At 67.7% G+C, this 56,759-nt stretch carries 51 protein-coding genes and 1 pseudogene (2 of these 52 only partly in view); 34 read left to right on the forward strand and 18 right to left on the reverse strand.

Annotated elements, in window-relative coordinates; all coding sequences use genetic code 11:
* Window positions 1–116, forward strand: the end of a protein-coding gene (gene pdxR, locus HWX08_RS26300; protein WP_174921619.1) for a MocR-like pyridoxine biosynthesis transcription factor PdxR. The gene continues 1,396 nt to the left of window position 1, outside the view; only the last 116 of its 1,512 coding nucleotides appear in the window; its start codon lies beyond the left edge, outside the window; it ends in the stop codon at window positions 114–116.
* Between the two features lie 157 nt (window positions 117–273).
* Here the strand turns inward: pdxR and HWX08_RS26305 are convergent, their stop codons facing one another.
* Window positions 274–1,110, reverse strand: a complete 837-nt coding sequence (locus tag HWX08_RS26305; RefSeq protein WP_174921618.1) for a DMT family transporter — start codon at window positions 1,108–1,110, stop codon at window positions 274–276.
* A 113-nt stretch (window positions 1,111–1,223) separates the two neighbouring features.
* On the opposite strand from HWX08_RS26305, the gene selD reads away from it, so the two are divergent.
* The 3 genes and pseudogenes from selD (at window position 1,224) to HWX08_RS26320 (ending at window position 4,287) form a co-directional block, all read left to right on the forward strand.
* Complete coding sequence (gene selD / locus HWX08_RS26310) at window positions 1,224–2,288, forward strand: selenide, water dikinase SelD (RefSeq protein ID WP_076606036.1); 1,065 nt, start codon at window positions 1,224–1,226, stop codon at window positions 2,286–2,288.
* A gap of 72 nt (window positions 2,289–2,360) precedes the next feature.
* Window positions 2,361–2,952: pseudogene (locus HWX08_RS26315) on the forward strand (LysE family translocator).
* A gap of 255 nt (window positions 2,953–3,207) precedes the next feature.
* The gene (locus HWX08_RS26320; RefSeq protein ID WP_174921617.1) at window positions 3,208–4,287 is read left to right on the forward strand and encodes a purine-nucleoside phosphorylase; all 1,080 of its coding nucleotides are present in this window, start codon (window positions 3,208–3,210) and stop codon (window positions 4,285–4,287) included.
* Window positions 4,288–4,514: 227 nt separating this feature from the next.
* Here HWX08_RS26320 and HWX08_RS26325 read toward each other — a convergent pair whose 3' ends face one another.
* Both HWX08_RS26325 and ceoR read right to left on the reverse strand, forming a co-directional pair.
* Complete coding sequence (locus HWX08_RS26325; RefSeq protein ID WP_069260824.1) at window positions 4,515–4,808, reverse strand: DUF4148 domain-containing protein; 294 nt, start codon at window positions 4,806–4,808, stop codon at window positions 4,515–4,517.
* Between the two features lie 434 nt (window positions 4,809–5,242).
* Window positions 5,243–6,247: a putative multidrug efflux transcriptional regulator CeoR gene (gene ceoR, locus HWX08_RS26330; RefSeq protein ID WP_069260823.1), complete on the reverse strand. Its 1,005-nt coding sequence runs from the start codon at window positions 6,245–6,247 to the stop codon at window positions 5,243–5,245.
* A 174-nt stretch (window positions 6,248–6,421) separates the two neighbouring features.
* Between ceoR and HWX08_RS26335 the strand changes: the two genes are divergently transcribed.
* The 5 genes from HWX08_RS26335 (at window position 6,422) to HWX08_RS26355 (ending at window position 14,376) form a co-directional block, all read left to right on the forward strand.
* Entirely contained in the window at window positions 6,422–7,282 is an 861-nt protein-coding gene (locus HWX08_RS26335; protein ID WP_069260822.1) for an alpha/beta hydrolase, read from the forward strand.
* A 32-nt stretch (window positions 7,283–7,314) separates the two neighbouring features.
* Window positions 7,315–8,532 (forward strand): multidrug efflux RND transporter periplasmic adaptor subunit CeoA, encoded by a 1,218-nt coding sequence (gene ceoA / locus HWX08_RS26340; RefSeq protein ID WP_174921616.1) that lies wholly within the window; start codon window positions 7,315–7,317, stop codon window positions 8,530–8,532.
* 45 nt (window positions 8,533–8,577) lie between these two features.
* A complete protein-coding gene (ceoB, locus tag HWX08_RS26345) occupies window positions 8,578–11,778 on the forward strand; it encodes a multidrug efflux RND transporter permease subunit CeoB (protein ID WP_069260820.1) in 3,201 nt (1,066 codons plus the stop codon).
* Between the two features lie 10 nt (window positions 11,779–11,788).
* Window positions 11,789–13,330, forward strand: coding sequence for a multidrug efflux transporter outer membrane subunit OpcM (gene opcM, locus HWX08_RS26350; protein WP_174921615.1), 1,542 nt, complete (start codon window positions 11,789–11,791; stop codon window positions 13,328–13,330).
* Between the two features lie 467 nt (window positions 13,331–13,797).
* Entirely contained in the window at window positions 13,798–14,376 is a 579-nt protein-coding gene (locus tag HWX08_RS26355) for a YbhB/YbcL family Raf kinase inhibitor-like protein (RefSeq protein WP_069260819.1), read from the forward strand.
* Window positions 14,377–14,385: 9 nt separating this feature from the next.
* Here the strand turns inward: HWX08_RS26355 and HWX08_RS26360 are convergent, their stop codons facing one another.
* A complete protein-coding gene (locus HWX08_RS26360; protein WP_174921614.1) occupies window positions 14,386–15,135 on the reverse strand; it encodes an SDR family NAD(P)-dependent oxidoreductase in 750 nt (249 codons plus the stop codon).
* A gap of 109 nt (window positions 15,136–15,244) precedes the next feature.
* On the opposite strand from HWX08_RS26360, the gene HWX08_RS26365 reads away from it, so the two are divergent.
* On the forward strand, window positions 15,245–16,132 hold the full coding sequence (locus HWX08_RS26365) for a LysR family transcriptional regulator (protein ID WP_174921613.1): 888 nt from the start codon (window positions 15,245–15,247) through the stop codon (window positions 16,130–16,132).
* A gap of 228 nt (window positions 16,133–16,360) precedes the next feature.
* On the opposite strand, the gene HWX08_RS26370 is transcribed toward HWX08_RS26365, so the two are convergent.
* Both HWX08_RS26370 and HWX08_RS26375 read right to left on the reverse strand, forming a co-directional pair.
* Entirely contained in the window at window positions 16,361–17,854 is a 1,494-nt protein-coding gene (locus HWX08_RS26370; protein ID WP_174921612.1) for a M81 family metallopeptidase, read from the reverse strand.
* A gap of 73 nt (window positions 17,855–17,927) precedes the next feature.
* Window positions 17,928–19,232, reverse strand: coding sequence for an MFS transporter (locus HWX08_RS26375; RefSeq protein WP_069260816.1), 1,305 nt, complete (start codon window positions 19,230–19,232; stop codon window positions 17,928–17,930).
* A 140-nt stretch (window positions 19,233–19,372) separates the two neighbouring features.
* Between HWX08_RS26375 and HWX08_RS26380 the strand changes: the two genes are divergently transcribed.
* Window positions 19,373–20,341, forward strand: coding sequence for a LysR family transcriptional regulator (locus HWX08_RS26380; protein ID WP_174921611.1), 969 nt, complete (start codon window positions 19,373–19,375; stop codon window positions 20,339–20,341).
* 196 nt (window positions 20,342–20,537) lie between these two features.
* Here HWX08_RS26380 and HWX08_RS26385 read toward each other — a convergent pair whose 3' ends face one another.
* A complete protein-coding gene (locus HWX08_RS26385; RefSeq protein WP_174921610.1) occupies window positions 20,538–21,446 on the reverse strand; it encodes a LysR family transcriptional regulator in 909 nt (302 codons plus the stop codon).
* Window positions 21,447–21,543: 97 nt separating this feature from the next.
* Between HWX08_RS26385 and HWX08_RS26390 the strand changes: the two genes are divergently transcribed.
* The gene (locus HWX08_RS26390; RefSeq protein WP_174921609.1) at window positions 21,544–21,984 is read left to right on the forward strand and encodes a PACE efflux transporter; all 441 of its coding nucleotides are present in this window, start codon (window positions 21,544–21,546) and stop codon (window positions 21,982–21,984) included.
* 102 nt (window positions 21,985–22,086) lie between these two features.
* Here HWX08_RS26390 and HWX08_RS26395 read toward each other — a convergent pair whose 3' ends face one another.
* From HWX08_RS26395 to HWX08_RS26415, 5 genes are all read right to left on the reverse strand, one after another.
* A complete protein-coding gene (locus HWX08_RS26395) occupies window positions 22,087–22,938 on the reverse strand; it encodes an alpha/beta fold hydrolase (RefSeq protein WP_069260812.1) in 852 nt (283 codons plus the stop codon).
* Window positions 22,939–23,209: 271 nt separating this feature from the next.
* Window positions 23,210–23,539 carry a DUF3579 domain-containing protein gene (locus HWX08_RS26400; protein ID WP_069260811.1) on the reverse strand — a complete coding sequence of 110 codons (330 nt, stop codon included), beginning with the start codon at window positions 23,537–23,539 and terminating at the stop codon, window positions 23,210–23,212.
* Between the two features lie 22 nt (window positions 23,540–23,561).
* Window positions 23,562–24,923, reverse strand: a complete 1,362-nt coding sequence (locus HWX08_RS26405; protein ID WP_069260810.1) for a sigma-54-dependent transcriptional regulator — start codon at window positions 24,921–24,923, stop codon at window positions 23,562–23,564.
* Window positions 24,913–26,796 carry a sensor histidine kinase gene (locus HWX08_RS26410; RefSeq protein WP_174921608.1) on the reverse strand — a complete coding sequence of 628 codons (1,884 nt, stop codon included), beginning with the start codon at window positions 26,794–26,796 and terminating at the stop codon, window positions 24,913–24,915. Before HWX08_RS26410 ends, HWX08_RS26405 begins: the two co-directional genes overlap by 11 nt.
* Window positions 26,797–26,899: 103 nt before the next feature.
* Window positions 26,900–28,264 (reverse strand): 2-hydroxycarboxylate transporter family protein, encoded by a 1,365-nt coding sequence (locus HWX08_RS26415; RefSeq protein ID WP_174921607.1) that lies wholly within the window; start codon window positions 28,262–28,264, stop codon window positions 26,900–26,902.
* 432 nt (window positions 28,265–28,696) lie between these two features.
* Here HWX08_RS26415 and HWX08_RS26420 point away from each other — a divergent pair, with 432 nt between their 5' ends.
* The 11 genes from HWX08_RS26420 to HWX08_RS26470 all read left to right on the forward strand — a co-directional run bounded on the left by HWX08_RS26420 (window position 28,697) and on the right by HWX08_RS26470 (window position 39,761).
* Window positions 28,697–29,527: a MetQ/NlpA family ABC transporter substrate-binding protein gene (locus HWX08_RS26420; protein WP_174921606.1), complete on the forward strand. Its 831-nt coding sequence runs from the start codon at window positions 28,697–28,699 to the stop codon at window positions 29,525–29,527.
* Between the two features lie 11 nt (window positions 29,528–29,538).
* Window positions 29,539–30,957, forward strand: coding sequence for an LLM class flavin-dependent oxidoreductase (locus HWX08_RS26425; protein ID WP_069260806.1), 1,419 nt, complete (start codon window positions 29,539–29,541; stop codon window positions 30,955–30,957).
* An 18-nt stretch (window positions 30,958–30,975) separates the two neighbouring features.
* A complete protein-coding gene (locus tag HWX08_RS26430) occupies window positions 30,976–32,163 on the forward strand; it encodes a methionine ABC transporter ATP-binding protein (RefSeq protein WP_174921605.1) in 1,188 nt (395 codons plus the stop codon).
* Window positions 32,156–32,812: a methionine ABC transporter permease gene (locus tag HWX08_RS26435; RefSeq protein ID WP_069260804.1), complete on the forward strand. Its 657-nt coding sequence runs from the start codon at window positions 32,156–32,158 to the stop codon at window positions 32,810–32,812. Before HWX08_RS26430 ends, HWX08_RS26435 begins: the two co-directional genes overlap by 8 nt.
* Before the next feature lie 54 nt (window positions 32,813–32,866).
* Window positions 32,867–33,718 (forward strand): hypothetical protein, encoded by an 852-nt coding sequence (locus HWX08_RS26440; protein ID WP_174921604.1) that lies wholly within the window; start codon window positions 32,867–32,869, stop codon window positions 33,716–33,718.
* A complete protein-coding gene (locus HWX08_RS26445) occupies window positions 33,715–34,926 on the forward strand; it encodes an acyl-CoA dehydrogenase family protein (RefSeq protein WP_174921603.1) in 1,212 nt (403 codons plus the stop codon). Before HWX08_RS26440 ends, HWX08_RS26445 begins: the two co-directional genes overlap by 4 nt.
* Window positions 34,927–35,059: 133 nt before the next feature.
* Window positions 35,060–36,268: a zinc metallochaperone GTPase ZigA gene (gene zigA / locus HWX08_RS26450; protein ID WP_174921602.1), complete on the forward strand. Its 1,209-nt coding sequence runs from the start codon at window positions 35,060–35,062 to the stop codon at window positions 36,266–36,268.
* 60 nt (window positions 36,269–36,328) lie between these two features.
* Window positions 36,329–37,249 carry a GTP cyclohydrolase FolE2 gene (gene folE2, locus HWX08_RS26455; protein WP_174921601.1) on the forward strand — a complete coding sequence of 307 codons (921 nt, stop codon included), beginning with the start codon at window positions 36,329–36,331 and terminating at the stop codon, window positions 37,247–37,249.
* Window positions 37,243–37,821 (forward strand): 6-pyruvoyl trahydropterin synthase family protein, encoded by a 579-nt coding sequence (locus HWX08_RS26460; protein WP_174921600.1) that lies wholly within the window; start codon window positions 37,243–37,245, stop codon window positions 37,819–37,821. The genes folE2 and HWX08_RS26460 overlap by 7 nt, the downstream gene beginning before the upstream one ends.
* Complete coding sequence (locus tag HWX08_RS26465) at window positions 37,821–38,381, forward strand: gamma carbonic anhydrase family protein (protein WP_069260799.1); 561 nt, start codon at window positions 37,821–37,823, stop codon at window positions 38,379–38,381. The genes HWX08_RS26460 and HWX08_RS26465 overlap by 1 nt, the downstream gene beginning before the upstream one ends.
* A gap of 3 nt (window positions 38,382–38,384) precedes the next feature.
* Entirely contained in the window at window positions 38,385–39,761 is a 1,377-nt protein-coding gene (locus HWX08_RS26470; protein WP_069260798.1) for a dihydroorotase, read from the forward strand.
* Here HWX08_RS26470 and HWX08_RS26475 read toward each other — a convergent pair.
* A complete protein-coding gene (locus HWX08_RS26475; RefSeq protein ID WP_048245841.1) occupies window positions 39,758–40,222 on the reverse strand; it encodes an Lrp/AsnC family transcriptional regulator in 465 nt (154 codons plus the stop codon). The two genes, HWX08_RS26470 and HWX08_RS26475, sit on opposite strands and share 4 nt — an antisense overlap.
* Before the next feature lie 167 nt (window positions 40,223–40,389).
* Between HWX08_RS26475 and HWX08_RS26480 the strand changes: the two genes are divergently transcribed.
* The gene (locus tag HWX08_RS26480) at window positions 40,390–41,016 is read left to right on the forward strand and encodes a LysE family translocator (RefSeq protein ID WP_069260797.1); all 627 of its coding nucleotides are present in this window, start codon (window positions 40,390–40,392) and stop codon (window positions 41,014–41,016) included.
* A gap of 6 nt (window positions 41,017–41,022) precedes the next feature.
* On the opposite strand, the gene HWX08_RS26485 is transcribed toward HWX08_RS26480, so the two are convergent.
* Window positions 41,023–41,871: a helix-turn-helix domain-containing protein gene (locus HWX08_RS26485; RefSeq protein WP_174921599.1), complete on the reverse strand. Its 849-nt coding sequence runs from the start codon at window positions 41,869–41,871 to the stop codon at window positions 41,023–41,025.
* A 195-nt stretch (window positions 41,872–42,066) separates the two neighbouring features.
* Here HWX08_RS26485 and HWX08_RS26490 point away from each other — a divergent pair, with 195 nt between their 5' ends.
* Both HWX08_RS26490 and HWX08_RS26495 read left to right on the forward strand, forming a co-directional pair.
* Complete coding sequence (locus HWX08_RS26490; RefSeq protein ID WP_174921598.1) at window positions 42,067–43,020, forward strand: DUF2167 domain-containing protein; 954 nt, start codon at window positions 42,067–42,069, stop codon at window positions 43,018–43,020.
* The gene (locus HWX08_RS26495; RefSeq protein ID WP_174921597.1) at window positions 43,017–43,742 is read left to right on the forward strand and encodes a site-2 protease family protein; all 726 of its coding nucleotides are present in this window, start codon (window positions 43,017–43,019) and stop codon (window positions 43,740–43,742) included. The genes HWX08_RS26490 and HWX08_RS26495 overlap by 4 nt, the downstream gene beginning before the upstream one ends.
* Before the next feature lie 72 nt (window positions 43,743–43,814).
* Here the strand turns inward: HWX08_RS26495 and HWX08_RS26500 are convergent, their stop codons facing one another.
* Complete coding sequence (locus HWX08_RS26500; RefSeq protein ID WP_069260793.1) at window positions 43,815–45,200, reverse strand: MFS transporter; 1,386 nt, start codon at window positions 45,198–45,200, stop codon at window positions 43,815–43,817.
* Between the two features lie 248 nt (window positions 45,201–45,448).
* Between HWX08_RS26500 and HWX08_RS26505 the strand changes: the two genes are divergently transcribed.
* Window positions 45,449–47,026 (forward strand): aldehyde dehydrogenase (NADP(+)), encoded by a 1,578-nt coding sequence (locus tag HWX08_RS26505; RefSeq protein ID WP_174921596.1) that lies wholly within the window; start codon window positions 45,449–45,451, stop codon window positions 47,024–47,026.
* Window positions 47,027–47,317: 291 nt separating this feature from the next.
* Window positions 47,318–47,872, forward strand: a complete 555-nt coding sequence (locus HWX08_RS26510) for a hypothetical protein (RefSeq protein WP_069260791.1) — start codon at window positions 47,318–47,320, stop codon at window positions 47,870–47,872.
* A gap of 108 nt (window positions 47,873–47,980) precedes the next feature.
* On the opposite strand, the gene kdgD is transcribed toward HWX08_RS26510, so the two are convergent.
* Complete coding sequence (kdgD, locus tag HWX08_RS26515) at window positions 47,981–48,895, reverse strand: 5-dehydro-4-deoxyglucarate dehydratase (protein WP_069260790.1); 915 nt, start codon at window positions 48,893–48,895, stop codon at window positions 47,981–47,983.
* Window positions 48,896–49,124: 229 nt separating this feature from the next.
* On the opposite strand from kdgD, the gene garD reads away from it, so the two are divergent.
* The 4 genes from garD (at window position 49,125) to HWX08_RS26535 (ending at window position 52,447) form a co-directional block, all read left to right on the forward strand.
* Window positions 49,125–50,678, forward strand: coding sequence for a galactarate dehydratase (gene garD, locus HWX08_RS26520; protein WP_174921595.1), 1,554 nt, complete (start codon window positions 49,125–49,127; stop codon window positions 50,676–50,678).
* A gap of 209 nt (window positions 50,679–50,887) precedes the next feature.
* On the forward strand, window positions 50,888–51,280 hold the full coding sequence (locus HWX08_RS26525) for a nuclear transport factor 2 family protein (RefSeq protein WP_174921594.1): 393 nt from the start codon (window positions 50,888–50,890) through the stop codon (window positions 51,278–51,280).
* A gap of 79 nt (window positions 51,281–51,359) precedes the next feature.
* The gene (locus tag HWX08_RS26530; RefSeq protein ID WP_069260787.1) at window positions 51,360–51,815 is read left to right on the forward strand and encodes an RbsD/FucU family protein; all 456 of its coding nucleotides are present in this window, start codon (window positions 51,360–51,362) and stop codon (window positions 51,813–51,815) included.
* A gap of 194 nt (window positions 51,816–52,009) precedes the next feature.
* Complete coding sequence (locus HWX08_RS26535; protein ID WP_069260786.1) at window positions 52,010–52,447, forward strand: DoxX family protein; 438 nt, start codon at window positions 52,010–52,012, stop codon at window positions 52,445–52,447.
* 104 nt (window positions 52,448–52,551) lie between these two features.
* Here the strand turns inward: HWX08_RS26535 and HWX08_RS26540 are convergent, their stop codons facing one another.
* Together HWX08_RS26540 and HWX08_RS26545 are read right to left on the reverse strand one after the other, a co-directional pair.
* Window positions 52,552–53,862 (reverse strand): MFS transporter, encoded by a 1,311-nt coding sequence (locus HWX08_RS26540; RefSeq protein ID WP_174921593.1) that lies wholly within the window; start codon window positions 53,860–53,862, stop codon window positions 52,552–52,554.
* Between the two features lie 335 nt (window positions 53,863–54,197).
* On the reverse strand, window positions 54,198–55,334 hold the full coding sequence (locus tag HWX08_RS26545) for a branched-chain amino acid ABC transporter substrate-binding protein (protein ID WP_084636158.1): 1,137 nt from the start codon (window positions 55,332–55,334) through the stop codon (window positions 54,198–54,200).
* A gap of 208 nt (window positions 55,335–55,542) precedes the next feature.
* Between HWX08_RS26545 and HWX08_RS26550 the strand changes: the two genes are divergently transcribed.
* Window positions 55,543–55,869: a hypothetical protein gene (locus HWX08_RS26550; RefSeq protein ID WP_174921592.1), complete on the forward strand. Its 327-nt coding sequence runs from the start codon at window positions 55,543–55,545 to the stop codon at window positions 55,867–55,869.
* 130 nt (window positions 55,870–55,999) lie between these two features.
* Window positions 56,000–56,759, forward strand: the 5' portion of a protein-coding gene (locus HWX08_RS26555; RefSeq protein WP_069260784.1) for an AraC family transcriptional regulator. Its footprint extends 35 nt past the window's final position; 760 of the gene's 795 nt are visible here — the first part of the coding sequence; its start codon is at window positions 56,000–56,002; the stop codon falls past the right edge of the window.

A 56,759-nucleotide genomic window follows, 5' to 3' on the forward strand; every position in this document is an offset into this window, starting at 1 on the left:
CGGGGCTGCTGCTCGGCTATGCGTGCGTGCCGGAGGACGAGATCGCGACCGCGTTCGCGACGCTCGCCGAGGCGATCGACGAGCGGGCGTTTGGCAAGGCGGTCGAGGTGGCTTGACGCGCGTATCCCGTCGAACCGGCGCGTTGCGATGCCCGCCGTTGACGACGGGGCGGCACGATACGCGCCGCGAACCTCGATACCCGATAAAAACGAGCACGGGGCGCGATGCACGGCGCCCGCGCGCCGCGTCGAAGGCAGCGGGCGGGCATGCCGGCTACATCCGGATCAGCGCCGCCCCCGCGACCACCAGCGCACAAGCGGCGAGCCGCTGCGCGCCGGGCCGCTCGCGCATCACGAGCCAGCCGATCGCGACCGCAAAGATCGAACTCGTTTCGCGCAGCGCCGACACCGTCCCGACCGGCAAGTACCGGTACGCGAGGATCACGATGCCGTACGCCGCGAGCGAGAGCGTGCCGGCGATCGCGCCCTGCGCGAGTGCGGTGCGCGAGCCGAGCACCGCGCGCGGGCCGCCTCGCACGGCGCAGACCAGCACGAACTGCGGCACGCTCCACAGCACGTACACCCGCGCGATGTAGCCGAGCGCGCTGCCGGACACGCGCGAGCCGATGCCGTCGCAGATCGAATATGCGGCGATGAACACGCCCGTGAGCAGCGCAAACGGCACGCCTTCGCCCGAGAACCGGAAGCCGCGCCGCAGCGCGAGCGACATGATGCCGAACGACACGAGCACGATACCTGCGAAGCCGAACGGCGTTGGCTGTTCGTGGAGGAATGCGAGCGCCAGCATCGACACGAGCAGCGGCGAGATCCCGCGCGCAATCGGGTAGATCTGCCCGAACTCGCCGCTGCGGTAGGCGCGCGCCAGCGTGAAGCAGTACGCAACCTCGAGCGCGGCCGACCCGGCGATATACGGCCACGCGGCGGGCGCCGGTGCGGGCAGCAGCGCGGCGCCGGCGACGCCGAACGCGAAATACGGCAGTGACATCGTGCCGAGCTGGACGAGCCGGTCTTCGCTGACGTGGAGGAAGGCGTTCCAGATGGCGTGCAGCAATGCGGAGCACAGCACGAGGCCGATGAAGAGGTGGTCCATGAACGAAGGTGCGGACAGGGGCGGATGCGGAGGGCGCCGTCATTATGTGGGTATCGGGCGGGCTCGCATGGAATTGTCGATAATGGAGTGCTGTTATTCACCGGATGCCGACAATGACCGAAGCCACTCAAGCCCAGCCTGCCGTTCCGCGCCTCACGAGCCTGTCGCATGGCGGCGGCTGCGGCTGCAAGATTGCACCGGGCGTGCTGTCCGAGCTGCTGAAGCGCGCGACGCCGCCCGCGCTGTTCCCGGATCTGCTGGTCGGCACGGAAACCTCCGACGACGCGGCCGTCTACCGCCTCAACGACGAGCAGGCGATCGTCGCGACCACCGACTTCTTCATGCCGATCGTCGACGATCCGTTCGACTTCGGCCGCATCGCCGCGACCAACGCGCTGTCCGACGTCTATGCGATGGGCGGCAAGCCGATCCTCGCGCTCGCATTGGTCGGCATGCCGATCAACGTGCTGCCGCACGAGACGATCGCTGCCGTGCTGCGCGGCGGCGAATCGGTGTGCGCGGACGCCGGCATTCCGGTCGCGGGCGGCCATTCGATCGATTCGGTGGAGCCGATCTACGGGCTCGCGGCGATCGGCGTCGTGCATCCGTCGCGCGTGAAGCGCAATGCGGCCGCGCGCGCGGGCGACGTGCTGGTGCTCGGCAAGCCGCTCGGTGTCGGCGTGCTGTCGGCCGCGCTGAAGAAGAACCAGCTCGATGCCGCGGGTTATGCGCAGATGGTCGCGACGACCACCAAGCTGAACCGGCCGGGTGCCGAGCTCGCCACGCTGCCGGGCGTGCATGCGCTGACCGACGTCACGGGCTTCGGGCTGCTCGGCCATACGCTCGAACTGGCGCGCGGCGCGCGGCTCACCGCGCGCGTGCACTATGCGTCGCTGCCGTGGCTCGCGGGCGTCGAAGCATTCGTCGCCGACGGCGTGTTCACCGGCGCATCGGGCCGCAACTGGGCCGCGTACGGCGCGGACGTGCAGCTGGCCGATACGCTTCCTCCGGTCGCACAGGCGTTGCTGACCGATCCGCAGACGTCGGGTGGCCTGCTGGTCGCGTGTGCGCCCGAGGCCGTCGACGACGTGCTCGCGTGCTTCCGCGCCGACGGCTTCGACCGTGCGGGCGTGATCGGCGAGATGGTGGACGGGCCTGCGCGCGTCGATGTTGCGTGACGCCGGAGCGCCATACCGGATTGTTTTGAGGGCGCTGGAATCGATGCCTTCCGTCGAGCGCGTCGACGACCGATGAACGACTTCCTGTTCGGGCTGATGGTCGCGCTGTCGGTCGGGCCTGTTGCGCTGATGATCGCGGACTACGGGATGCGCGCCGGTACCGCGAGCGGCGTGCGCGCGGCGGCGGGTGTCGCCGTAGCCGACGGCTGCTATGCGGTCGTCGCGTTCACGCATCGGCGCGATGCTCGCGAGCACGCTTGCGACACATCTTTCGCTGTTTCGTCTGGTCGGCGCGCTCGTGCTGCTCGCGATGGGCGCGCGGATGCTGTGGCAGGCGCTGCGCGATCGTCGCCGCACGCTCGACGGCGATGCGCGGCCGCCTGGCAGCCGCCCGTTCGTGTCGATGTTCTTCGTCACGCTGGCGAACCCGCTGACGATCCTGTTGTTCTACGGCTATGCAACGGCCGCCGCCGGAGCGCATCGGCACTGGCTGCTCGGCGCCGCATGCGTGTTTGCCGGCAGCCTCGCGGGGCAACTCGTGTTCGCGTGCGGCGGCAGCGCGATCGGCCGGATCGTGAAATCGCCGGGCCTGCTTGCGGCGAGTCACGTCGTCGCGGCGCTGGTCGTGCTGAGTTACGGCGTGGCGGGGCTGGCGCGGTTGTAGCGGTTGGCCGGGTGACGAACATGCACGCGCGATGGGTCTGCCGGTATCGGTCAACCGGATAGTATTCCTGATGGTATGTCGGCACGCGAAGGCCATTTCCGTTGCGATTCGCGTGCGCACCATACCTGCACCGACGCACCGGGGCATCTGCGTCGTTTCGTAGTCGGGTTCCGCATCGGGCACGCGCGTTCTATACTCCGTCGCGCAGTCTACGAGAGCCGTTCTCACCCAACATCCCCGAAACAAGGAACGCCGATGCTGACTCGCTCCATTCTTTCCGCCGCTGCATTCTCGCTCGCCGCCTGTGCGACCGCGCCGTCGATCGCGCAGGACAACCAGGGCAACGACGCGGGCAACGCTGCATTTGCCGTGACCGGTGCACAGGGCCGCCCGGTCAAGGTCATGATCATCACGATGTTCGGTCCGGAGGGTCAGGCCTGGCTCGACCGGCTCGGCCCGTGGCGCGACATCGCCGTGCCCGGCCTGTCGCCCGACTACCCGAACGTGCATTGCAACAAGCAGGACGTGTGCGTGGTGACGACCGGCATGGGCTATGCGAACGCGTCGGCGACGATCATGGCGCTCACGTTCTCGCAGCGCTTCGATCTGCGCCGCACGTACTTCCTGATCTCCGGCATCGCGGGCGTGGACCCCGCGCAAGGCACGGTCGGTTCGGCCGCGTGGTCGAAGTACCTGGTCGATTTCAGCCTGCAGTGGGAGCTCGACGCACGCGAGATTCCGGCCGGCTGGAATACCGGCTTCCTCGGCATCAACACGAAGAGCCCGAACGACAAGCCGCCGCTCGACTATCGCACCGAGGTGTTCCAGCTGAATCCGCAGCTGACCGACGCCGCTGTCGCGCTGTCGCGCAACGTCGTGCTCGCCGACAGCGCGCAGGCGCAGGCCGCACGCGCGAAGTTCACGTATGCGCCGGCGAACCGGCCGCCGACCGTGATCCAGTGCGATACGTCGTCGGGCAACACGTGGTTCTCGGGCACGCTGATCGGCGAGCGCGCGCGCCAGTGGACGAAGATCCTGACCGACGGCAAGGGCACCTACTGCATGACCGCGCAGGAAGACAACGCGACGTATGAAGCGCTCAAGCGCGCGGCGAGCGTGAAGCGGGTCGACCTGTCACGCGTCGCGGTGCTGCGCACCGGGTCGGATTTCGACCGGCCGTATGCGGGGCAGACGAGTGCCGACAACCTGCTGAACTACGCGGACCAGGGCGGCTTCGCCCCGGCGACCGAGAACCTGTATCGCGCGGGCAATCCGCTCGTGCAGGACATCGTCACGCACTGGGGCGAATGGCGCGACGGGGTGCCGCGCCGTTGAAGGCCGGATGACGACCAGCCGGCGGTCAATGCGATTGCGGTGCCGAACGAAACGGCGTCCACACCGGCGTGGTGTCGTCCCAATGATCGAGCGGCGAAGGGAGTTGATCGTTCATCATGTGCTCCTGCAACTAACTATCTAACCGATCGACTCGGCGAATCGTCGAGTCGTCGACAGGGAAATCGCGACGCCGCGCACCGGGCAACCCGTTGCGCGGCGTTGCGCATTTACCGGCCTCCGCCGGCGAGCTGGTTGCTTTCCGGCATCGAGCGATACGGACCCTGTGCGAGGTCGAGCCCTTGCGGATACGAATTGGCCTTGCGCAAGTACGCGAGCGTGCCGTCCTTGCGCGCCTGCTCGACTTCCGCGTTCACTTCGGCGCGCGTGCGCGGGCCGTAGTGCTGCGAGTACCACGACGTATTGCCGTAGTCGCCGGCGTGCGGCGTACCCGAATCGGCGAAGGCCGGTGCAGACACGGCGAGCGTGAGGGCGACGGCGGAGAGAAGATGGCGGCGGTTCATGGCGTAACTCCTGGAGATGTCGGAGCGGGCGCTTGAGCGTTGGCTCCGGTCCCGCGAGGCGGGATCTGTTCGATGCGCAACGAGGTGCGCGACAGGGTTTACTCTAGGTATCCGTTCCGTCGCGATAAATGCGGCAGACGCGAATTGAATTGTCGTGTCAGAGGAACAATCGACATCCGTACGCGCGGCAGGGTTATGCGGAAATCGCTCGAACCCGCGTGCAGCGGGCCTTACACGGGGATGACGACGGCGCGCGGCGACGCATGCGGGCGATTGCGTCGCTGCGCACAAAGGATTGCTGCGGATTCGGGAAGGATCGGGTGCGGCGCCGTGGGGAAACGTGGCGTGGAGGCGGGGCGACGCGCGGGCCTCGCAGCCCGCGCGTGCGGTTCAGTTGCTGGGTTAAGGCGCGCCGTTCGGTCGCCCGGCGTCGATTACGCGACCCACTCGTTGATGACCGGCGTGTCGAGCACCGGCGCGCGCTCGGCTTCCTCGAACGTGCGCTTGCTGCACGTCGCATCGAGGCTGCCCTTGCCGCTCAGCAGCGGGCAGCGGTCGAACACTTCGGCCACCCAGTCGACGAACACGCGCACCTTCGGCGACAGATGGCGGCTGTGCGGATACACGACCGAGATCGGCATCGGCAGCGGCTTGAGCCCGGGCAGCACTTCCTTGAGCCGGCCTTCGCGCAGGTGCGGCAGCACCATGAAGAGCGGCGGCTGGATCAGCCCGAAGCCTTCGAGCCCGCAGGTCACGTACGCATCCGCGTCGTTCACCGACACGATGCCTTCCATCTTCATCTCGACTTCCTTGCCGTCGATCAGGAACGTCCAGTCGATCGTGCGGCCGGTGCGGCTCGAGAAGTAATTGACGGCCTTGTGCTGGCTCAGCTCGTCGATCGTCTGCGGCTCGCCGTGGCGTTCGAGATAGTCGGGCGACGCGACCGTCACGCACTCGAACAGGCCGACGCGGCGCGCGACGAGCGACGAGTCCTGCAGTGCGCCGACGCGGATCACGCAATCGACGCCTTCCTGCAGCAAGTCGACCGGCCGGTCGGACAGGCCGAGCTGCAGATCGATGTCCGGATAGCGCGTATGAAATTCGCACAGCGACGGAATCACGAGCAGGCGCCCGATCGAACCCGGCATGTCGATACGCAACTTTCCGTGCGGCTTCCGGTTGTTCGCCTGGAAGCTCGCCTCCGTTTCCTCGACGTCCGCGAGGATTCGCACGCATCGTTCGTAGTACGCGGCGCCGTCCGGCGTGAGCGACAGCCGGCGCGTGGTCCGGTGCATCAGCCGCACGCCGAGGAAGGCTTCGAGATTCTGGATGATCGTCGTGACGGACGCCCGCGGCAGCGCGAGCGTTTCTGCTGCCTTGGTGAAGCTGCTTGTATCGACGACGCGAGTAAACACCTGCATGGCCTGAAGCCGGTCCATCACAACCTCCGCAATCTAATGAGCCTCCGGAACGACAAGGCTGCGCTACCTCGTGGGTGAACGCAGCCTCGGATTGTTCGGGGGCGTTGAATTGTGTTGCCGGATTATAGGCATTTATCCCAATGTCTGCCGGACCCAGAATTCGTTCCATCTCGAAATGGATGCTGCATCGTCATGGACGCTTCTGAATTCAGCAAATTCCTGAAAGCCGCACTGCCCGCGCAAGCCTTGGCGGGCGCGGCGCTGACGGTCGCCGAAGTCGAAATTCCCGGCTACGCGCAGGACATCGTGCTGCGCCTCTACCGCCGCCCGGACAAGACCGGGTTGCCAGTAGTGCTTTATTTCCACGGCGGCGGCTTCGTCCGCGGTTCGCTCGAAGACGCGGATTTCGCCGCGCGTTTTTTAGCAGAACGCTTACCAGCACTCGTAGTGTCGGTCGATTATTCGCTCGCGCCGGCCTTTCCTTTTCCGGCCGCGCCGGAGGATGCGTATCGCGCGGCCGTGTGGGCCGCGACGCGCGCCCGCGCGTTCGGCGGCAACCCGAAGAAAATCGGGGTCGCGGGCCACGACGCGGGCGGCCAGCTCGCGAACTGCCTCGCGTTCATCGCACGCGACCGCGGTGAGGTGTCGATCGCCGCGCAGGCACTGTTCGGGCCGATGCTCGACCCGAGCATGACGCGCATCGGCGACGCCGAGCGCCTCGCGTCCGACATCACCGCGCGCGAATGCGCGGCCTGTTATCGCGCGTATCTGCCGCAGGCCGCGCAGCGCATGCATCCGTACGCGGCGCCGCTCGAATCGGTGCGCCTCGCGGGGCTGCCGCCGACGCTCGTCGTCACCGCGCAAAACGACGTGCTGCATGTCGAAGCGGAGAAATATGCGAGCTGCCTGATCTCGTCGGGCGTGCTCACGCAGGTGATCCGCTATCCGGACATCACGCACGCCGCGCTCGCGACGCACGAAGCCGCATTCGAGGAAGCCGTGCGCTTCTTCCAGTGCCGCTTCCAGGCGCGCCAGCCGAACCGTTCCGAATAACCAAGACCAATCCACGCTTACTGGAGATCCACATGGCCATCCTACGCACCTCCCGTTCCCGAATCGCGACAGCGGCGATCGTGACGCTCGCCGTCGTCGGCCTCGGCACGTTCGGCGCGATGCGCGTGAACGCGAACGCCCCCGAGAAAGCGGCCGCCCCGCTGCCGGAAGTCGACGTCGCGACCGTCGTGCCGCAGACCGTGACCGACTGGCAGAGTTATTCGGGCCGCCTCGAAGCGGTCGAGAAAGTCGACGTGCGCCCGCAGGTGTCGGGCACGATCGTCGCGGTGAATTTCAAGGACGGCGCGCTCGTGAAGAAGGGCGACGTGCTGTTCGTGATCGACCCGCGCCCGTACCAGGCGGAAACCGATCGCGCGGCCGCGCAGCTGGCCGCCGCGCAGGCGCGCAACGGCTATGCGCAGACCGACTGGCAGCGCGCGCAACGGCTGATCGGCGACAACGCGATCGCGAAGCGCGACTACGACGAGAAGCAGAACGCGGCGCGCGAGGCGGCAGCGAACCTGAAGGCCGCCGAAGCCGCGCTGGAAACGGCGCGCATCAACCTCGGCTATACGCGGATCACCGCGCCCGTGTCGGGCCGCGTGTCGCGCGCGGAAATCACGCTCGGCAACGTCGTGTCGGCGGGCGCATCGGCCGCGCCGCTGACGACGCTGGTGTCGGTGTCGCCGATCTACGCGTCGTTCGATGCGGACGAGCAGACCTACCTGCAATACATCAACGGCGCGCGCAACGGCCGCAAGGTGCCGGTCGAACTCGGTCTCGCGAACGAAACCGGCTACTCGCGCAGCGGCGAGATCGACTCGGTCGACAACCGGCTCGATACGTCGTCCGGCACGATCCGCGTGCGCGCACGCTTCGACAACGCGGACGGCGCGCTCGTGCCGGGCCTCTATGCACGCGTGAAGGTGGGCGGCAGCGCGCCGCACCAGGCATTGCTCGTCGACGACGCGGCGATCAACACCGACCAGGACAAGAAGTTCGTGTTCGTCGTCGACCAGCAGGGCCGCGTGTCCTATCGCGAAGTGCAGCCGGGGATGCAGCACGGCAACCGGCGCGTGATCGTGAGCGGGCTGTCGGCCGGCGACCGCGTGGTCGTGAACGGTACGCAGCGCGTGCGCCCCGGCGAGCAGGTGAAGCCGCACATGGTCCCGATGACGGGCGGCGACGAGCCGTCCGCGCCGCTCGCGCAGAACGCGAAGTCGGCCGCACCGGCGAAGGCGGATTCGTAAGCGGCCCGCCGCTTCGTCTCCGCGTTCAACCAGACAGAGCCACACATGAACATTTCAAAATTCTTTATCGACCGGCCGATCTTTGCAGGAGTCCTATCGGTGATCATCCTGCTCGGCGGGGTGATCGCGATGTTCCTGCTGCCGATTTCGGAATATCCGGAAGTCGTGCCGCCTTCCGTGATCGTGAAGGCGCAGTACCCGGGCGCGAACCCGAAAGTGATCGCCGAGACGGTCGCGTCGCCGCTCGAAGAGCAGATCAACGGCGTCGAGGACATGCTCTACATGCAGTCGCAGGCGAACAGCGACGGCAACATGACGATCACCGTCACGTTTAAGCTCGGCACCGATCCGGACAAGGCCACGCAGCTCGTGCAGAACCGCGTGAACCAAGCGCTGCCGCGCCTGCCGGAAGACGTGCAGCGGCTCGGCATCACGACGGTGAAGAGCTCGCCGACGCTGACGATGGTGGTTCACCTGATCTCGCCGGACAACCGCTACGACATGACCTACCTGCGCAACTACGCGCTGATCAACGTGAAGGATCGCCTGTCGCGGATCCAGGGCGTCGGCCAGGTGCAGCTGTGGGGTTCGGGCGACTACGCGATGCGCGTGTGGCTCGATCCGCAGAAGGTCGCGCAGCGCGGGCTGTCGGCCGAGGACGTCGTGCAGGCGATCCGCGAGCAGAACGTGCAGGTCGCGGCCGGCGTGATCGGCGCATCGCCGTCGCTGCCCGGCACGCCGCTGCAGTTGTCGGTGAACGCGCGCGGCCGCCTGCAGACGGAAGACGAGTTCGGCGACATCGTCGTGAAGACGACGCCGGACGGCGGTGTCACGCACCTGCGCGACATCGCGCGGATCCAGCTCGATGCGTCCGAATACGGGCTGCGCTCGCTGCTCGACAACAAGCCGGCCGTCGCGATGGCGATCAACCAGTCGCCGGGCGCGAACTCGCTGCAGATCTCGGACGAAGTGCGCAAGACGATGGCCGAGCTGAAGCAGGACATGCCGGCGGGCGTCGACTACAAGATCGTGTATGACCCGACGCAGTTCGTGCGCTCGTCGATCAAGGCCGTCGTGCACACGCTGCTCGAAGCGATCGCGCTGGTCGTGATCGTCGTGATCGTGTTCCTGCAGACCTGGCGCGCATCGCTGATTCCGCTGATCGCGGTGCCGGTGTCGATCATCGGCACGTTCTCGCTGCTGCTCGCGTTCGGGTATTCGATCAACGCGTTGTCGTTGTTCGGGATGGTGCTCGCGATCGGGATCGTGGTCGACGATGCGATCGTCGTGGTCGAAAACGTCGAGCGGAACATCGAGAGCGGGATGAACGCGCGGCAGGCGACCTACAAGGCGATGCAGGAAGTGAGCGGGCCGATCATCGCGATCGCGCTGACGCTCGTCGCCGTGTTCGTGCCGCTCGCGTTCATGTCGGGCCTGACCGGCCAGTTCTACAAGCAGTTCGCGATGACCATCGCGATCTCGACGGTGATCTCGGCGTTCAACTCGCTGACGCTGTCGCCGGCGCTGTCCGCGATCCTGCTGAAAGGTCATGGCGACAAGGAAGACTGGCTCACGCGCGTGATGAACCGCGTGCTCGGCGGCTTCTTCCGCGGCTTCAACAAGGTGTTCCATCGCGGTGCGGAGAACTACGGCCGCGGCGTGCGCGGCGTGCTGTCGCGCAAGACGCTGATGCTCGGCGTGTACCTCGTGCTGGTGGGCGCGACCGTGCTCATCTCGAAGGTCGTGCCGGGCGGCTTCGTGCCCGCGCAGGACAAGGAGTACCTGATCGCGTTCGCGCAGCTGCCGAACGGCGCGTCGCTCGACCGCACCGAGAAGGTGATCCGCGACATGGGCTCGATCGCGCTGAAGCAGCCGGGCGTCGAGAGCGCGGTCGCGTTCCCGGGGCTGTCGGTGAACGGCTTCACGAACAGCTCGAGCGCGGGCATCGTGTTCGTCACGCTGAAGCCGTTCTCGGAACGGCACGGCAAGGCGCTGTCGGCCGGCGCGATCGCGGGTGCGCTGAACCAGAAGTACAGCGCGATGAAGGATTCGTTCGTCGCGGTGTTCCCGCCGCCGCCGGTGCTGGGCCTCGGTACGCTCGGCGGGTTCAAGATGCAGATCGAGGATCGCGGCGCGGTCGGCTACGCGCGGCTCGCGGATGCGACCAACGACTTCATCAAGCGCGCGCAGCAGGCGCCTGAACTCGGCCCGTTGTTCACGAGCTACCAGATCAACGTGCCGCAGCTCAACGTCGATCTCGATCGCGTGAAGGCGAAACAGCTGGGCGTGCCCGTGACCGACGTGTTCAACACGATGCAGGTGTATCTCGGTTCGCTGTACGTGAACGACTTCAACCGCTTCGGGCGGGTGTACCAGGTGCGCGTGCAGGCCGATGCGCCGTTCCGCCAGCGCGCGGACGACATCCTGCAACTGAAGACCCGCAACGACAAGGGCGAGATGGTGCCGCTGTCGTCGCTCGTCACGGTGACGCCGACGTTCGGCCCGGAAATGGTCGTGCGCTACAACGGCTACACGGCGGCCGACATCAACGGCGGCCCGGCGCCGGGCTTCTCGTCGGGCCAGGCGCAGGCCGCGGTCGAGCGCATCGCGCACGAGACGCTGCCGCGCGGCGTGCGGTTCGAATGGACCGACCTCACGTACCAGCAGATCCTCGCGGGCGATTCGGCGATGTACGTGTTCCCGATCAGCGTGCTGCTCGTGTTCCTCGTGCTCGCGGCGCTGTATGAAAGCCTGACGCTGCCGCTCGCGGTGATCCTGATCGTGCCGATGAGCATTCTGTCGGCGCTGACGGGCGTGTGGCTCACGCAGGGCGACAACAACATCTTCACGCAGATCGGCTTGATGGTGCTGGTGGGGCTGTCCGCGAAGAACGCGATCCTGATCGTCGAATTCGCACGCGAACTGGAGCACGACGGCAGGACGCCGCTCGAGGCCGCGATCGAGGCGAGCCGGCTGCGGCTGCGCCCGATCCTGATGACGTCGATCGCGTTCATCATGGGTGTGGTGCCGCTCGTCACGTCGACGGGTGCCGGATCGGAAATGCGCCATGCGATGGGTGTCGCGGTGTTCTTCGGGATGCTCGGCGTGACGCTGTTCGGGCTGATGCTGACGCCGGTGTTCTACGTCGTGCTGCGCACGCTCGCGGGCGGCAAGATCCACGTCGCGGGCAAGGACTCGGCCGGTTACGGCGTGCCGCCGTCGGGTGCGTCGGCTTCGGATGCTTGAGGACAACAAGATGGACAACATGCACAACACGAACGGCCTGATGCGCTTCGCGAAGGTGGCGGCCGCGAGCACCCTGCTCGCGACGCTGCTCGCCGCGTGCGCGGTCGGCCCCGACTACAAGCGGCCGGATGCGGCGACGCCCGCCGCGTTCAAGGAAGCGCCGACCCTCGCCGCCGGCGAGCAGGCCGGCACGTGGAAGACGGCCGAGCCGTCGGACGGCGAACATCGCGGCGAATGGTGGAAGGTGTTCGGCGACCCGGTGCTCGATTCGCTCGAGACGCAGGCGCTCGCCGCGAACCAGAACCTGAAGGCCGCGGCCGCGCGGGTCGAGGAAGCGCGTGCGGCCACGCGTACCGCGCGCTCGCAGTGGTTCCCGCAGATCGGCGCCGGGTTCGGGCCGACGCGCGAAGGGCTGTCGTCGGCGTCGCAGTTCCAGCCGCAGGGCACGGGCCCGACCAATGCGACGCTGTGGCGCGCACAGGGCACGGTGTCGTACGAAGCCGACCTGTTCGGCCGTGTCGGCCGCAACGTCGAGGCGTCGCGTGCCGACCAGGCGCAGAGCGAAGCGCTGTTCCGTTCGGTGCAGCTCGCGCTGCAGGCGGACGTCGCGCAGAACTACTTCGAACTGCGCCAGCTCGATTCGGACCAGGATCTGTACCGCCGCACGGTCGAGCTGCGCGAGCAGGCACTGAAGCTCGTGCAGCGCCGCTTCAACGAAGGCGACATCAGCGAGCTCGACGTATCGCGCGCGAAGAACGAGCTGGCCAGCGCGCAGGCCGATGCGGTCGGCGTCGCGCGCCGTCGCGCGGCGTCCGAACATGCGCTCGCGATCCTGCTCGGCAAGGCGCCGGCGGATTTCGCGTTCAAGGAAACGCCGATCGTGCCGGTCGCGGTGAAGATTCCGCCGGGCCTGCCGTCCGCGCTGCTCGAACGGCGCCCGGACGTATCGGCGGCCGAGCGCGCGATGGCGGCCGCGAACGCGCGGATCGGCCTCGCGAAATCGGCGTACTTCCCGAAGCTCGATATCACGGGCGCGTTCGGGTATGAGGCGTCGACGCTCGGCAACCTGTTCCTGTGGTCGAGCCGCACGTTCCTGCTCGGGCCGTTCGCCGGCACCGCGCTGACGCTGCCGTTGTTCGACGGCGGGCGCCGTGCGGCCGGCGTGCAGCAGGCGCGCGCGCAGTACGACGAGCAGGTGGCGAACTACCGTCAGCAGGTGCTCGTCGCGTTCCGCGAGGTCGAGGACAATCTCGCCGACCTGCGCCTGCTCGACGACCAGATCCGCGCGCAGGATGCGGCCGTCAACGCGTCGCGCCGCGCGGCGACGTTGTCGCGCACGCAGTATCAGGAAGGCGAGGTCGCGTATCTCGACGTGATCGACAGCGAGCGTTCGGTGCTGCAGTCGCAACTGCAGGCGAACCAGCTGACCGGCGCGCAGGCCGTGTCGACCGTGAACCTGATCCGTGCGTTGGGCGGCGGATGGGGGAATGCGCCGGCGCCGACGGCGGTGGGCGATGCGGCGTCGGCCAACGCGGAAGTGGCTGCGCGGTGACGCGCGAACGGCGGGCGATGCGTCGCTCGCCGGCCGTGAAGCGAAGCACCCCGGCATGCAGGCGCAGGTCTGCATGCCGGGGTTTTTTATGGGGTGTCGCGAATGTCCGCGGAGGAACGTCGGTGATCGGCCAGTCGGCAACGTCCGCCGCAACGCGTCGCGTGAGCACCGTGCCGACATTCACGGTGGCCGCATCAAACCCGGTTGCTGCCTGATCCACTGGCATACCCTCCGGCGCACCGAACATCCTTGACGAATCCGCGCTGCCGGTACCGGACAGACGCGCCATGCATGAAGGCGTTCCTGTCGAAACGCCGATCGGCAGGCGACGACCGAATCGACTGAACGTCCTGCCACCGACGTTGCAGCGAAGGCAACACCGTGGTTCGCGAATGCGCCTTCCGTTGCGAATTGCGACAGGATACGGTTGATACCGTACTGAACGCTTACCTTCAACGGAGCACATCATGCGCTCGACGATTTTTTTGTCCGCGATTCTCTGCACGTCAACGGCACTGGCGGTCATCCCGGCGACAGCCCGCGCGGAGCCGTTCACGATCAGGGTCGATGACCTCAGTCACGGGCACTTTACGAACGAACAGGTGTACGGCGGTTTTGGCTGTCACGGTCAGAACGTTTCGCCGCGCATTTCGTGGACTCACGTTCCGCGCGGCACGAAGAGCGTCGTCGTGACAATGTTCGACCCCGATGCGCCGACCGGCGGGCTCGGCTGGACCCACTGGGAGATCGTCAACATCCCACCTTCGGAGTCGTCGATCGAAAAAGGCGCTTCCGGCAATCCGCAGCGCATGCCGGCAGGCGCCGTCGAGACGATGACGGACTTCGGCGAATCCAGGTACGGCGGCCCGTGCCCGCCTGAGGGCGCGTCGCATCGATATGTCGTGACGGCGTCCGCGCTGGACGTGGCGAAAATCGACGTGGCGCCGGCGGCGAGTCCGGCCGTCGTCGCCTATCAGATGCACGGGAAAATCATCGCTCAGGCGAAGTACGTCGCCCGATATCATCGTGCCGCGACCAACGATTGACGGGTGCGATTACATCAGCGACATTCCGCCGTCGACGTTCAGGTTGATGCCGGTCACGAAGCTGCTGTCATCGCTCACGAGAAACAGTGCGGCACGCGCCAGCTCGTCTGCGTGGCCCAGCCGGCCAAGCGGAATCCTTCCCGCAACGGCGGTCTCGAATGCGGGGCGATCGGCTGCGGCGATACCCAGTTTGGACAGAATGGGCGTGTCGACGGGGCCCGGACTGATCACATTGACCCGGATGCCGCGCGCTTTGAATTCGAGCGCCCAACTGCGTGCGAACGCTTCGATGGCTGCCTTGCTACCGGCATACGCCGCATGACCTTCGAATACTTTCGAACTCGCAATGGAGCTCGTCAGCAGAATGGCGCCTGCATGACGCAGTTGGGATGCGATCTTCTGTACGCCAAAGAAAACCGCCCGGGTATTGGTGGCGAATTGTGCTTCGTACGCTTCGGGACTGACCTGGTCCGAGCGGGCGATCGTGTTGACGCCGGCGTTGGCGACGTAAATGTCGAGCCCGCCGAACCGTTCCGCGATCAGTGACGCAACACGGTCATGCGTTGCGGGATCGGCGAGGTCGCCGGGCAGGCCCGTGGCCCGATCGCCGAGTTCCGACACCGCGGCATTTACCGCGGCCGGACGCCGTCCGACGATCAGTACATGCGCACCCTCGGATACAAACAGCTTTGCCATCGCAAAGCCGATGCCGCTATTGCCGCCGGTGATGACGGCGACCTTGTTTTCGAGTCGGTTCATTTGAATTCCCGTTGTTCCACGCGGATGTCGCGCTGAAAGCCAATTTAGCTTCGGGTGAGACGACGGCCCAGTCATCCAGCGGAGCAATCAGTTTTGCCGAATGATCAAAATGTCTGTTGAGAACCTGAATGGCCTGGCTGCCTTTGTTCGAGCGGTCGAGGCCGGTTCGTTCACGGGAGCCGCGCGCTTGCTCGGTACGACGCCGTCGAGCGTGTCGAGAAGCGTCGGAAGACTGGAGCGGCGTCTCGGCATAAGGCTGTTCCGGCGCTCGACCAGGGCTACCATCCTGACCGTGGAGGGCCAAACCTACTATGAGCGCGTCGCGCCGCTCATCCGGGGCATCGAGGAAGCAGGTAACGCATTGACTGCGTCGCCGGCCGCGGTCGGCAAGCTGCGTATGAGTGTGCCCGGCGCGTTGGCGCGCATTCTGCTCGACCCACTCACCAGAGACTTGATGGCGCGTCATCCGGACCTGCTGTTCGATGTGAACGTGAGCGACCATCATGTCGACGTCATCCGCGAGGGTTTCGATCTGGTCATCAGAGCCGGGCAGGTCGTGGACAGCACGTTGCATGCGCGGAAATTGGGCGATCTGCCGCTCGTGCTCGTGGCCTCCCCTGATTATTTGAGCCGCAACGGCGTGCCGGAATCGGCATCCGAACTCGGGAAGCATCGCCACGTTCGCTACAGACTTGCCGGACGCGTGGTGCCCGTCATGTTTTCCGGCGAGGCGAGCCCGCAGATGGAAGGTGCATTCGACTCCGACAGCGGTGAGGCGATGAGACTGGCGGCATTGAATGGACTCGGTATCGCACAGATACTGAAAGCGACGGTTCAGGAAGATATCGACGCGGGACGGTTGCGTCGCGTATTGCCGGAGTTGGCGTTGAGATCCGTGCCGCTTCATGTGTTGCACGGATATGGAAGAAACATGCCGCTGCGAGCCAGAGTAATGATCGACTTCGTGGAGAAGCAACTCTCGCAGTGGATGAAGTGACGCTTTTCGCTGGCCGATTCAACCCGTCGATGCAACACACTTGAAGCTGCACGGCAGCGGGGCGTGCGGCAATGAAACAGGGGCGGCGGATCGACTAGACAGACGGTGCGGCGGCGCCCCGCCGCGCGCACCGCTCGTGCATGACAGTCAGCGTGCAAGCAGGACGACAATACGTGACGCCGCAAGCGCATCCGTGCGGAACCGATCGCGCGCCGCCGCATCACCGCATTACGCGCCGCCGAACGCGCGTCCCATCGGCTTCATTCGCATCCCGCGCGCGAGCCGGGTCCACGGCAGGTCTGCCGGGTCGGCCTGCATCGGCCCCGGCGCCTTCGCGACCAGCACCGCGTGCGCAATGCTCTGGAAATCGGCGCGGAAGTGCACCGAGCTCTTGTTGACGAGGATCTTCATCGCCTCCGGCTCAATGCCGCCCACCCGATACAGATTGCGATCGAGCATCTGCGCCTTGCCGGCGCTCACGACGATCCGCACGCCGTCGATCCGCAGGCATGCGACCGGCCCGACGTCGGCCTGCATGCCGTTCATCATCGGGCCGTCGTAGCGGCAGATGCCGTCGGACAGCGCGACGACCTCGAAGCGCGCGCGCAGCGGCTCGTCGCCGGGCGCGCCCGAGCCGCCGAGCGACAGGTCGACGCTTGCGCCGACGCCGGCGCGCCACGCCGCGGCCACTGCGGCCGGGTCCCACATCAGGCCGAGCGCCGCGTCCTGCGCGCCATGACGCAGCAACGCGCGAAGCAGGCCCGTCGTATTCGAATCGCCGCCCGCGCCCGGATTGTCCTGCGTGTCGGCGATCACGACGGGCTTGCTCGCGTCGGCGGCAAGCCGCATCGCTTCGCGCACGGCGTCGTCCGGCGACAGGAACGGCACCTGCCACTTCGCCTCGTCGGCCAGCATCGCGTCGTACAGCGTCTGCACGGCGGCTTCCACCGCGTCGGTGTCGCCATAGCCCCAGATGACCGGCCCGCATTCCGGGAAATCCGCAGCCGGAAAGCCCGGCGCGAACGACAGCGACGCCACGCCGCCGGTTTCGAGTGCCGCGAGGCGCGCGTACATCGCCCGAGCCGGATCGAGCAGCGTGCACATCCCGTTGATCGGGATCAGGAACGGCAGCCGCCGCGCCGCACGATGCAGCGGGCCGCGGCGTTCGAGCTGGCGCTCGAGCAGCGCGGCCGCACGTTCGCCGGTTTCCGCCATGTCCACGTGCGGATACGTGCGAAAGGCGACCAGCGCGTCGGCGCGGCTCAGCATCAGGTCGGTCACGTTCGCATGCAGGTCGAGCGACGCGACTACCGGCACGTCCGGGCCGACCGCGGCGCGGACGCGATCGAGCAGGGTGCCTTCGCCGTCGTCCGTGTGCTCGGCGACCATCGCGCCGTGCAGGTCGAGATACACCGCGTCGCAGCCGCCGCGCCGCGCGGCAGCGACGATCTCGCCGGCGATGCGCTCGAAGGCGTCCTCGGTGACGTGCGCCGACGGGCTGGCACCGGCCCAGATCACCGGCAGTAGGCGCCAGTCGCGCCGCTCGGCCGCGTTGATGAAGCCGCCGGCCGGAATGTTGACGTCGCGCAGCGCGAGCACGTCGGCGTCGCGCACCAGCGCGGGAAACCCTTCGCCGCGTTCGAAGTTCGCGTAGGCGGCCTTGGTGGGCGCGAAGGTGTTGGTTTCATGCTGGAAACCGGCAACGAGAATGCGTCGGGTCATGAGGTCGTGTCCAGTAAAGCAGGTCGGTGTGCGGGGGGCATGGGGCGAGACGGCACCGTCGCGACGCGATCGGTCACCGTGCGTCGGCGGGCAGGCGGTTCATGATCAGCGCCACGGCGCCCGCGACCATCAGCGCGACGATCACGAGCAATCCCGCCTGCATGCTGCCGGTCGCGGTGCGGATCTCGCCGATCAGCGTCGGGCTGAGGAAGCCGCCGAACAGGCCGATCGTGTTGATGAGCGCGATGCCGCCGGCGGCCGCGTTGCCCGTCAGGTATTGCGACGGGATGGCCCAGAACACCGTGTAGGCCGCCCACAACAGCGCCGTGGCGATCGTCATGCAGGCGAGCGACACCGCGAGATGGCCGTCGGCCCAGGTCGCGGCGGCCAGCGCGGCGGCACCGACGATCGCCGACACCGCGCTGTGCAACCGGCGCTCGCCGCGACGGTCCGAGCGCCGGCCGATCACGAGCATCGCGCACGCGGCGCCGACGTACGGAATCATCGAATAGAAGCCGATCTGCATCGTGTCGGTCACGCCGTTGGCCTTGAGAATCGACGGCAGCCAGAAGCTGACCGCGTAGATGCCGCAGATCATCGTGAAGTACGCGAAGGCCAGCAGGTAGACGCGCGGGTCGCGCGCGGCCTGCCCGAACGCGTGATGGCCGCCCGCGGGCACCGGCAGCTCGGTGGCGAGCAGGCTTTTCTCGCGGTCGCTCAGCCACGCCGCATCGTCCGGGCGATCGGCCAGCAGCTTCAGCACCAGCAGGCCGAGCACCGCGCACGGCAAACCTTCCGCGACGAACATCCATTGCCAGCCGGCCAGCCCGTGCGCGCCGTCGAGGGCCGTCATCAGCCAGGTCGACAGCGGCGAGCCGACGATGCCGCCGATCGGCCCGGCCATCATCACGACGGCCATCACGCCGGCCATGCGGCGCGGGCCGTACCAGTAGGTCAGGTAGAAGATCATGCCCGGCGCGAAGCCGGCCTCGAACACGCCGAGCAGAAAGCGCAGCACGTAGAACGACGTGGTGTCGTGCACGAACATCATCGCGGCTGACGTCAGCCCCCACAGCACCATGATCCGGCTGATGGTCTTGCGCGCGCCGATCCGGGGCAGCATCAGGTTGCTCGGAATCTCGAACAGCACGTAGCCGAGGAAGAAAATGCCCGCGCCGAGGCCGTAGGCCGCGTCGGAGAAGCCGAGCGCGCTTTGCATGTGGAGTTTCGCGAAGCCGATGTTGACGCGATCCAGGTACGCGAACGTGTAGCAGAGCAACAGCAGCGGCAGCAGGCGCCAGTTCAGTTTGCGGTACAGCGCCTGCACCGGCGCGCTGTCGTGCGCGACCGAACGGCGGGAGGATGGGACGGCGGACATGTCTCTCTCCTGTGGCGTGAGCGTCTTGCGGAAGGGGCTTCGATTGCCGCATCGTCGGAGAGCCGAAAAAGCAGAGCAAGAGCAACTTAAGTGATCTAATGTTGCTCGACAGGCAACGATCGGGCGAACCGGGAACCTCCATGCGCGAACTCAACCAGCGCCGCTTGCGCTACTTCCACGAGGTGCTGACGCACGGCTCCATCCGCGGCGCGGCCGACAGCATCAATACCGCGCCGTCCGTGATCACGCGGCAGATCCGGCTGCTCGAAGAGGAGATCGGCGTCGAGCTGTTCGAGCGGCAGGCGCGCGGCGTGCGGCCGACCGAGGCGGCCGCGCATCTGCTCGAATACTGGCGCGGGTGCCGCTCGCAGCAGGAATTGTTCGAGGAGCGCCTGCAGGCGTTGCGGCGGCTGCAGTCCGGCCAGGTGCGCATCGTCACCAGCGAGGGGTATGTCGACGTGCTGATGGACGAGGTGCTGACCGATTTCTGCATGCGTTATCCGAAGCTCGACGTGATCGTCGACGTCCTGCCGGTCAACAACGTGCTGCAGGAAGTGGCGGAGAGCCGTGCGCACATCGGGCTCGCGTACAACCCGCCGGCCCATCCGGAGATCGAGTATCTCGCCACGTCGTCGCAGCCGGTGGTGGCGCTCGTGCATGCCGGCCACCCGCTCGCGGTGCGCGGCGGCGCGGTGCGCGCGCACGAACTCGGCGAGTATCCGCTTGCGCTGATGCCGCCGGCGTTCGGTCTCGGCCAGGTCGCGCAGATGCTCGCCTATACCGAGAACCTGCCGATCCGTCCGACGCTGACGACCAACTCCCTCGCGGTATTGCGCCATTTCGTGAAGCGCCACGACGGCATTACGCTGATCGGCGCATTCGCGGCATATCGCGAACTCGAAAGCGGCGAACTCGTCGCGCTGCCGATCGCGCATCCGTTGTTCGATTCGGCGAAAGCGCGCCTGCTCGTGAAGGTGGGGCGGCCGCTCGGCGTCGCGGCCGATACGCTGCTGAATGGCCTGCTGCACGACATGAAGATGTTCGCGGGGGCGGCTACGGGTCGGCGCCCGGCCGCCAAACGGCCGCGCGTGGCGAAGCGCCCGCGTTGACGGCGGCTGACGCCGACGCAAGTGGGGGTGAATGTCGTGCATGCGGTCGACGGGGGATTAGCGGGCGACGCTACGACAACGCATCGCTCGTCGATTCGATCCAGTGCGCGGTGGCGCCGGCAACGCATCGATTGCAACTAACGGTCAAGCCGTCGAGCGATGACCGGCGCAGTGGCGGCGTTCGCCGCCACTGCGGTCATTTTTCGGCACCTGCGTCTGCGCTTGCATCTGCAGCCCGCAGCGCGCGCACCAGTTCACTCGCGGCCTTGCCGAGCCCCGTATGTTTCTGCCGCCGCAGATACACGGGCAACGGCAGCCCGTTGCGGATGTTCGCGAACACGAGCGGCGCGAGTTCGCCGTCGTCGACGTATCGCCCGATCACCGATGCGGGCAGGTTCGCCCAGCCCTGCCCGGCCTTCACGAGTGCGATCGCGGTGGTCATGTCGGTCACCTTCCACGTGCGGTTGCCGATCAACGGCCGCACGTCGGTCAGCGGCCGCTCGGGATCGGCGATCACGATCTGGCGGAAGCCCGACAATCGCTCGATCGCCTCGGGTTGCGAGCATTCGGCGATGGCCGGGTGACTCGGCGCGGCAACCGCGACGAGTGTCTCGGTCCACAGCGCATGGATCTGTTCCTGCGGATGCAGATCGAGCCCGCCGTACGCGATACAGAGATCGACGGCGCCGCGATGCAGCGCATCGACGATCGCGTCCTGCGGCGCGGTGACGATGCTGATCGCGAGCGCCGGGTATTTCGCGGCCACCGCCGTCAGCGCGCACGCAACCGGTGCGCCGTCGATTTCGGCCGCGAGCCCGAGCCGCAACGTATCCTCGACACCTTCCGACAAGTGCTGCGCATGCGCGCGCAGCGCATGCAGCCGCTCGGCGATCGCGCGTGCGTCGGGCAGCAGCGCGGCCATCGCGGCGGTCGGCGTCGGCTCGCGCGTGCCGCGATCGAACAGCACGAGATCGAGCTCGGCCTCGAGGTTCGCGATCGCCATGCTGACTGCCGACGGCGTGCGGCCGAGCGCACGTGCGGCCGCCGAGAACGAACCTTTGTCGATGACGGTCAACAGCATGTCGATGTGGTCGCTGGTCAGCACGCGCGCCTCCTGTCAGAAAAATTGAAAGGACCTGACTTTGCCGGGCGAAGTGCCCGCTGTAGTCTCGCCACCTGGTTCGAAACGAAGGGGGGCGGTCATGCAAGGATGGAAGAGACGCATAGTCTACGTCGTGATGTTCGAGGTGCTCGGCATCCTCGTCGCGTCGTCGGTGCTCGGCATGCTCAGCGGCGCGAGCGCGGCGACGAGCGGCCTGCTTGGCGTGATGATCTCGACGACGGGCGTCATCGTCAATTTTCTGTACAACCTCGGGTTCGAGGCGTGGGAGCGGCGCCGGGCGGAAACGACGCGCACGGTCGCGCGGCGCGTCGTGCATGCGATCGGGTTCCAGGTCGCGCTCGTGACGTTCCTGATTCCGCTGATCGCGTGGTGGCTCGACGTGTCGCTGCTGCAGGCGTTCCTGTACGACGCGGTGCTGATCGTGTTCTTCCCGATCTTCACGTTCACGTACAACTGGGCGTTCGACAGCGTGTTCGGGTTGCCGGATGCGGTGACGCGCAAGGCGGCGCCGGCGGCGTGATGCAGAGGAAGGCGAAACGATGCGGACAGCTCCGCGCCGTTTCGCTTCCGCAGATTCTGCAACAGAGAGGAAGGCCGGGCGGCGCGCATGCCGCCCGCGACGTCAAGCGGCGACGAACTCGTGCACGTAACGGTTGAACACCGCCGGGCTCGCCGCATTCATCCCGTGCGACGCACCGGCGACGGTCTGCCGTTGCGCATCGCCGATCCACTGCGACAGCGTGTCGACGTTGTGGCGGAACATCTTCGGGCTGCGCTGGCCGTCGATCAGCAGCGTGCGGCATGCGATGTCACCGGCCGTATGTTGCGAATATGCGGGCAGCGGGTCGCGCAGCTGCTTCGGCAGCGTGCTCGCGTTGTCGATCGCCATCGTGCGAAAGCGCGACGTGCTCTTCTTCCATGCACCGGGCAGGCTTACCGAGTCGACGAACATTTCGAGGCCCGCTTCGACTTCGCCCTGCTCGATCAGGCTCACGGCCTTCGTGCGCAGCGCGATCGCGGCGGCCGGCAGCGCGGCTTCGCGCACGCCCGGCTGCTGCAGCGGGCCGCCCGGATCGGCGAGCGTGAGCGATTCGACGAGGTGCGGATGCTGGCGCGCGACGTTGAACGCGACGCTGCCGCCACGCGAATGGCCGACCAGGTGCACGGGGCCGAGATCGAGCGCGTCGATGAATTCGGCGAGCTCGTCGACGTGGTTCTGCCAGCTGAACTCGTCCTGGATGCCCGCTTCGACGGCCGGCCAGTAGTGGCTCAGGCTCGGCGCGATGCAGCGATAGTGGGCCGACAGCGATGCGAGCTGCGGATCCCAGTAGCGGTAGTCGCACAGCGAGCCGTGCACGAACACCATCGGCGCACCGCTGCCCCGCTCGACATACGGCAGGCTGATGCCTGACGAAAGCGTCGCAAATTGCAGGTCGGGGTTCGCGAGCACGGACGGCTCGATTCGCATGTTCATGACTGAAAGACTCAAAGGTGCGTCAACACGACGCAACTATGCATCACGGCGAGCTGCAAGGAAAACGCATAATTTTCATCGTGACGATCAATTTTCTTGATGGCTCGGCCGGAAACCCTTGTCGGAAGGGGACGGATGTCGATGCTTTCAATCGTCTGACGATAAACTGTTTTGTCCGAACGGCCTGAAACGAACGTGCGGCGGCCGGCCGGCGCACCCGCGCGTCGCAATGGAAAAGGGGAGGCCGCGCGCCGCGAAAGCGGCCCGCGTGTCAGCGCACCGCCAGCGCGGGCGCGGTCTGAAGTTCGACCGGGAGATCGTTGTCGGCCGCGAACTGCATCGCGAAGTCGAATGCGTCCGCGCACACGGTGCGCAATTCGTCCGACACGAACAGGCATTTGACGCCGCCGGCGACGACGGGCATCGCGAGCCGCGACAGCGCGCACGGATAGCCGGGCCGCCGCTCGCCGACGAACAGCGTGATGACGCCCGCGAGGCGTTCGGGCCAGTCGCTCGGGCGGAAGGTTTTCTGCGCGTGCGTGACGCCGCGGATCAGGTGGCCGGCGAGGCGGCCCTGTTCGGTGACTTCGATGCGATCCATACCGTGAGTGTCCTCGTTCGCGTCATTCGCCGCCGTCGGCCGCCGCGTCGCCGCGCGCGGGAATCCGCAGGTTGCGCAGCTTGTGATAGAGCGTTTTCTTCGGCATCCCGAGCGCTTCGCTCGCCTCCGCGACGTTGCCGTTGTGACGCCGCAGCATGTCCTCGATCAGCATGCGCTCGAAATACGCGAGCTGTTCCGCCAGCGTGCCGGCCGCGGCCGGTGTGCCGCCGGACGATAGCAGGCTGTCGCCGGTCAGCCCGAGCACGAAGCGATCGGCCACGTTCTGCAGCTCGCGCACGTTGCCGGGCCACGCGTGCGTCATCAGTTCGGACACCTGCGCGGCCGTGACGACCGGCGCGGGCTGCCCGAAGCGCCGGGCGGCCGCGAGCACGAAATGCTCGAACAGCAGCGGCACGTCCTCGCGCCGCTCGCGCAGCGGCGGCAGCTCGATCTGCGCGACGTTCAGGCGATACAGCAGGTCGGCGCGAAAACGCCCGTCGGCCGCGAGTTCGGCGAGATCGGCTTTCGACGCGGCGACCACGCGGCAGTCGACCGGGATCAGCTCGTTCGCGCCGAGCCGTTCGACCACGCGTTCCTGCAGCACGCGCAGCATCTTGACCTGCAGCGGAACCGGCATCGTCTCGATCTCGTCGAGGAACAGCGTGCCGCCGTCCGCCCATTCGATCTTGCCGATGCGCTTCTTGATCGCGCCGGTGAACGCGCCGGCTTCGTGGCCGAACAGTTCGCTCTCGAACACCTGCTCGGGCAGGCCGCCGCAGTTCAGCGCGACGAAATGCGCGTCGCGCCGGCTGCCGAAGTCGTGCAGGCTGCGCGCGATCAGCTCCTTGCCGGTGCCCGTTTCGCCGGTGATCAGCACCGATACCGACGTATCGGCGAGGCGCAGGATCTTCTTGCGCACGTCCGCCATCGCGGGCGACTTGCCGAGCACGAACGCCTCGATGCCCTGCCAGTTGTTCAGCGCCGCGCGCAGGCCCTGCACTTCGAGCGTCAGGCGGCGTTTCTCGACCGCGCGCGCGACGCGCCCCGCGATCACGTCGGACGAAAACGGCTTCTCGATGAAGTCGTATGCGCCGACCTGCATCGCGCCGACGGCCGTCGAGATATCGGCATGGCCGCTGATCAGCACGACCGGGATCTGCGCGTCGATGGCCATCACGCGATCGAGCAGTTGCAGCCCGTCGATGCCGGGCATCCGCACGTCCGACACGATCACCACCGGCGCGCCGGGCGCGACGTGGGCGAGCGCGTCGGCGGCCGACGCGAACGCGTCGACCGCGAAACCGGCCAGCGCCACCGCCTGCTCGACGCCGATCCGGACGTTTTCATCGTCCTCGACGACCAGCACCCGAATCTCATCTTCCATGCTCTGTCCTTTGCAGCGTGGCCGCCGCGAATTCGATGGTGAACTGCGCGCCGCCTTCGTCGCGGTTCGTCGCGGCGATCTTCGCGCCGAACGCCTCGACGATGCGCGACGTGATCGCGAGGCCGAGCCCGAGGCCCTGGCCGCGCGGCTTGGTCGTGACGAACGGCTCGAACAGGTGCGGCAGCACGTCGGGCGCGATGCCCGCGCCGCTGTCGGCGACGGTGAAGCGCACGCGGCCGGCTTCGTCCGGCCCGGCGGCCTCGATGACGATGCGGCGCACGGGCGCGTCGTGCACCGCGTCGAGCGCATTGCCGAGCAGGTTCACGATCACCTGCTGCAACTGGCTCGACTCGGCCGACACGGCCGTGCCGGGCGCGATGTTCACGTCGAGCCGCACGCCTTCGTCGCGGATCCGCGCGTCGTAGATGAGCCGCGCATGCGCGACGGCTTCGTTCAACGACACCGCGACGCGCTCGACGTCGGGCTTGCGCGCGAACGTCTTCAGCTCGCCGGTGAGGACCGCCATCCCGTCGACGAGCTTGCCGATCCGTTCGAGATTGGCGAGCGCGGGCGCCGGCTGGCCGCGCTCGAAGAACGTGCGCGCGTTGTCGCACAGCGTGCGGATCGCGACCAGCGGCTGGTTCAGTTCGTGCGTGAGGCCGGCGGCCATCTGCCCGAGCACCGCGAGCTTGCCCGCATGCACGACTTCCTGCTGCGACGCGCGCAGCCGCTGCTCGGTGCGTTCGCGCTCGTCGATCTCGCGCTGCATCCGCTCGTTCGCGGCCGTCAGTGCGGCGGTGCGCTGCGCGACCGTCAGTTCGAGCCGGTCGTTCGCGCGGCGCAGCGCGTCCTGTGCCTTCAACCGCGCGACGATCGCCCGGCGGCGCTGGATCGCATAGCCGGCCAGCAGCGCGACGATCAGGAACGCGCCGGTGACGAAGATGAATGCCGTCTGCTGCTGGCGCCGCGCGCCCGCGATGTCGAGCAGCACCATCAGCGAATCGCCGGCCTGCGGCGCGGGGCGCGACATCACGAGATAGCGCGTGCTGCGGCCGGCGTGGTGCGGATCGGGAAAGGTGCCGAACCACGCGGCCGCGCCGCGGTCGCCGATGCGGCGATACGGCAGTGCGTCGACCGTGCGGCCCGCGTATTGCCGCGACGCCTGGATGTCGCGCTGCTGCTGCGCGGTGATCGGGCGCAGCGCAGTGAATTTCCACGCGGGCTCGGTCGAGATCACGACCACGCCGTTGCCGTCGACGACCATCGCGGCGACGCCCGGCGCGCGCCATGCCGATTCGAGCGAATCGACGCTGATCTTCACGGCGGCCACGCCGATCGGCACGCCGTCGCTGCGCACCGCGCTCGCGAAGTAGACACCCGGCACGCCGGTATTGGTGCCGATGCCGAAGAAGCGGCCGCTGCCGCGCGCGAGCGCGTCCTTGAAGTACGGCCGGTACGACACGTTGGTGCCGACGAAGCTGATCGTCTCGTTCCAGTTGCTGGCGGCGATTACGTCGCCCTGCAGGTCGATCACGTCGACCGCGCCGCTGCCCGCGTCGCGATTCACGGCTTCGAGGTAGGTGTTTACCGCATGCACGAGCGCGGGCGCATCGTGCGGCGCGGCTTTGAGCATCGTGCGCACGCCGTCCTGCCGCGCGACCAGGCCGGGCAGGATCTCGAAGCGGCCGAGCTCGCTCTTCAGGCTCGACGCATACAGGTCGAGCCGGTGCGCACCGGCTTCCTCGAGCGCATCGATCGCGCGTTCCCACGCGAAATCGACGGCCGCGCCGGCCACGCCGACGTACAACACCGCGGCCGATGCCCAGCCCCACCACGGGATTCCCTTGAAGCTCTTCTGCACGTTCGCCCTCATCGAAGCCCGCAACCGCCCGCCCGGAACGACGCGCGCCGCGCGCCGGCGAGGCCGGCGGCGGCGCGTGCGAAGCGGCCGGCACGACGGGGCGCGCGGCGGCGCGTCATCCGAAGTGTGCGATCAGGATCAGCGTGACCGTGACGACGATCGCGCCGCCGATCCGCGTCGCGATCTGCGCGAACGGCATCAGCTGCATCCGGTTCGCGGCGGTCAGGATCGCGACGTCGCCGGTGCCGCCTTGCCCGCTGTGGCAGGCGTTCACGATTGCGGTGTCGATAGGGTACATCTTCATCAGGCGGCCGACCACGAAACCAGTGCCCATCAGCGTCGCGACGGTCGACACGATCGTGACGACGTTGACGATCGTGAACGCGGCGGTCAGCTTGTCCCACGGCGTCATCGCGACGCCGATCGCGAACAGCAGCGGATACGTGACGGCGGTCGAGAAGAACTTGTAGACGACGAACGCGCCTTCCTGCAGCGGCGGCGACACCGCGCGGGCAAGCTTCACGAGCACCGCGAGAAACAGCATCGCGACCGGCGCGGGCAGGCCGAACAGCTTGTGCGCCATCAGGCCGACCAGGTACAGCGTGATCGCGGTGATGCCGGCGCCCGCGATGTGCGAGACGTCGACGTGGCCGCGGATTTCCTCGTTCTCGGGCGTCATGTCGCCCGATTCGCCGACCTGCAGGCGGCCGTTGCCGGTCAGGTGCGGGAAGCGCTTGCCGAGCATGTCGAGCGCGCCCGACAGGATGATCGCGGTCAGGCTGCCGAGCATCACCGGCGGCAGCACCATCGCGAACATCTCGCCTTGCGGCAGGTGCATCAGTTCCGAATAGCCGATCGACAGCGGAATCGCGCCTTCGCCGACGCCGCCCGCCATGATCGGCACGACGATGTACAGCAGCGTGTGGCGCGCGCCGAGGCCGAGCGCGGTGCCGACCGCCGTGCCGACGATCGCGGCCGCGACCGAGCCGGCCGCGAGCGGAATGAAGATCTTCACGAAGCCCTGGATCAGCACGCGGCGATCCATGCTCAGGATGCTGCCGACGATGATCGACGCGATGAACAGGTACAGGAAGTTGGTCGACTTCGTGAACTCGACCGTCAGGTTCAGCACCGGCTTCGGCAGCACGTGGTAGTAGGTGAGCGCCGACGGCACGAAGGTCGCGAAGATCGCGGCCGCGCCGATGTTGCGCAGCAGCGGCAGCCGCTTGCCGAGTTCCGCGCAGGTGAAGCCGAAGAACGCGAGCACCGCGATCGCCATCGAGATCTCGCCGGGCACCTTGCCGGTCACCGAGAAGCCGACGATCAGCGCGAGCAGGATGAAGTAGACGGGCAGCGGAATGATGCCGATGCGGATTTCCATCAGTTTCCACCAGCCCTCCGGCCAGAAGCGCTCGCGCGGGGGGGCGACGGTGCCGGAAACCGGCTCGGAATGGGGCGGGGTATGGATAGAGGTCTGCAAGACGTGTCTCCTGATGTTGGAATGCCTGCATGACTTCGCGGCATCGTGTGCCGTCTATTACGCAACCCTCGTGCCAGTATTGCGGGCCTGCCGAAACATTTTCAACGCATTGATTCTTAAGGGATTTGTTTCGTATCAGGAAAGCTTGGGCCGACCGGATGGCCGAGATTTCGGAATTCGCCCCGCGCCCAGGCCGAGATTTCGGCCAGCCTGTCGGCCGGGAGCCGGTCGGGCCTCGCGGCCCCCGGCGGCGGCCCGCCATATCGCCGCGCGCGATTTTCTTCGCACAATCGCTTCGTAGACCGCCCCCGCGCCGCTCTCTATCATCGGCTGATCCTTTTCCGATGCGATGTCCCGTCCGGAGAACGCCCGCGCGTTCGCCGCGGCGTCGCGCATCCGTCGATACCGTCTTTGGACAGGAGAGTGGTTCGCATGCTGCATCCCGTTTTTTCCGCCCGCTTTTCCGCCGGCCGCGTCGCGCGCTTCATCGTCGCCGCGCTGCTCGGCGTTGCGCTGCTCGACGGCGCGCAAGCCGACACCGCGCCGCTGAAGGTCGGCATCTCGACCAGCCCGCAGATCGAAGCGCTCAAAGTCGCCGCGAAAGAGGCGAAGGCGCAGGGGCTCGACGTGAAGATCGTCGAGTTCACCGACTGGAATACGCCGAACGCGGCGCTCGCGAACAAGGACATCGACGTCAACTACTTCCAGCACATCCCGTTCCTCGAGAACGCGAACAAGCAGGGCGGCTACAACTTCGTGTCGATCGCGCCCGGCACGATCATGAAGATCGGCCTCTATTCGAAGAAGGTGAAAAGCTTCGCCGAGCTGAAGGACGGCGCGAAGGTCGCGATCGCGAACGACCCGGTGAACGGCGGGCGCGGGCTGTTGCTGCTGCAGCGCGCCGGGCTCATCACGCTGAAGCCGGGCGCCGACTACCGCGCGACGACGCACGACATCGTGTCGAACCCGAAGCACCTGAAGATCATTGCGCTCGAAGCATCGCAACTCGCGCGTTCGCTCGACGACGTCGATCTCGCGCAGGGCTACCCGAGCTTCATCAAGCTCGCCGGCACGACCGACCCGAACAGCGCGCTGCTGTTCGACGGCACCGAGAACAAGATCTTCGCGATCCAGTGGGTCGTGCGTCCGGACAGCGTGAACGATCCGCGCATCCGCAAGTTCATCGCGATCTACCAGCAGTCGCCGGCCGTGCGCCGTGCGCTCGACAACGCGTTCGGCTCGCTGTACGCGATCGCGTGGTGACGGAGGCGGCCATGACGACGGCGAACCGCAAGAAAATCCTGCTCAACGCGTTCAACATGAACTGCGTCGGGCACATCAACCACGGCCTGTGGACGCATCCGCGCGACCGCTCCGCGCACTACACCGATCTCGACTACTGGGCCGACCTCGCGAAGACGCTGGAGCGCGGCAAGTTCGACGGGATCTTCCTCGCGGACATCGTCGGCGTGTACGACGTGTTCGGCGGCGGGCCCGACGCCGCGCTGCGCGAATCGGTGCAGGTGCCCGTCAACGATCCGCTGCTGCTCGTGCCCGCGATGGCGCAGGTCACGCGGCATCTCGGCTTCGGCGTGACCGCGAACCTCACGTATGAACCGCCTTACCTGTTCGCGCGCCGCATGTCGACGCTCGATCATCTGACGAAAGGGCGCGTGGGCTGGAACATCGTCACCGGCTATCTCGACAGCGCCGCGCGCGGGATGGGCCTCGCGCAGCAGATCGGCCACGACGACCGCTACGAACGTGCGGACGACTACATGGACGTCGTCTACAAGCTGTGGGAGCAGAGCTGGGACGACGACGCGGTGATCCGCGATGCGCACGCGCGCGTGTTCGCGCAGCCGGGCAAGGTGCGGCGCGTGAAGCACGACGGGCCGTTCTATTCGATCGATGCGATTCATCTGAGCGAGCCGTCGCTGCAGCGCACGCCGGTGCTGTACCAGGCCGGCTCGTCGGCGCGCGGCGTCGCGTTCGCCGGCCGTCATGCGGAATGCGTGTTCGTGAACGGGCAGAGCAAGGCCGCGGCACGCGCGGCGGCGCTCGACATCCGCGCGGCCGCCGCCCGGCAGGGGCGCGACCCGGCGTCGATCCGGATCTTCGCGGGCGTGAGCGTCGTGACGGCCGAGACCGAGCGGCTCGCGCGCGAAAAGTTCGACGAATACCGGCGCTATGCGAGCCCGGAAGCCGGCCTCGCGCATTTCGCGAGCTCGACCGGCATCGACTTCGCGAAGTACGGCCTCGACGAGCCGATCTCGTACGTGAAGACCGATTCGATCCAGTCGGCCGTGGACGCGATCTCGCGCAAGAGCACGACCGGCACGTGGACCGTGCGCCGGATGCTCGAACAGATGTCGCTCGGCGGCCGCTATGCGCCGATCGTCGGCTCGCCGTCGCAGGTCGCGGACGAGCTGCAGTCGTGGATCGACGAGACCGGCATCGACGGCTTCAACCTGACGCGCACCGTGATGCCCGAGTCGTTCGAGGATTTCGTCGACTGGGTCGTGCCCGAGCTGCAGAACCGCGGCGTCTACAAGGAAGACTACGATCCGGCGCCGACGCTGCGCGAGAAGCTGTTCGGCGCGGGCCCGCGCCTGCCGGCGTGGCACACGGGCGCCCAGCACCGGCCGGGCGCCGCCGCGCACGCCGAATCCGCGCATCCCGCGCATGTCTGAACGTGACGGAGCGAAGCGATGACGCAATTGTTCGATACGCTGGGTTTCATCGAGACGTCGGCGGTACGTGCCGGCGCCGGGGCGACGGCGCATGACGAAGCGGCCGCATCGGCCGGATCGGCCGGCGGCGCCGCCGTGTCGCTGGAGCAGGTCGGCAAGGTGTTCGCGACGCCGCGCGGGCAGGCCGCCGCGCTGCGCGACGTGACGCTCGACGTGCGGCGCGGCGAGGTATTCGGGATCATCGGCCGCAGCGGCGCCGGGAAGTCGACGCTGCTCCGTCTGGTGAACGGCCTCGAACGGCCGAGTTCGGGCCGCGTGCGCGTGCAGGGCGTCGACGTCGGCGCGCTCGACGAGGACGGGCTCGTCGCGCTGCGCCGCCGCACCGGCATGGTGTTCCAGCATTTCAACCTGCTGTCCGCGAAGACGGTGTTCGAGAACGTCGCGCTGCCGCTGAAGATCGCCGGCGTGCCGAAAGCCGAACGCGTTCGCAAGGTCGAGGCGCTGCTGGAGCTCGTCGGGCTCGCCGCGAAGCGTGATGCGTACCCGGCCAGCCTGTCGGGCGGGCAGAAGCAGCGCGTCGGCATTGCCCGCGCGCTCGTGCACGATCCCGAGGTGCTGCTGTGCGACGAGGCGACATCGGCGCTCGATCCCGAGACGACGCAGTCGATTCTCGCGCTGCTCGCCGACATCAACCGCCGCCTCGGGCTGACGATCGTGCTGATCACGCACGAGATGGAAGTGATCCGCGCGGTGTGCGACACGGTCGCGGTGATCGAACAGGGCGAAGTCGTCGAAACCGGCCCGGTGTGGCGCGTGTTCGGCAACCCGCGCCACGGCGCGACGCGCGCGCTGCTCAGCACGCTCGTGCACGACCTGCCGGCCGAACTGGCCGCGCGCGTGCAGCCGCTGCCCGAGCAGGCCGCGTTGCCCGACGGCGCCCAGATCGTGCTCGACGTCCGCTATACGGGCGAGAGCGGCGGCGAGCCGGACGTCGGCGCGCTGGCTGCCGCGCTCGGCGGTTCGGTGCGGTTCCTGCACGGCGGGATCGAGCGCATCCAGGGGCATGCGCAAGGGCGGCTCGTGATCGCGGCCGCGCCGCGCGCGGATGACGCCGGCCACCCGCCGGCGGGGGGCGGTGCCGTCGCGGCGCTGCTCGAACGCGCGCGCCGCCACGCGAATCACGCGGAGGTGCTCGGCTATGTTTGACCTCTGGTGGCCCGAACTGCTCGACGCGATCCGCGACACGCTGTCGATGGTGGCCGCATCGGCCGCGATCGCCGCGCTGATCGGCATCCCGCTCGCGGTGGTCCTCGTGACGACCGCGCCCGGCGGCATCTACGCGCGGCACGGCGTGAACGCGGTGCTCGGCGCGCTCGTCAACGTGTTCCGCTCGACGCCGTTCATCATCCTGCTCGTCGCGTTGCTGCCGTTCACGCGCCTGCTGATCGGCACGACGATCGGCGTGTGGGCGGCCGTCGTGCCACTGTCGATCGCCGCGATCCCGTTCTTCGCGCGAATCGCCGAAGTGAGCCTGCGCGAAGTCGATCGCGGGCTGATCGAAGCCGCGCTCGCGATGGGCGCGAAGCGCCGCCACATCGTCTGGCACGTGCTGCTGCCCGAAGCGCTGCCGGGCATGCTCGGCGGCTTCACCATTACCGTCGTCGCGCTGATCGGCTCGACCGCAATGGCGGGCGCCGTCGGCGCGGGCGGCCTCGGCGATCTCGCGATCCGCTACGGCTATCAGCGCTTCGACACCACCGTCATGGCGACCGTGATCGTGATCCTGATCGCGCTCGTCTCGGCCGTGCAAATCACGGGCGACCGCCTGGTCCGACGCGTGACCCGGCGTACCTGAGCGACGCCACGAGCGTCCGCTCGCTTCATTCATGATCCTGAGAGAACGAACCCTATGAGCTTGCCCATCGGCGCGCCGCGCGAATGGAACGGAGAATTCGAGGAAGCGCTGTTTCTCGACGTGGCGCGACGCCATCGTCCCGGCTTCCCGGCCAAGCTGGCCACCCCGCCGCGCGAGCCGCGCAACGACGACGAACTGGCCGCCGTCGCCGACTACTACACGAAGATGGCGTCGCACGACCTGTTCATCGTGCAGGTGGTCGCGAAGGCGATCGACACGCTGTTTCGCGACGATCCGCATTTCCAGCTGATCCTGTCGCGCCAGCTCGGCGACGACGGCGCGCACGCGGTGATCGGCCGCGAACGCGTAAAGGAACTGACGGGGCGCGACCCGCTGCCCGAAATCGACCGGCTCGTCGCCGCGCACTGGGCGCGCATCGGCGACATCGCGGTGCGCGACGTCGCGGGTTTTCTCGCGTTCGAATGGCACTACGAACTGCACATCCTCGCGAAGCTGTGGATCCAGCGCAAGACCGGCCGCATCGGCGATTCCGCGATGCGCGAGCACGGCGAGAACCGGATCCGGCCGGACGAGGAGTGGCATCGCGTGCAGATCGTCCAGTGGTGGTTCGACACGTTGAAGGCGCTGCCGGCGGCGGAGCGCGACGCGCTGATCGATCGCGTGATCGCGGCCGACGAGGAAACGCAGGTGCGGCTCGACGGTTATCTGCACGACGAGTACGCGCATACCGCGCACGTGTTCGGCGCGGACATCGCCGACTACCGCGCGATCTACGACGACTGGCGGCGCGAGATCCTGTCGCGGTTGACCGGCAGGCGCGAACTCGGGAAACTCGTGCCGTTGTCGAAAGCAGTTTCGACCCAGGAACAGGAAGCCGTCGCATGAACGATCCACGCGGCCCGGCGACGCTCGCCGCGGCAACGGATGTCTCGGCAATCGATCCGGCTGCGCTTTCGCGCGCGATCGACGCGCTGCGCGCCACGGCCGCTGCACGCGACCGCGCGGGCGGTCATGCGGCGCAGGAGAAGCAATGGCTCGCCGACGCGGGCCTGCTGACGCTCGCGGTGCCGCGCGCATTCGGCGGGCAGGAAGCCGCATGGCCCGAGATCTACGATGCGATCCGCCGGATCGCACGCGTGGACAGCGCGCTCGCGCATCTCGTCGGGTTCCAGTGCCTGCAGGTGGTGAGCGTCGACGTGTGGGGCAGCGACGCGCAGCGCGAACGCTATCTGCGCGGCACGGTCGAGCGGCAATGGTGGTGGGGCAATGCGGTCAATCCGCTCGATACGCGGCTCGTGGCCACCGCGACGCCCGACGGCGGCTACCGGCTCGACGGCGTGAAGGGCTTCTGTTCGGGCACGCGCGGCTCGCAGCGGATGACGGTGTCCGCGCACGATCCGGCTACCGGCCGCACCGTGTTCGGCGTGGTGCCGACCGATCGCGCGGGGATCACGGTCGCCGAAGACTGGGACCCGATCGGCCAGCGCCAGACCGACAGCGGCAGCGTGCGCTTCGACGGCGTGACGCTCGCGCCGGACGAGGTGCTGCACCGTTCCGAGGCGCCGCCGACGCCGCGCGCGACGCTGCGCACGCTCGTGTCGCAGCTCGTGCTCACGAACCTGTTCGTCGGGCTCGCGGAAGGCGCGCTGGCCGAAGCGCGCGACTATGTGCTGAAGCACGGCCGGCCGTGGATCCATGCGGAAGTCGCGCAGGCGAGCGACGATCCGTACACGCTGCAGCGCTTCGGCGACATGCGCGTGCGGGCGATCGCCGCGGCGGCGCTGGCCGATCGCGCGGCTGCCGCGTTGCAGCGTGCGTGGGCGCGGCAGGATGCGCTGACGGCCGACGAGCGCGCCGAGGCGGCGCTCGCGGTGTCGGAGGCGAAGATCGTCGCGCAGCGCGCGGCGCTCGAGAACGGCGAGGCGCTGTTCGACGCATGCGGCGCACGCGCGACGGCCGCGTCGCTCGGCCTCGACCGCTTCTGGCGCAACGCGCGCACGCATACGCTGCACGATCCGCTCGACTACCGGCTGCGCGACGTGGGCCGGTTCGCGTTGACCGGGGAATTGCCGCAGGCGTCGCTTTATACGTAACGGATCGACACCGGAGCGGACATGGCCCGCTCCGGACAAAACCCGCGGCCGGCTGGACGTCCGGAATGATATGTTATATCGTTGCGATACAATATATCATTCTCTCCTCAACGTCCTCTTCCGGAATCGCCCGATGAGTACCGCACTCCATCCGTCCACGCGGCTTCCCGTGACCGTCCTGTCCGGCTTCCTCGGCGCCGGCAAGACGACGCTGCTCAACCACATCCTCAACAATCGCGAGGGCCGGCGCGTCGCGGTCATCGTCAACGACATGTCCGAGGTCAACATCGACGCCGCGCTCGTGCGCGACGGCGGCGCGGGGCTGTCGCGCACCGACGAGAAGCTCGTCGAGATGAGCAACGGCTGCATCTGCTGCACGCTGCGCGAGGATCTGCTGATCGAGGTCGACCGGCTCGCGCGCGAAGGGCGCTTCGACCAGCTCGTGATCGAGTCCACCGGCATCTCGGAGCCGCTGCCGGTGGCCGAGACGTTCACGTTCGAGGGCGAGGACGGCCGCAGCCTCGGCGAAGTCGCGCGCCTCGACACGATGGTGACGGTGGTCGACGCGTTCAATTTCCTGCGCGACTACGCGTCGCGCGACAGCCTGCAGTCGCGCGGCGAATCGATGGGCGACGAGGATGCGCGCACGGTGGTCGATCTGCTGATCGACCAGATCGAGTTCTGCGACGTGATCGTGATCAACAAGATCGACCTGATCGACGCCGGCGCGCGCGAGCGGCTGGTCGCGCTGCTGCGCGGGCTGAATCCGCGTGCGCGGATCGAGATCGCCGAATTCGGCAAGGTGCCGCTCGAGCGCGTGCTCGACACCGGCCTGTTCGACTTCGACGAAGCGTCGCGCGCGCCGGGCTGGCTGCAGGAGATGCGCGGCACGCACACGCCCGAGACCGACGAATACGGCATCCGCAGCTTCGTCTACCGCGCGCGGCGGCCGTTCCATCCGCAGCGTTTCTTCGATCTCGTCGAAAGCGAATGGCCGGGCGTCGTCCGCTCGAAAGGATTCTTCTGGCTCGCCACGCATCCGACCATTGCCGGGTCGTGGTCGCAGGCCGGCGCGGTCGCGCGGCACGGGCCGGTCGGCCACTGGTGGGCGGCGGTGCCGCCCGAGCGCTGGCCGCAGGACCCGGAAGCCGTCGCGCAGATCCGCGCGCGCTGGGACGAACACGTCGGCGATGCGCGGCAGGAGCTCGTGCTGATCGGCATGGACATGGACGAGCCCGCGCTGCGCGCGCGCTTCGACGCGTGTCTGCTGACCGACGCCGAGATGGCCACCGGCCCCGATCACTGGACCACGTGGGACAACCCGTTTCGCGACTGGTCCTGACCTGAACGCGCGCTTCCTGCATCGATCCGGATGGAGAAGGCGCTCCACCGGATTCCGAGCATGAATGCAGCGCTTCCCGATATTTCCCTCACCGACGTCGCACCGGGCCGCCGCCCGCTCGACTGGGTCGGCATGCAGGGCATCGACCTGCCCGTCGCGGTGGCCGAGCCCGGCTGCCGGCGCGACGTGCATGCGCGCGCCGACGTGCAGGTCGATCTGCCCGCGCCGGATGTGAAAGGCATCCACATGTCGCGGCTGTACCGGCTGCTCGACGGGCTCGGCGACGGCACCGCGCTGTCGCCGGCCGGCCTTCGGCGCGTGCTGCACGCGATGGTCGACAGCCACCGCGACTGCGACACGCGCAGTGCGCGGCTGCGGCTGCGCTTCGATTTGCTCGCGCGTCGCGCGGCGCTGGTGACCGACGGGCTGGCCGGGTGGAAGGCCTATCCGGTCCGGATCGACGCGACGTTGACGGGCGCCAGGTTCGAGCTGCGCGCGCAGGTGACGGCCGTCTATTCGTCGACGTGCCCGTGCTCGGCCGCGCTGTCGCGGCACTGGGTCGAACAGGCGTTCCTCGCGGCGTTCGGCCGCGACGAGCGCGTCGAGCCGGCGGCGGTCGCCGCGTGGTTGAAGCGGCATGCGACGGCGGCCACGCCGCATAGCCAGCGCAGCGAGGCCGTCGTCAGCGTGGCGTTGCCCGCCGATGGCGCGACGCTGGGGCTGATCGACCTGATCGATCGCATCGAGTACGCGCTCGGCACGCCGGTGCAGACGGCCGTCAAGCGCGCGGACGAGCAGGCGTTCGCGGTGCTGAACGGCGAAAACCTGATGTTCGTCGAGGATGCCGCGCGCCGGGTCCAGGCCGCGCTGGACGGCCGCCACGCGGACCCGCGCGTGCACGTGCGCCATCTGGAAAGCCTGCATCCGCACGATGCGGTGGCCTGGGCCGCGCCGGTTCGCGAAGGTGCTAACGCGTGCTGATCCGCAAGCTGTTCCGGTTCGAGAACGCGCATGTCGTGCGCGGCTGCAGCACGCGGCGCTGCTCGCATTCGATCCACGGCCATTCGTACCGCGTCGAGCTGCTGCTCGAAGCGCATGCGCTGGATCACGGGCAGATGATCTACGACTTCGGGCTGCTCAAGGGCGACGTGCGCGAGCTGATCGACGCGTTCGACCATGCAGTGACGCTGTGGTCGGATGACGCCCCGGACTATCTCGACAGCATGCGCCGGCATTCCGAGCGCTGGGTGCTGCTGCCCGTGTCGCCGAGCGCCGAGCAGTTCTCGCGCGTGTTCTTTCGCCTCGTCGATGCGGCGCTGTCGTGCACCCGCATGGCGAACGGCGAAGGCGACGTACGGCTGCATTCGGTCATCGTTCACGAGACCGAGACCGGCTACGCGCAGTGCTTTCGCGACGATGCGTTCAACCCGCGCATGGGCCGCATCGACCTGGACGCGATCGTGTTCGCGCCGGCCATCGCCGGCCAGTGGCGCGATCCGGGCATGTTCGAGCGGATCAGGCGCGGCCGTCCCATTTCAACGCAGGAATCCTGATGATCAGAAAGAACCCGCGCGGCGACCTGCCGCAGATTCACCCGAGCGCCTTCGTCGATCCGACCGCCATTCTGTGCGGGCTCGTGATCGTCGAGGAGAACGTGTTCATCGGCCCGTACGCGGTGATCCGCGCCGACGAAACGGACGCAGGCGGTCAGATCGCACCGATCGTGATCGGTGCGCATTCGAACATCCAGGACGGTGTGGTGATCCATTCGAAGTCGGGCGCGAGCGTGACCATCGGCCAGCATACGTCGATCGCGCATCGCGCGATCGTCCACGGGCCGTGCAAGGTCGGCAACGGCGTGTTCGTCGGCTTCAACAGCGTGCTGTTCAACTGCACGATCGACGACGGCTGCGTGGTGCGCTACAACGCGGTCGTCGACGGCTGCCATCTGCCGCCGGGCTTCTACGTGCGTTCGACCGAGCGCATCGGGCCGGAAACCGATCTGGCCGCGTTGCCGCAGGTGACGGCCGACGCGAGCGATTTCTCCGAAGATGTTGCACGCACGAACAACGCGCTGGTGCTGGGTTACAAGCACATCCAGAACGAGTTCTGAATCATGGGCGAACCGATTCGACGTGAAGGGCGCGCGAGCGACGCGCTGAAGCGACGTCACGCCGACCTGCTCGTGTGCGGCGGCACGGCGATGACGCCCAACGGCGCGGAGCGGATCGACATCGCGTGCGTGGACGGCCGCGTCGTCGCGCTGGGCGCGCTGCACGGCACCTGGAGCGCCGATGTCCTGCTGAATGCCGGCGGCCTGCATGTGCTGCCGGGCGTCGTCGACAGCCAGGTGCATTTCCGCGAGCCTGGCCTCACGCACAAGGAGACCATCGAGGCCGGTACACGCGGCGCAGTGCTCGGCGGCGTCACGACGATCTTCGAGATGCCGAACACGCATCCGCTGACGCTGAACGCGGAGGATCTGCAGGCGAAGCTGGATCTCGCGCGCGGCCGTGCGTGGTGCGACTACGCGTTCTACATCGGCGGTTCGGCCGCGAACGCCGAGCGGTTGCCGGCGCTCGAAAACCTGCCGGGCTGCGCGGGCGTGAAGGTCTTCATGGGCAGCTCGTTCGGCGATCTGCTGGCCGACGACGAAGCCGTGTTGCGCCGGATCGTGCGCAACGGGCGGCGACGCATGGCCGTCCACGCGGAGGACGAGGCGCGGCTGCGCGAGCGCCGCGCGCTCGTCGACGCGAGCGGCGACGTGCGCGATCATCCTCGCTGGCGCGACGAGGAAAGCGCGCTGGCCGCGACGCGGCGCATCGTCGGGCTGGCTGCCGAGACGGGGCGGCGGCTGCATGTGCTGCACGTGTCGACCGCGCAGGAAATGGCGTTCCTCGAGCGGCACCGGCATCGCGTGACGGTCGAGGTCACGCCGCATCACCTGAGCCTATCCGCGCCCGATTGCTACGAACGGCTCGGCACGTTCGCGCAGATGAATCCGCCAGTGCGCGAGCGGCATCATCAGGATGCACTGTGGCAGGCCGTTCGCGACGGCGTGGTCGACGTGATCGGCAGCGATCACGCGCCGCATACGCGCGACGAAAAGCGCCGCCCGTATCCGCAGTCGCCGAGCGGGATGACCGGTGTGCAGACGCTGCTGCCGCTGATGCTCGATCACGTGCATGCTGGGCGCCTGAGCCTCGAACGGCTGGTTGACCTGACCAGCGCCGGGCCGGCGCGCATCTTCGGCATCGAGGGGAAGGGGCGCATCGCGATCGGCTACGACGCGGATTTCAGCATCGTCGACCTGCACGCGCGGCGGATCATCCGCGACGAATGGATCGCCAGCGTGAGCGGCTGGACGCCTTACGACGGCTGCGCGGTGACGGGCTGGCCCGTGCATACGGTCGTGCGCGGGCAGGTCGTCGTGCGCGACGGTGTGTTGAACGGCGAGCCGGCGGGGCAGCCTGTCACGTTTCTGGATGCCTAGATCGGCAGGCGCACCGTCTGCTTGATGCGCTTCAGCGGAATCTCGGTTTCGACGTTGCGTACGCCTTCGATCTGCGTGAGCGTTTCCATCTGGAAGCGCTGATAGTCGTCGAGATCCCGCGCGATCACGCGCAGCAGGTAATCGTAGCTGCCGGCCATCAGGTGGCATTCGAGGACTTCGGGCGCCTGCTCCATTTCGCGTGCGAAGCGCTCGACCGTCTTCTTGTCCTGGCGCTCCAGCGTGACACGCACGAATGCCGTGAACCTCAGGTCGACGGCGGCGGGGTTCAGCAGCGCGACATAGGCGTCGATCACGCCCTGCTCTTCGAGCAGGTGAACGCGGCGCAGGCAAGGCGTGGCCGAGAGTCCGGCCTGTTGCGCGAGTTCGGCATTCGTCTGGTTCGAATTCTGTTGCAACGCGCGCAGAATGCGCCGGTCGATCGCGTCCAGTTTGGTTGGCATTTTTCACTACCATCAATGCGGATGCTAGAGAATAGCTCTAAATTCGGCATTTCGAATAGCCAAACACGCATCCAATCTCCACCGCAACGCGCCGATAATCTGACGACCGGCCGGCCTGTGCGATGCGCGCGATTCCCGTTCCGGCCGTCCCCTTCAGGAGATCTCCCATGCTGCACGTATCCTGGCTGCCGTTCATCGCCACGTCCCTTCTGATCATCGTCACGCCGGGCCAGGACATGGTGCTCGTGATGTCGCGCACGCTGTCCGGCGGCACGCGCGCCGGCCTCGTGACGGCGGCGGGCGTCAGCGTCGGGCTGCTCGTGCACACGATGCTCGCGACGCTCGGGCTGGGTGCACTTCTTCAGGCATCCGAATGGTTGTTCACCGCGCTGAAGGTGGTCGGCGCGCTGTACCTGCTGTATCTCGGCATCACGCTGCTGCGTTCGTCGGGCGAGCTCACGCTCGCAAGCAGCCGCGGCGCGCCGGAATCGCGGTTGCGCACGATCGCGCAAGGCGCGCTGTCCAACGTGTCGAATCCGAAGGTTGCGCTCTTCTACCTGGCGTTCCTGCCGCAGTTCGTTCCCGCGGGCGCCGCGCATCCGATGCTGTCGCTGTTCGTGCTGGGCGCGACGTTCGCCGGCCTGACGTTTCTCGTCAAGGGGCCGGTCGCGCTGTTCGCCGGCCTGCTGTCGGCGTCGATCCGCCGTAACCCGCGCATCCTGACCCGCATGCACCGCGTCAGCGGTGTGGTTCTGCTGGCGCTTGGCGTCAAGCTGGCGTTCGAGCGCCGCTGATGGCAGTCATTGCGCCGGCAACGCGTCCGCCAGCGCCCGCATCGCGTCCACCGTCTCCGGGTTCGCCGGAAAGAACGCCTCGATCGCGAGTTCCGACAGCGTCACGTCGACGGGCGTGCCGAACACCGTCGTCGTGCTGAAGAACGTCAGTTCGCCGGCTGCCGTGCGCAGCCGCAGCGGCACGGCGATTTCCGCGAAGTCGGTGCGGGCATGCGTGTCGTCGGGCTGGCCGGCCGGCGCCGGATACGCGGCGAGTTCGTCGCGCAGCGTGTGCAGCGTGCGGTCGCCGCTCGCATCGATCTGCCGCTGCAGCCGATGCAGGATGTGCGCGCGCCATTCGTGCCAGTTGACGATCTGCGGCGCGAGGCCGTCCGGATGCAGGCTCAGCCGCAGCACGTTGACGGGCGGCTGAAGCAGCGCGGGGGCGGCCTGCGCGACCAGCGCGCCGAGCATCCGGTTCGCGGCGAGCAGCGTCCAGTGACGGTCCACCGCAAGCGCCGGATACGGCTCGTGGCCGCGCAGCACGGCTTCGACCGCATGGCGCGCGGCATCGAGTTGCGGGTCCGAAAACGGCCGTTCGCGAAACAGCGGCGCGAAGCCGGCCGCGACGAGCAGCGCGTTGCGCTCGCGCAGCGGCACGTCGAGGCGTTCCGCGAGATGCAGCACCATCTCGCGACTCGGCTGCGCACGGCCCGATTCGACGAAGCTCAGGTGGCGCGCGGACACGTCCGCATCGAGCGCGAGCGCCATCTGGCTCAGGCGCCGGCGTTGCCGCCACGTGCGCAGCAGCGGGCCGATACCGGACGGGCGGCCGGCGGACGGGGCGGGCGAATGGAGGGCGGCGGTCGGGTTCATGGTGCAGATGATAGGCAATCCCGCGCGCGTTGGGCATTACCTGCGACGTAAGCATCGCGCCGTTGCCGGACGCGTCGCGGCGCTGCGTTACCATAGCTCCCGTGCCAACTGAGAGACGCTGCCGGATCCGCGATCGAAAACGCCCGGGCCGGTGCCGTGCATATTTGCGACAAGGCATTCCAGGGGAATCCAACAATGAAAAAAACAGCCGTCCGGCTCGCCTGCGTGGCGACGCTTGCATTCGCCGTGACCACCGGCCACGCGCAGACCGAAGCCGCGCAGGTGGAAATGCGCGCCGCTGCCGCGGCCGCCAACGACGCGGTCGTGAAGGGTCCGACCGACATCGACGTGAAACACGAAGCCGTGCTGAAGCTGAAAGCCGGCGAATCGTTCGTGCCGGCCGCCGAAGCCGGCCGCTACCTGCGCTCGATGGGCAACTCGATCGACGAATCGAAGCTGGTCGGCCTCGTGCTGCCCGACGATCCGGACGCCGACTGGATCTCGGTCGTGTCGTTCGAGCCGAGCGGCTACATCCGCGACGACGATGCGAAGGACTGGAAGCCCGACGACCTGCTGAAGAGCCTGCAGGCCGGCACCGAGGAAAACAACCCGGCGCGCAAGGAGCGCGGCCTGCCCGAAACCGAGGTGGTCGGCTGGGCAAAGGCGCCCGCGTACGACGCGGCCACGCACCGGCTCGTGTGGTCCGCGATCATCCGCGAGAAGGGGGCGGCGCCGAACGCCGGGAACGACGGCGTGAATTACCGGACGCTCGTGCTCGGCCGCGACGGCTACCTGTCGCTGACGATGGCGTCGACGCTCGCCGACCTGCCGAAATACAAGGGGGCGGCCGACGAGCTGCTGTCGAACATCCGCTTCAACGACGGCAAGCGCTACGCCGATTTCAACCAGTCGACCGACCACGTCGCCGAGTACGGCCTTGCGGCGCTGATCGTCGGCGTCGGCGCGAAGAAGCTCGGCCTGCTCGCGCTGATCGGCGCGTTCGCGGTGAAGTTCTTCAAGATCGGCGCGGTTGCGCTGCTGGCCGGCGGCGCGGCGCTGAAGCGCTTCTTCGGGCGCAAGCCGAAGGCGGCCGCGGTGCCGGCCGTCGCCGATGCGTCCGACGTATCCGGCGCGGAGCGCAAGGAATGACGAAGCTGCTGCTGCTGATCTTCGGCGGCCTCAAGCTCGGCAAGGTGCTCGTTTCGGCGGGCTCCATGCTGGCGTCGATCGCGGTCTATGCGCTGTTCTACGGCTGGCGGTTCGCGGCCGGTTTCGTCGCGCTGCTGCTGGTGCACGAGGCCGGTCACTACATCGCCGCGCAACGGCGCGGGCTCGACGTCGGGCTGCCGACCTTCATCCCGTTCGTCGGCGCGTGGATCCAGTTGAAGGAGATGCCGCACGACGCGGAAACCGAGGCGTACGTCGGGCTCGCCGGGCCGTTCGTCGGCACGCTCGGTGCGCTCGCCTGCTACGCGGCCGCGCGCCACGGCGACAGCAACCTGCTGCTCGCGCTGTCGTACACGGGCTTCTTCCTGAACCTGTTCAACATGATCCCGCTGTCGCCGTTCGACGGCGGCCGGATCACCGCGGTGCTGTCGCCGCGCATCTGGTTCGCGGGCGTGCCGGTGCTGATCGCGCTGTTCGTCTATCGGCCGAGCCCGCTGCTGATCGTGATGGCGATCCTCGCGCTGCCGCAGCTGAAACGCGCATGGCGCTACGATCCCGACGCGCCGGAGAACCGCGTGTACTACGCGACGTCGATCGAGACGAAGACGACCTACGCGCTCTGCTACGTCGGCCTGCTCGCGTTCCTCGCATTGATGACGTCGGGCGTGCACGACATGCTGCGCGTCGCGCATTCGTCGACCTGACGTCGGAGCGAGGTAAAAAAACGGCGGCCGCTCGTTACGCGGCCGCCGTTTTTTGCACGCTTCCCGCCGGTGCTACGCGTCGCGATGACGCAGTTCGACGCGCTTGATGTCCTTCACGATCACGAGATAGCTGAACACGGTGACGAGCGCGTTCAGCCCGACGAACACGAGCGCGCCGTTGAACGAGCCGCTCGCGCCGACGAGGTAGCCGATCGCGATCGGTGCGACGATGCCGGCCGTGTTGCCGAACATGTTGAACAGGCTGCCCGACAGGCCGATCGCTTCCTTCGGCGCGGTATCGGCGACGACGGCCCAGCCGAGCGAGCCGATTCCCTTGCCGAAGAACGACACGGCCATCAGCACGATCACCAGCACTTCGCTGTCGACGTAATTGCAGCCGATGATCACCATCGACAGCGCCATCCCGCCGACGATCGGGATCTTGCGCGCGAGCGTGAGCGACACGCCGCGGCGAATCAGCCCGTCCGACAGCATCCCGCCGAGCACGCCGCCGAGGAACCCGCAGATCGCGGGCAGCGACGTCATGAAGCCGGCCTTCAGCAGCGACATCCCGCGCGCCTGCACCAGATAGATCGGGAACCACGTGAGGAAGAAGTAGGTGAGCACGTTCACGCAGTACTGGCCGAGGTACACGCCGATCAGCATCCGGTTCGACAGCAGCTGGCGCACGTAGTACCAGCCGGCCACGCGGCTGCCCTCCGAGCGCGAGCCGTTGCTGCCGCGCGCGGCGGTGGCGGAGCGCACCAGGCCGCCGCCCTGCTCGATATGCTCGAGTTCCGCGCGGTTCACGGCCGGATGGTCGGCCGGGTCCTTCACGACGCGCAGCCACAGGAACGCGAGCGCGATGCCGGCCAGGCCGAGCCACAGGTACACGTGGTGCCAGCCGTACGCATGCGTGAGCCACGCCATCAGCGGCGAGAACACGACGGCCGCGAAGTATTGCGCGGCGTTGAAGATCGCCGACGCCGTACCGCGCTCGGCGGTCGGGAACCAGCTCGCGACGACCTTCGCGTTCGCGGGAAACGCGGGCGCCTCGGCGATGCCGACCGCGAAGCGCATCGCGAACAGCGCGGCGACCGCGAACGCGGCGCTGCCGCCGAGGCCGATCGTGCTTTGCAGCAGCGTGAACGCCGACCACAGGAAGATGCTGGCCGCATACACGCGCCGCGCGCCGAAACGGTCGAGCAGCCAGCCGCTCGGCAGTTGCGCGAGCACGTACGCCCAGCTGAACGCCGAGAAGATGTAGCCCATCGTCACCGGATCGATGCCGAACGCCTGGCGGATCGGCGTGCCGGTGATCGACAGCGTCGCGCGATCCGCATAGTTGAGCGTCGTGACGACGAACAGCATCGCCAGGATCCAGTAGCGCACGGCGGTCCGGCGCGCGGTGCGCGCAAGATCGAGCGGAAGGTCGCGAGGGGAGGTCTGATTGGTCACTTTAAACGTACGTCGTCGTATGACATGGCTGAAAGTTTATTGTTAATGCGTGGATTGAGAAACCTCGGGTTTTCCCTTTGCAGATCCGCGTCACAGTGTGGGAATGTCGCGATTTTCTGGCCGGGAAAGGCGCTTGAAGGTATCGTCGACGCCCTCGCAGGCGGCGAAAATGATGCGACGTTGTCGGCAGACATCGTATCTGTTGAGCTACAATGAGCCATTCATTCCCGAACCACGGAGCACACCCCATGCAACTGACAGGAGAGATGCTGATCGGCGCCGACGCGGTGGCCGGCTCGGCCGGCACCTTGCGCGCGTTCGATCCGACGAAGGGCGCGCCGATCGACGTGCCGGCGTTCGGCATCGCGACGCAGGCCGACGTCGAGCGCGCATGCGAACTCGCCCGCGACGCGTTCGATGCGTACCGCACGCAGCCGCTCGCGGCCCGCGCGGCGTTTCTCGAAGCGATCGCCGATGAAATCGTCGCGCTCGGCGACGCGCTGATCGAGCGCGCGCACGCCGAAACGGGCCTGCCCGTCGCGCGGCTGCAGGGCGAGCGCGGCCGCACCGTCGGCCAGCTGCGGCTGTTCGCGCGCGTCGTGCGCGACGGGCGCTTCCTCGCCGCGTCGATCGACCCCGCGCAGCCGGCTCGCACGCCGCTGCCGCGTTCGGATCTGCGTCTGCAAAAAGTCGCGCTCGGGCCCGTCGCCGTGTTCGGCGCGAGCAATTTCCCGCTCGCGTTCTCGGTGGCCGGCGGCGATACCGCGTCGGCGCTTGCAGCGGGTTGCCCGGTGATCGTGAAGGCGCACGAGGCGCACCTCGGCACGTCCGAGCTGGTCGGCCGCGCGATTCGCGCGGCGGTCGCGAAAACCGGCATGCCGGCCGGCGTGTTCTCGCTGCTGGTCGGCCCCGGCCGCGTGATCGGCGGGGCGCTCGTCAGCCATCCGGCGGTCCAGGCCGTCGGCTTCACGGGCTCGCGGCAGGGCGGGATGGCGCTCGTGCAGCTCGCGAACGCGCGTGCGCAGCCGATTCCCGTCTACGCGGAAATGAGCAGCATCAACCCCGTCGTGCTGTTCCCGGCGGCGCTCGCCGCGCGCGGCGACGCGATCGCGACGGGCTTCGTCGATTCGCTGACGCTCGGCGTCGGCCAGTTCTGTACCAACCCGGGCCTCGTGCTTGCGATCGACGGCCCCGATCTCGACCGCTTCGAAACCGTCGCCGCGCAGGCGCTCGCGAAGAAGCCGGCCGGCGTGATGCTCACGCCCGGCATCGCCGATGCGTATCGCAGCGGCCGCGGCAAGCTGGCCGAACTGCCGGGCGTGCGTGAAATCGGGGCGGGCGAAGCCGCGCAGACCGACTGCCAGGCCGGCGGCGCGCTGTACGAAGTCGGCGCGCAGGCGTTCCTCGCCGAGCCGGCGTTCGGCCACGAGATATTCGGGCCGGCGTCGCTGATCGTGCGTTGCCGCGATCTCGACGAAGTCGCGCGCGTGCTCGACGCGCTCGAAGGCCAGCTGACGGCCACATTGCAGATGGACGCCGACGACAAGCCGCTCGCGCGCCGGCTGCTGCCGATCCTCGAACGCAAGGCCGGCCGTTTGCTCGTGAACGGTTACCCGACCGGCGTCGAGGTGTGCGACGCGATGGTGCACGGCGGCCCGTTCCCGGCGACGTCGAACCCGGCCGTCACGTCCGTCGGCGCGACCGCGGTCGACCGTTTCCTGCGGCCCGTGTGCTATCAGGACTTCCCGGACGACCTGCTGCCGGAGGCGCTGCAGGAACGCAATCCGCTTGCGATTCCGCGGCTGCGGGACGGCAACGCGGAGTGACGTGACGTAACTGCTGGAGACAGTGTCCCGGAAGGGGCGCGTTCCGGCACGTTGGAAGACGGCGGCGGGGCTCATGGGCCCCGCCGCCGTTTTTATTGCGCCGGCTTTCGTGCCCGGTTGCGCCAAGTCGGTGAGCGGGTGTTGTGCAACGAGCTGCAAGCGCTGCGCTGCCGCGACGGCGCCGTCCCGGCTTTCCTGTTGCCGGCGTTTCTTCTACAGTAGCGAAGCCTCGGGCCGTTCGGCCCCGCAGGCGAGCCTGAGAGACGCACAAGACCAACAAGGAACCATCCGATGAATATCAGCAAGCGTGGCGACCACCTGTTCGCGGCGGGGTTGTGGAAAGCGATCGGCGACGTCGCGAAATCGGTCCGTACCCAGATCGGCCAGTACAGCGAAGGGCGCGTTCTGGCCGACGCGCTGTTCGCGCTGCAGCGCGAACTGGGCGGCAGCGAGTTCGACGTGACGATCAACCAGGGGCGGCCCGTCGCGGGCGCCGATCCGCATTCGTTGATCTTCGGCAGGGCCGTCGAGCGCTTCCGGTACGACATGGAGGCGGTGGTGTTCGCGCTGAAGCACCGCCGCAGCATCGACGGGCCCAACGGTGCGCAGCGCACCGACGCGCTCACGCAGGCCAACGCGCATCTTGCGACCGCGAAGCAGTACGCGATGTTTACGGTCGGGCGGTTCTTCGATGCGGTCGTCGATCGCGACGTGCTCGAACAGATCGTCGGCGCCGAGTCGCCGGCGCGCGGCCGGCCGGTCGCGGCACGCAAGGGGATCGACGAGACGCAGCGTGCGCTCGCCAGCGTGCGCCAGCGGATCATCGGCGCGATCGCGCAGATGTAACGGAATGGCCGCACCGGCTCGTCGAGCCGTGCGGCCATTGCGCGATACGGATACGAAAGGGGCCGGCCGCGGCGCCGATGAAGGCCCCGCGCCGCCGGCGAGCCTTGCTTACTGCGGGCCCATCTTCTTGATCAGCACGTCGAGCTCGGCCGCTTCTTCGTCGGTGAGGTCGATCAGCGGCGCACGCACCGGGCCCGCGTCGTGGCCGACGAGCTTCGCGCCCGCCTTCACGATGCTGACCGCATAGCCCGCGCGGCGATTGCGGATCTTCAGGTACGGCAGGAAGAACTCGTCGATCAGGCGGCCGACGGTCGCGTGGTCGTCCTTCGCGATCGCTTCGTAGAACGCCATCGCCGTCTTCGGGATGAAGTTGAACACGGCCGACGAGTACACCGGCACGCCGAGCGCCTTGTACGCGGCTGCGTAGACTTCGGCCGTCGGCAGGCCGCCGAGGTACGCGAAGCGGTCGCCGAGGCGGCGGCGGATCGTCACCATGCTTTCGATTTCGCCGACACCGTCCTTGAAGCCGATCAGGTTCGGGCAACGGTCGGCGAGGCGCTCGAGCATGTCCGCATTCAGCTTCGAATTCGCGCGGTTGTACACCACCACGCCGATCTTCAGCGCGCGGCACACCTGCTCGACGTGCTCGGCGATCCCTTCCTGGCTCGCTTCGGTCAGGTAGTGCGGCATCAGCAGCACGCCGCTCGCGCCGAGGCGCTCGGCCTCCTGCGCATATTCGATCGCGACGCGCGTGGCGCCGCCCGCGCCGGCGAGGATCGGCACCTTGCCCTTGCAGGTTTCCGTCGCGACGCGGATCACGTCCGAATACTCGCGCTGCGTGAGCGAGAAGAATTCACCGGTGCCGCCGGCCGCGAACAGCGCGCTCGCGCCGTACGGAGCCAGCCATTCCAGGCGCTCGGCATAGGTGGACGGGCGGAAGCTGCCGTCGGCGTCGAAATCCGTCAGCGGAAACGACAGCAGGCCGTGGGAAATGATCTGTTTGAGTTCTTGCGGTGAGGTCATGGTTGGGTCGTCCGTCTAGCGCGACTGCTGGGTTCGTCGGGAACGGCATGCGAGCCATAGTGGCGATGTCGTTGTATGTCATCGTACAACGAGGGAACAGATGACGCAAGCGCCTTGCCCGTCGATATATAGTAGGGTCTTTCCGGATAAGGGTTTACGCAACATCGCAGCCTGACGTTGAATGTCGTATGATGACTAACGATATCGTCGATAGCTTCCAGGAATTCCGATGACTGCTTCCCCGCTCTATATCCGTGTCCACCCGGACGACAACGTCGCGATCGTCGTCAACGACGGCGGCTTGCCGGAGGGCGCGACGTTCGCCGACGGGCTGACGCTGCGCGAAGGCGTGCCGCAGGGGCACAAGGTCGCGCTGGTCGATCTCGCGGCCGGCGATCCGATCGTCCGCTACAACGTGGTGATCGGCTATGCGCTCGCCGAGCTGCGCCGCGGCAGCTGGGTCAACGAGCGCACGATGCGCATGCCCGAGCCGCCGGGTCTCGACGACCTGCCGCTCGCGACCCGCGCCGCGCCGCCGCTGCCGTCGCTCGAAGGCTATACGTTCGAAGGCTTCCGCAATGCCGACGGCTCGGTCGGCACGCGCAACATCCTCGCGATCACGACGACCGTGCAGTGCGTGTCGGGCGTCGTCGAACATGCGGTGAAGCGGATCAAGGACGAACTGCTGCCGCGCTATCCGAACGTCGACGACGTGGTCGGGCTCGAGCACACGTACGGCTGCGGCGTGGCGATCGACGCGCCCGACGCCGACATCCCGATCCGCACGCTGCGCAACATCAGCCTGAATCCGAATTTCGGCGGCGAGGTGATGACGGTCAGCCTCGGCTGCGAGAAGCTTCAGCCCGAGCGCCTGCTGCCGCCCGGCGCGATTCCGCTCACGGCCGACGGCGCGACGGACAACGGCGGCGTCGTGTGCCTGCAGGACGCCGCGCACGTCGGCTTCAACTCGATGATCGACTCGATCATGAAGATGGCCGAATCGCATCTCGAGCGGCTCGATCGCCGCCGTCGCGAGACCTGCCCCGCATCGGATCTCGTCGTCGGCGTGCAGTGCGGCGGCAGCGACGCGTTCTCGGGGCTCACCGCGAATCCGGCCGTCGGCTTCGCGGCCGATCTGCTGGTGCGCGCCGGCGCGACGATCATGTTCTCGGAAGTGACCGAAGTGCGCGACGGCGTCGCGCAGCTCACGTCGCGCGCGGCGAACGAGGACGTCGCACGCGAGATCATCCGCGAGATGGACTGGTACGATCGCTACCTGCAGCGCGGCCGCGTCGACCGCAGCGCGAACACGACGCCCGGCAACAAGAAGGGCGGCCTGTCGAACATCGTCGAGAAGGCGATGGGCTCGATCGTGAAGTCGGGCAGCGCGCCGATTGCCGGCGTCGTGCGTCCCGGCGATCGAGCGAAGCAGAAGGGGCTGCTGTACGCGGCGACGCCCGCGAGCGATTTCATCTGCGGCACGCTGCAGCTCGCTGCCGGGATGAACCTGCACATCTTCACGACCGGCCGCGGCACGCCGTACGGTCTCGCGCAGGTGCCGGTGATCAAGGTCGCGACGCGCAGCGATCTCGCGCGCCGCTGGCACGATCTGATGGATCTCGACGCGGGCCGGATCGCGACCGGCGCGGCCACGATCGAGGACACGGGCTGGGAACTGTTCCGGCTGATGCTCGACGTCGCGAGCGGCAAGCGCCGTACGTGGGCCGAGCAATGGAAGCTCGCGAATGCACTGACGCTGTTCAATCCGGCACCGGTGACCTGATACCCGATACGCGATACGCGCGACGGTTGCAGCCGGACGAAGCGGGCGCCCGAGACGGCGCCCGTTTTCATTGCGGCGGCCGGCGCGTCGATTTCCTTACCCCGCACGTAATCGACCGCCCACGCGAGGCCGGCGACGATGACGGCACGCGAACACGACACACGTCACGTTCGCGACATCGTCCTTTCATCGACCCAAGGAGCCTCGCCATGAACACCGCCCAATCCACGTCGTCCGTTCACGCCGACCTGATCGACCGCTACTTCGACGCATGGAACGAACCCGACGTCGCGCGCCGCCGCGCGCTGATCGATGCGACCTACGCGAGCGACGCGGCCTATCGCGATCCGCTGATGGCCGGCGACGGCCACGCCGGCATCGACGCGATGATCGCGGCCGTGCAGGAGCGCTTCCCCGCGTTCCGCTTTCGCCGCACGACCGACGTCGACGGGTTCGGCCCGCATCTGCGGTTTTCGTGGGCGCTCGAGTCGCCCGACGGCGCGGCGATCGTGAAGGGTTCGGACTTCGGTACCGTCGACGCATCGGGCCGCCTCGCGTCGGTCACGGGTTTCATCGACGAAATGCCGGCCGCGGCGTCGTGACACGCACGACGCATGCACGGCGGCTGCCGGGATCGGGTAACGTTATGCGATTCGTTCCTGATCCCGGAGACTAGCCGACATGCTGAAGAATCTCGACCCGCTGCTGCACGCCGACATCCTGCACACGCTGCGCGCGATGGGCCACGGTGACGAAATCGCGATCTGCGACGCGAATTTCCCGGCGGAATCCGTCGCGGAGCACACGGTGGTCGGCCGCGCGTTGCGGATCGACGGCGCCGATTCGGCGCGTGTCGTGCGCGCGGTGCTGTCGGTGCTGCCGCTCGATACGTTCGTCGATACGCCCGCGTGGCGGATGGAAGTCGTCGGCGACGCGGCCGCGGTGCCGCCCGTGCAGCGCGAGGTGCAGGCCGAGATCGACCGCGCGGAAGGGCGCGCGGTGCCGCTCGCGGGCATCGACCGCTTCGCGTTCTACGAACGCGCGCAGCAGACGTACGCGGTGATCGTCACCGGCGAACTGCGCGGCTACGGCTGCTTCATCTTCAAGAAGGGCGTGCTGTTGAGCGACGCGGGCTGAACACGCCGTCCATGCCGCCGCCCGCGAACCGCGCGGCGGCCGCCGTGTAAAGATTTGCTACAACCTTTTTCTTGGACACGGCCGAAACTCTGTCTATGCTGGCCCATTTGCCGCGGGCCCCGCAGGGCCGCGCGGCGCCGAGCCGTTCGGGTGTGCGCCGCGCGGCCGGTCGAATTGCATACGAGGAGAGAGGCATGACGCGTTCCGTCGATTCCGGCGTCATTTTTTTCGCGCGCCTGGCGCTGGCGGCGTTGTTCCTGTGGGGCGGCGTGATGAAGCTGCTCGGCTACGGCGATTTCATCGGTTACCTGCACGGGCTGAACGTCCCGTATCCGCAGGTGATCGGGCCGATCGTCGTCGCGATCGAGGGGCTCGGCGGGCTGCTGCTGATCGTCGGCTACAAGGTGAAGCCGCTCGCGCTGCTGATGGCGTTCTACACGGTCGCGACCGCGATGGTCGGGCACAATTTCTGGGACGCGACGGATGCCGCGGTCCAGCACGACATGGTGATCCACTTCTGGAAGAACATCGCGATCGCCGGCGGTTTCCTGCTGCTGTTCGTCACGGGCGCCGGCGGTGCGAGCATCGACGGCCTGCGCCGGCCGAGCACGACGTACGGCAGCCTGCGCTGATCGCACGCCCGGCATTGCCGTTTTCGCTGACTCAAAACAAAGGGCCGAATCCCGCGGGATTCGGCCCTTTGTTCATGGCATCGCGCGAACGTGCGCGGTGACGCTCAGTGCGACGCCTTCACGTCCTTCGCATCCTTCGAGAATTGCACGGCGATCGCGCCGAGCACGCAGATCGCCGCGACGTACACGACCGGCGCGAGCGGATTCGACTTCATCATCAGCGACACGATCACCGGCGTGAGGCCGCCGAAGATCGCATACGCGACGTTGTACGAGAACGAGATGCCCGAGAAGCGCACGACGGCCGGGAAGCTCTTGACCATCACGAACGGCACCGCGCCGATCGTGCCGACCATGAAGCCGGCGATGCCGTAGTAGAGCGGCAGCGTCGACGCGTCGGCCGCGACCTGCGCGAACAGCAGGTAGTAGCATGCGGCCAGCCCGATGCCGCCGATGCCGAGCACGCGCTTCGCGCCGATCCAGCCCGCGAGCGAACCCGCGGTGATGCAGCCGGCCGTCAGGCACAGCGTCGCGACGCTGTTCGCGAACAGCGTGGTCGCGGGCGTCAGGTGGAACTGCTTTTGCAGCAGTGCGGGCGTCATCAGGATCACGACGACGATCGCGGCCGACAGCATCCACGTGAGCAGCATCGACACGATCACCGCGCGGCCGTGGTCGCGCAGCACGGCCTTCAGCGGAATTTCGGCCGCGAGCGCCTTCTTCGCCTTCATCTCGGCGAACACCGGCGTTTCATGCAGCCAGCGGCGCAGGTACACGGAGAACAGCCCGAACACGCCGCCGAGCAGGAACGGGATGCGCCACGCGAACGCGGTGACTTCGGCGCCCGAGTAGCGGCTGTTGATGCCGGCCGCGACGAGCGAGCCGAGCAGGATGCCGGCCGTGAGCCCTGCGGTGAGCGTGCCGCACGCATAGCCGATGTGACGCGACGGCACGTGCTCGGACACGAACACCCACGCGCCCGGCACTTCGCCGCCGACCGCCGCGCCCTGCAGCACGCGGAACAGCAGCAGCAACACCGGCGCGAGGATGCCGATCGTGTCGTAGGTCGGCAACAGGCCCATCAGCAGCGTCGGCACCGACATCATCAGCACGCTCAGCGTGAACATCCGCTTGCGGCCGAACAGGTCGCCGAAGTGCGCCATGATCACGCCGCCGAGCGGGCGGGCGAGATAGCCGGCCGCGAAGATGCCGAACGTCTGCAACTGGCGCAGCCAGTCGGGAATGTCGTGCGGGAAGAAGAGTTGTCCAATCGCCGGCGCGAAGAACACGAAGATGATGAAGTCGTAGAACTCGAGGGCGCCGCCGAGTGCGGCGAGGCCCAGGGTCTTGTAGTCGCTGCGCGTGAGCGCGCGTTCGGCGGCGCGAGGCACGCCGCTCAATTCGGAAGCTTGCATGGTCAGGACGATCGGTATTCGAATGTAGTTGTCGGTGCTGCGTCTCCAGGGCCCGCTATCGGCATGGACTGACAAGGCGCGGCTTGCGTCGTCGAAACGTGCGGCGCGCCGGGTGAGGCAGGCAACAGGTACCGCCGCACCGGGATGGGGCGCGGCGCAGACGAAGCGTCAAAGCGGGTGGGGGGATTCTACAGGAGCGCAAAATGTGCGCGTTTGAATGCGCGTGGGTGTGCGCCGAGGACCGCTTCTGACCATGCAGCCGGAGCGATCCCCGGCGCGGGCGGCCGGCGAGCCGGCCGCGCGCCGCGCGACCGAGCGCTTGCGTTTCGGAAGGGTCAGTTGCCGGCGATCGTGTCGACCGGCTTGAACGCGCCGTGTTCGACCTTGTAGATCGTCACCGGCGCATCCTTCAGGTCGCCCTTCGCGTCGTACGCGATGCTCGGGGCCGACACGCCCTTCACCGACACCTTGCCGAGATACGGCGTGTACACCTTCGGGTCGGTCGAGTTGGCCTCCTTCATCGCGGTGAGCAGCGCGATCGTGCCGTCGTACGAGTACGGCGAGTAGGTGATCACGTCTTCGTTGAAGCGCGCCTTGTAGCGTGCCGCGTAGCCGGCGAAGCCCGGCATCTTCTCCTTCGGCAGCCCGCCCATGTAGACGATCGCGCCTTCGGCCGCGTCGCCGCCGACCTTCAGGAACGTCGGCGAGCGCGACATCTCTCCCGTCACGAACGCCGATTTCATCCCGAGCTGGCGCATCTTGCGGATCATCGGCGACGATTGCGCGTCGCCGCCGCCGTAGAAGATCGCGTCCGGGTTCATCCCCTTGAGGTTGGTCAGGATCGCGGAGAAATCGAGCGCCTTGTCGTTCGTGAAGTCGCGCTTGATGATCGTGCCGCCCGCGGCTTCGACGGCTTTCGCGAATTCGTCGGCGATGCCCTGGCCGTACGCGGTGCGGTCGTCGATGATCGCGATGCGCTTGAAGCGCAGCGTCTTCACCGCGTACGTGCCGACGATGCGGCCCGCCTGCGCGTCGCTCGTCAGCAGCCGGTAGGTGGTTTTGTAGCCGCGCGCCGTGTATTGCGGCGACGTGGCCATCGAGATCTGCGGCAGCCCCGCGCGATCGTACAGGTCGGACGCCGGAATGCTCGTGCCCGAGTTGAAGTGCCCGATGATGCCGCGGACGTTGTCGTCGATCAGCCGCTGCGCGACGGTCGTGCCGGTGCGCGGGTCGGCCTGGTCGTCCTGCGAATCGAGCTGGAACGTGACGGGCTTGCCGCCGATCGTCGGGCGCGTCGCGTTGAAATCGGCGATCGCGAGCTGCACGCCCTTCTGCATGTCCGTGCCGTAGTTCGACTGCGGGCCGGTCAGCGGTGCGGCGAAACCGATCTTGACGACGTCGGCGGCGATGGCGTGCGCGCCCGACAGTGCGCAGGCAGCGGCCAGCGCGACGTGCGATACCTTCAGCTTCACTTTCACTTCCCCTTGATGGCGTGGTTGGGCCGCCGCCGGCCGGCTGGCCGGCGCCGGTAAACCGGGCGAGACGGTGCGTTCGGCAGGCCGGTGCGAGGGCCGTGCGTGCTTGCCGCGTATTGCCCCCGGCTATGCCGGAATCGGCGCGCATGATGGCCGATGCCGCAGGCCGGGCGCGCCGATTGCCGCAGCATCGGAAGGTCGTCTCGTGACCGTGAAGCGAAGTCTAGACAGCGAAAATGCGGACGTCTTGCGCGTTCGGTGCGCAGCCGGCGACGATATCGGCATATCGTCGATTACCCTGATATGTGCCGAAATCGTCATGCAGTATGCGCAAACGCGCCAAGACGTTGCGCGTGCGCATTTTTATGCTGGCGAGTCCGGGCGCGCGGTGCCGGTGCGCCGGAACGTGCGTACGGCAATGCGCGCGGTATGTCGGCATCCGCGCATGCGTGGCGGCCGTGTCGGCGCAAACGGATTCGCGGCACGCCGCATGCGCGGCGAAGTGGTTGCGTGCGCAACGGATATCGCGTGACGATGCCGGCCGCTCGGCGGCGCGATGCGACGGCCGCCACCACCTTGCCCGCCTTTGCGATCGGCACGACGCGATCGGAGGGGCGCTCCTATAATCGACGCCATCTGCCACTCGCCTTGCGGTTGCCGGGATGACGACCTTGCTTGCCGTACCGCCCATGAGCCTGTCCGATACGCTGCGCTACCAGCCCGACAATGCCGACCTCGGCGCGATGCTGGCGCATTTCCGCCTGCTCGAACCGGTGTTCGATGCGCTGCCGGACGTCGCGTTCTTCGTGAAGGATGCGAACGGCCGCTATGCGCTCGTCAACCGTACGCTGGCGATGCGCTGCGGCTACAAGGACAAGCGCGACCTGCTCGGCAAGACGACCGACGAAGTGTTTCCGCGCCGCTTCGGCCGCAGCTATTTCGAGCAGGACATGGCGACGATCAACGCCGGCCAGCAACTGACGGATCAGCTCGAGCTGCACCTGTATCCGGGCCGTCAGCCGGGCTGGTGCCTGACCTGCAAGGAGCCGCTGCGCGATGCCGCGGGCACGGTGGTCGGCCTCGCGGGCATCTCGCGCGACCTGAAGGCGCACGAGGGCTCGCATCCGGCGTACAGCCGGCTCGCCGACGTGGTCCAGCACATCCAGGATCACTACGTGCAGCCGCTGAACCTGAAACAGCTCGCGCAGATGGCCGGGATGTCGGTTGCGCAGCTCGAACGCTATTTCCACAAGGTGTTTCACCTGACACCGCGCCAGGTGCTGCTGAAGGCGCGGCTCGATGCGGCCACCGCGCTGCTCGTCACGCACGACAAGGTGACGGACGTCGCAGCGCTATGCGGCTATACGGATCACAGCGCGTTCACGCGCCAGTTCAAGGCGACGGTCGGCGTGACGCCGACGG

It is taken from the genome of Burkholderia metallica, from assembly GCF_902832845.1.
In the GTDB taxonomy this organism is placed as follows: Bacteria; Pseudomonadota; Gammaproteobacteria; order Burkholderiales; family Burkholderiaceae; genus Burkholderia; species Burkholderia metallica.

Bases quoted from the DNA above. Each gene is read 5' to 3' on its own strand.
- HWX08_RS26530 (WP_069260787.1), top strand. From the start codon at position 51,360: ATGCTGAAGAATCTCGACCCGCTGCTGCACGCCGACATCCTGCACACG.
- zigA (WP_174921602.1), top strand. From the start codon at position 35,060: ATGAGTACCGCACTCCATCCGTCCACGCGGCTTCCCGTGACCGTCCTG.
- HWX08_RS26465 (WP_069260799.1), top strand. From the start codon at position 37,821: ATGATCAGAAAGAACCCGCGCGGCGACCTGCCGCAGATTCACCCGAGC.
- HWX08_RS26435 (WP_069260804.1), top strand. From the start codon at position 32,156: ATGTTTGACCTCTGGTGGCCCGAACTGCTCGACGCGATCCGCGACACG.
- HWX08_RS26425 (WP_069260806.1), top strand. From the start codon at position 29,539: ATGACGACGGCGAACCGCAAGAAAATCCTGCTCAACGCGTTCAACATG.
- HWX08_RS26355 (WP_069260819.1), top strand. From the start codon at position 13,798: ATGCGCTCGACGATTTTTTTGTCCGCGATTCTCTGCACGTCAACGGCA.
- HWX08_RS26430 (WP_174921605.1), top strand. From the start codon at position 30,976: ATGACGCAATTGTTCGATACGCTGGGTTTCATCGAGACGTCGGCGGTA.
- HWX08_RS26400 (WP_069260811.1), bottom strand. From the start codon at position 23,539: ATGGATCGCATCGAAGTCACCGAACAGGGCCGCCTCGCCGGCCACCTG.
- HWX08_RS26370 (WP_174921612.1), bottom strand. From the start codon at position 17,854: ATGACCCGACGCATTCTCGTTGCCGGTTTCCAGCATGAAACCAACACC.
- HWX08_RS26325 (WP_069260824.1), bottom strand. From the start codon at position 4,808: ATGAACCGCCGCCATCTTCTCTCCGCCGTCGCCCTCACGCTCGCCGTG.
- HWX08_RS26380 (WP_174921611.1), top strand. From the start codon at position 19,373: ATGCGCGAACTCAACCAGCGCCGCTTGCGCTACTTCCACGAGGTGCTG.
- HWX08_RS26540 (WP_174921593.1), bottom strand. From the start codon at position 53,862: ATGCAAGCTTCCGAATTGAGCGGCGTGCCTCGCGCCGCCGAACGCGCG.
- HWX08_RS26525 (WP_174921594.1), top strand. From the start codon at position 50,888: ATGAACACCGCCCAATCCACGTCGTCCGTTCACGCCGACCTGATCGAC.
- garD (WP_174921595.1), top strand. From the start codon at position 49,125: ATGACTGCTTCCCCGCTCTATATCCGTGTCCACCCGGACGACAACGTC.
- HWX08_RS26305 (WP_174921618.1), bottom strand. From the start codon at position 1,110: ATGGACCACCTCTTCATCGGCCTCGTGCTGTGCTCCGCATTGCTGCAC.
- kdgD (WP_069260790.1), bottom strand. From the start codon at position 48,895: ATGACCTCACCGCAAGAACTCAAACAGATCATTTCCCACGGCCTGCTG.
- HWX08_RS26395 (WP_069260812.1), bottom strand. From the start codon at position 22,938: ATGAACATGCGAATCGAGCCGTCCGTGCTCGCGAACCCCGACCTGCAA.
- HWX08_RS26420 (WP_174921606.1), top strand. From the start codon at position 28,697: ATGCTGCATCCCGTTTTTTCCGCCCGCTTTTCCGCCGGCCGCGTCGCG.
- HWX08_RS26360 (WP_174921614.1), bottom strand. From the start codon at position 15,135: ATGAACCGACTCGAAAACAAGGTCGCCGTCATCACCGGCGGCAATAGC.
- folE2 (WP_174921601.1), top strand. From the start codon at position 36,329: ATGAATGCAGCGCTTCCCGATATTTCCCTCACCGACGTCGCACCGGGC.
- HWX08_RS26445 (WP_174921603.1), top strand. From the start codon at position 33,715: ATGAACGATCCACGCGGCCCGGCGACGCTCGCCGCGGCAACGGATGTC.
- HWX08_RS26335 (WP_069260822.1), top strand. From the start codon at position 6,422: ATGGACGCTTCTGAATTCAGCAAATTCCTGAAAGCCGCACTGCCCGCG.
- HWX08_RS26390 (WP_174921609.1), top strand. From the start codon at position 21,544: ATGCAAGGATGGAAGAGACGCATAGTCTACGTCGTGATGTTCGAGGTG.
- HWX08_RS26365 (WP_174921613.1), top strand. From the start codon at position 15,245: ATGTCTGTTGAGAACCTGAATGGCCTGGCTGCCTTTGTTCGAGCGGTC.
- HWX08_RS26485 (WP_174921599.1), bottom strand. From the start codon at position 41,871: ATGAACCCGACCGCCGCCCTCCATTCGCCCGCCCCGTCCGCCGGCCGC.
- opcM (WP_174921615.1), top strand. From the start codon at position 11,789: ATGGACAACATGCACAACACGAACGGCCTGATGCGCTTCGCGAAGGTG.
- HWX08_RS26405 (WP_069260810.1), bottom strand. From the start codon at position 24,923: ATGGAAGATGAGATTCGGGTGCTGGTCGTCGAGGACGATGAAAACGTC.
- HWX08_RS26410 (WP_174921608.1), bottom strand. From the start codon at position 26,796: ATGAGGGCGAACGTGCAGAAGAGCTTCAAGGGAATCCCGTGGTGGGGC.
- HWX08_RS26475 (WP_048245841.1), bottom strand. From the start codon at position 40,222: ATGCCAACCAAACTGGACGCGATCGACCGGCGCATTCTGCGCGCGTTG.
- HWX08_RS26480 (WP_069260797.1), top strand. From the start codon at position 40,390: ATGCTGCACGTATCCTGGCTGCCGTTCATCGCCACGTCCCTTCTGATC.
- HWX08_RS26320 (WP_174921617.1), top strand. From the start codon at position 3,208: ATGCTGACTCGCTCCATTCTTTCCGCCGCTGCATTCTCGCTCGCCGCC.
- ceoB (WP_069260820.1), top strand. From the start codon at position 8,578: ATGAACATTTCAAAATTCTTTATCGACCGGCCGATCTTTGCAGGAGTC.
- HWX08_RS26505 (WP_174921596.1), top strand. From the start codon at position 45,449: ATGCAACTGACAGGAGAGATGCTGATCGGCGCCGACGCGGTGGCCGGC.
- ceoR (WP_069260823.1), bottom strand. From the start codon at position 6,247: ATGGACCGGCTTCAGGCCATGCAGGTGTTTACTCGCGTCGTCGATACA.
- selD (WP_076606036.1), top strand. From the start codon at position 1,224: ATGACCGAAGCCACTCAAGCCCAGCCTGCCGTTCCGCGCCTCACGAGC.
- HWX08_RS26470 (WP_069260798.1), top strand. From the start codon at position 38,385: ATGGGCGAACCGATTCGACGTGAAGGGCGCGCGAGCGACGCGCTGAAG.
- HWX08_RS26490 (WP_174921598.1), top strand. From the start codon at position 42,067: ATGAAAAAAACAGCCGTCCGGCTCGCCTGCGTGGCGACGCTTGCATTC.
- HWX08_RS26440 (WP_174921604.1), top strand. From the start codon at position 32,867: ATGAGCTTGCCCATCGGCGCGCCGCGCGAATGGAACGGAGAATTCGAG.
- HWX08_RS26495 (WP_174921597.1), top strand. From the start codon at position 43,017: ATGACGAAGCTGCTGCTGCTGATCTTCGGCGGCCTCAAGCTCGGCAAG.
- HWX08_RS26375 (WP_069260816.1), bottom strand. From the start codon at position 19,232: ATGTCCGCCGTCCCATCCTCCCGCCGTTCGGTCGCGCACGACAGCGCG.
- HWX08_RS26510 (WP_069260791.1), top strand. From the start codon at position 47,318: ATGAATATCAGCAAGCGTGGCGACCACCTGTTCGCGGCGGGGTTGTGG.
- ceoA (WP_174921616.1), top strand. From the start codon at position 7,315: ATGGCCATCCTACGCACCTCCCGTTCCCGAATCGCGACAGCGGCGATC.
- HWX08_RS26535 (WP_069260786.1), top strand. From the start codon at position 52,010: ATGACGCGTTCCGTCGATTCCGGCGTCATTTTTTTCGCGCGCCTGGCG.